The organism is Xanthobacter oligotrophicus (assembly GCF_008364685.1).
Classification (GTDB): Bacteria; Pseudomonadota; Alphaproteobacteria; order Rhizobiales; family Xanthobacteraceae; genus Xanthobacter; species Xanthobacter oligotrophicus.
In genome coordinates this window covers 336,757-392,710 of record NZ_VTTL01000005.1, presented here as the reverse complement: position 1 = coordinate 392,710, position 55,954 = coordinate 336,757, and the positions used below count along the sequence as shown (strand labels likewise).

Below are 55,954 nucleotides of genomic sequence, written 5' to 3'. Positions count from 1 at the left end.
AACGTGGCAGGGGGGTTGAGGATCGGCGAGCCGGCGGCGGACCTTGCCGTTGCGGCAGCTTTGGTCTCCTCCCTCACCGGCGCACCCCTGCCGGCGGATGCGGTCTATTTCGGCGAGGCGAGCCTCACCGGCGCGGTGCGGCAGGTGGCGCAGGCGGCGGCGCGCCTGAAGGAAGCGGCGAAGCTGGGCTTCGCCCGCGCGGTGCTGCCCTCCGGCGGCCTCGACGGGGTCGATGCGCAGGTCTCGCTGCAGCCGGTCGGCTCGCTGGCGGAGCTGGTGGCGGCCATTGCGGCCTGCGCCCCCCGCCGGCCTGCCATGCGAGATTCGCGGGGCGGGGGCGAGCGGGAACAAAGGCCCCGGGCCGTGGAACATGCGGAATGGGCGGACGACGAGGCCGGATAACCCAAGCCATAACGCAGGAAGGTGACGCGGGCCGGCGCGCAAGCTATATCAGCCGCGCGGCGGGCTCCCACCAGGCAACCACCTGGACGGCATGCCGCGCGCATGCGCGCGTCGCGGTGCGCGGATGACGGAACACTGCGCCGATGCCTGTGACTTTGCTCGACATCATCGTTCTGACGGTCATGCTGATTTCGGGGCTGCTGGCCATGGTCCGCGGCTTCCTGCGCGAGGTCTTCTCCATCCTCTCATGGGTGGTTGCAGCCGGCGTCACCGTGTATTTCCAGAAGCAGCTCCTACCGGTCGTGAAGCAATACATCGCCCAAGATACGGCGGCTCTTGCCGTCACCGTGGCGGTGCTGTTCCTCGGCACGCTTCTTCTTGCGACGATCATCACGGCGCGCATCTCCGACGTGGTGCTCGACAGCCGAATCGGCGCGCTGGACCGCACGCTGGGCTTCATGTTCGGGCTGGCGCGCGGCCTGCTGCTCATGGTGATCGCCATGCTGTTCTTCAACTGGCTGGTGCCGCCGGAGAAGCTGCCGCCGTGGGTCGCCAATGCAAAATCGCTTCCCGCCATCAAGAGCGCGGGGGAGTGGCTTAAGGCGCAGTTGCCGGATGACCCTGAAAACACCATCTTGAACAAGTTGAAGAAGCCGCCCGCCGGAGAGGAGGGCGACACGCCCGCCGCCCCGGCCGCCCCGACGGGGGGGCAGCGTTCGGATTTGGGGGGCACCACAAGACCAGCCGGGTCGGCTGACGCATCCGCGGCGGGGGGTAAATCCTACCGCTCCACGGAACGTATGGGTCTCGACCAGCTCGTCGCCAGCACGCGCGGCACCGGCCAGTAAGCCGCCCGAGCGGAGGTGCATGATGGATTTCGACAGTGACGCCCCGATGACCGCGGGCGACCAACCCCGTTCCGAGGATGGCCATCCCCGGCTGGCTGGGCTGACCCAGGCCGAACAGGCGGATCTCGACCTGAACGGCGACCGCCTCCGCGAGGAATGCGGCGTCTTCGGCATCTACAATCACCCGGAGGCGGCGGCCATCACCGCCATCGGCCTGCACGCGCTCCAGCATCGCGGGCAGGAGGCGGCCGGCATCGTCTCCTATGACGGCAAGCGCTTCCATTCGGAGCGGCGCCTCGGCCTCGTGGGCGACGCCTTCTCCGACGCCGGCGTCATCGAGCGCCTGCCCGGCGACATGGCGGTGGGCCATGTGCGCTACTCCACCACCGGCGAGACCCTGCTGCGCAACGTGCAGCCCCTGTTCGCCGAGCTCGACGCCGGCGGCTTCGCCGTGGGCCACAACGGCAACCTCACCAACGGCCTCACCCTGCGCAAGCAGCTGGTGCGGGACGGGGCCATCACCCAGTCCACCACCGACACCGAGGCCATCCTTCACCTCGTTGCGCGCTCCAAGAAGCCGCGCTTCATCGACCGCTTCACCGACGCCCTGCGCGCGCTGGAGGGGGCCTATTCGCTCGTGGCCCTCACCAACAAGAAGCTCATCGGCGCCCGCGATCCCCTCGGCATTCGCCCGCTGGTGCTGGGCATGCTGGACGGCTCGCCCATCCTCGCCTCCGAGACCTGCGCCCTCGACATCATCGGCGCGCGCTATGTGCGCGACGTGGAGAACGGCGAGGTCATCGTGATCGACGAGGACGGCCTGCAGTCCTTCAAGCCGTTCCCGGAGATGGCGGCGCGGCCCTGCATCTTCGAATACATCTATTTCGCCCGGCCCGATTCCGTGGTGGGCGGGCGCTCGGTCTACCAGGTGCGCAAGAAGATGGGCCGCGTGCTGGCGGAGGAAAGCCCCGCCAACGCCGACGTCATCGTGCCGGTGCCGGATTCCGGCGTGCCGGCGGCCATCGGCTTCTCCCAGGCCTCGGGCATCCCCTACGAGCTGGGCATCATCCGCAACCATTATGTGGGGCGCACCTTCATCCAGCCCACCCAGTCCATCCGCGACCAGGGCGTGCGCATGAAGCATTCCGCCAACCGCTCGGTGGTGGAAGGCCGGTCCATCGTTCTGGTGGACGACAGCCTGGTGCGCGGCACCACCTCGGTGAAGATCGTGCAGATGATGCGCGATGCCGGCGCCCGGGAGGTGCATTTCCGCATCGCTTCCCCGCCCATCACCCATCCCGACTATTACGGCATCGACACCCCGGACCGCGACAAGCTGCTGGCCGCCACCCACGACCTGGAAGGCATGCGGCGCTATATCGGCGCGGATTCGCTGGCGTTCCTCTCGGTGGATGGCGTCTACCGCGCCATGGGCTTCGAGGGCCGCGACCCGGTGAAGCCGCAATTCACCGACCACTGCTTCACCGGCGACTATCCCACCCCGCTCACCGACCGGGCCGGCGCCGTGGGCCAGCAGCAGCTCTCGCTCCTGGCCGAGGCGAGCTGAACCGCGCCTCTTGAAACCCCTCCCCCCGCCCTGCGGGGGAGGGCGTCTTTTTCCCTAAAGTCCACGGAAGCCGCATGACCGCCGACCGGCCCCTCGCCGACAAGATCGCCCTCGTCACCGGCGCCACCCGCGGCATTGGCGCTGCCACCGCCATCGCACTGGCCCGGGCCGGCGCCCATGTGGTCTGCGTCGGCCGCTCCGACAGCGGGCTCCAGGACATCGACGACAACATCCGCGCCGTGGGCGGCACCGCCACCCTGGTGCCGCTGGACCTGAAGGATTCAGAAGCCATCGACCGGCTCGGCGGCGCGCTGTTCGAGCGCTACGGGCGGCTCGACGTGTTCGTGGCCAATGCCGGTGTGCTCGGCCCGCTGTCGCCGCTCGGCCATGTCTATCCCAAGGACTGGGACGACATCGTCGCGGTGAACCTCACCGCCAACTGGCGCTGCGTGCGCTCGTTCGATCCGCTCTTGAAGCTGTCGCCGGCCGGGCGGGTGGTGATGATCTCCTCCGGCGCCGCCCACAAGGCGCGGGCCTATTGGGGTCCCTACGCCCTCACCAAGGCCGGGCTGGAAGTGCTCGCCCGCACCTGGGCGGCGGAGAGCGTCTCCGGCAATCTCAAGGTGAACCTGTTCAACCCCGGCCCCATCCGCACCCTGATGCGGGCCAAGGCGTTCCCAGGCGAGAACCCCATGACCCTGCCCGCCCCCGAGGAAGCCGCCGCCGCCATCCTGCCCCTGTGCCTGCCCACCTTCATGGAAACCGGCAAGCTCTATGACTTCCCGCAGGGCAAGCTCCTGAGCTTCCAGATGCCGGTGTGAGGCACCGTCCGCCTGCGGCGGGCTGGCTCACACACTATTTGCGAATTGTACCTTTTTAGGTACAATTCAGCCATGCGCACCACCTCATACAGCGAGCTTCGCCGCAACCTTGCCGCCACGCTGGACAGCGTGACGGCCGACCACGCCCCCGTACTCATCACGCGGGAGCGGGGCAAGCCGGCGGCGGTGCTCATGTCGCTGGAGGATTTCGCGTCTTATGAGGAGACGCGCTATCTGCTGCGCAACCCGCGCAACGCCGACCGTCTCATGGAAGCGGTGGCCGATCTCGACGCCGGCAAGGGGGCCGAGCGCGAGCTTGGAGCGTTTTCGAGCGAAGTGGACACCGGTTCGCGTGATGAAAACGCGTCAGAACAAGATTCTACCGAGTGAAGCTCGTCTTCCATGAGCGCGCGTGGGAGGATTACCTGCATTGGCAGGCGAGCGATCCCAAGCTGCTGGAGCGCCTGAATGCGCTGATCAGGGAAGCGAGCCGCACGCCGTTCTCCGGCACCGGCAAGCCGGAGCCGCTGCGCGGTCCGTTGGCGGGCTGGTGGTCGCGCCGCCTCACCCAGGAGCACCGGCTGGTCTATCGCGCGGAGGGCGACCGGCTCCTCATCGCCCAATGCCGGTATCATTATTGAGAGTAGCGGCCGCTCACGCCTTCGCCAGTTCCCCCGCCAGCGCCTTGCGGATCAGCTCCCGCGTCTCGGCCACGCCGTAGATCTCCACGAAGGAGCCGAAGCGCGGACCGCGGGCGAGGCCGAGCAGCACCTGGTAGAGGGTGTTGAACCACTCGATGGACACCCCCGGCCGCTCCGGGGTGGCGCCCTTCGCCTTCAGGTCCTGATAGCGCGGGATGGGGCGGGCCACGTCGTAGAGCGCGTTCTGGATATCGTCCGCGGTGGCGCCCGCCGGCAGGGCCGCCAGCGCCGCGTCGAGCTTGGCGAGGGCCTCCTGCTCGACCGCGTCGGGCGCCCGGAACACCTTGTTCGGCTTGACGAAATCGTGGAAATACTTGACCGCATAGCCGACCAGTTCGGCGAGCTTGGGATGGGTCTCGCCCGACACCCCCGGCACGTGGCGGCGGAGGAAGCCCCACAGCACGCTTTCGTCCTCAGTGTTGGAGGCGGAGGCCAGATTCAGCAGCATGGTGAAGGACACCGGCATGTCCACCCTGGGCGGCTCGCCCGCATGGATGTGCCATACCGGGTTGCCGAGCCGCTGCTTCCAGTCCTGCTCCTCATACTTGCCGAGGAAGCCGAAATAATCGTCCACGTTGCGCGGAATGACATCGAAGAACAGCCGCTTGCCCGAGCGCGGCGACTGGAACATGAACAGGCTGAGGCTCTCCGGCGAAGCGTACTTCAGCCAGTCCTCGATGGACAGGCCGTTGCCCTTGGACTTGGAAATTTTCTGCCCCTTCTCGTCGAGGAATAGCTCGTAATTGAAGCCTTCCGGCGGCTCGCCGCCGAGCGCCTTGGCGATCTGGCTGGAGAGCTTGACGGAATCGATGAGGTCCTTGCCCGCCATCTCGTAATCGACGCCCAGCGCCACCCAGCGCATGGCCCAGTCGGGCTTCCACTGCAGCTTGCAGCCGCCGCCGGTAACCGGGACCGTCACCTTCTCCTTCGTGTCCGGGTCTTCGTAGGTGACGGTGCCATGCTTCACGTGGTGCTCGAGGATCGGTACCTGGAGCACCCGCCCGGTGCGCGGGCAGATGGGCAGGAAGGGGGAATAGGACGCTGCCCGCTCCTCGCGCAGGGAGGGCAGCATCACGTTCATCACCTTCTCGTAGTGATGCAGCACCTTCAGCAGCGTGGCATCGAACCGGCCCGACATGTAGCAGTCGGTGGCCGACATGAATTCATACTGGAAGCCGAAGGCGTCGAGGAACGCGCGCAGGCGCGCATTGTTGTGCTCGCCGAAGCTGTCATGGGTGCCGAAGGGGTCCGGCACCTTGGTCAGCGGCAGGCCCAGCGCCTTCTGCAGCATGTCCTTGTTGGGGACATTGTCCGGCACCTTGCGCAGGCCGTCCATGTCGTCGGAGAAGGCGACGAGGCGGGTTTTCACCTTGTCTTCGGTCAGCACGCGGAAGGCGTGGCGCACCATGGTGGTGCGCGCCACCTCGCCGAAGGTGCCGATATGCGGCAGGCCCGAGGGACCGTAGCCGGTCTCGAACAGCACCTCGTCCGATGCGCGCTCCTTGGGGTGGCGCTTCAGCCGCTCCACCAGCTTGCGCGCTTCCTCGAACGGCCAGGCCGTGGCCGTCTCGGCCACGCGCTTCAGCTCGCCGGGAAGGTCGGCCGGATCGGCGAAGGCGGAGGCAGCATCGGGCGGAACGGAGGACGGCGCGGAGGACATGGCAGGCTCCAAAAAAGGAGCGCGAACTTAGGAATGTCGGCGGGTGGCGTCAACGCGGGCCTTCTCCCGCCGCGCCCGCGCGCCACCGCTCCGCCGGATCCGGGTTCCTACAAGGCCGGGACCACGTCGCCGCGGCCCACCAGAACGCGCTGGGCCTCCAGCGCGCCATCTCCCGCGCTCACGCCTCGGATCACCACGCGGGCGCCGGCCTTCACCTCGTCGAGGCTGCCGGGCACGAAACGCACGAGGGAGGTGGCCGGGGTCACCAACACCTGCTTGCGGCCGCCGCCATAGGCGATGGTGAGGAGGTTCCCGGAGGTCTCCACCACCGTCTCGGCAAGGGCGCCGTTGGTCATGGTGGCGTTGGGAGCGAGATCGTAGGCGCGGGTGCCGTCGCCGGTGCCGCGCGCGGCTTCCGGGAACACGTGGATGGACACCGCCCGTTCCGGCGCGCCGGGCTGCGCGCCCTCCTGCGGCAGGGCGGCGACGCCCACATAGGAATGGGTCGGAATGTCGGAGAGCTTCAGCGCCTCAAGCCCCACCACCGTGGTGCGGTCGGACAGGGCAACCCGCACATCCTGCCCGTCCCGGGCGTGGACGACAGCCGTCCCGCCCGCGATGGAGGAGATGGTGCCGCGCAGGTTCACCGTCTGGGCGCCGGCAGGCACCGCCAGGGCAAGGAAGGCGAAGGTCGCGGCGAGCGTGGCGGCGAATGGGGGCATGGAGCGCATGGAGGGGTCTCGAGGCAGGACAGACGGGCGCGCGGGTGCCGGAGCAACCCACTCATATTTATATAATACACATCGATTTTATAAACTAAAGATCCGCCCGGCTCCGCCTGCCCCCCGATCAAGCAAGATCGCGTGAGGCCGCGCCCACCCTGCCCCGGCGCGACGCGATCGCATCGCCCCTCAATAGAAGCCGATGGGGAACCAGCGCAGGTAGAGGTCGGTATAGACGCCCTTTTCCCAGATGCGCTGCAGGGCGAAGTCCATGGCGTGGCGCAGGGTGTCGTTGCCCTCCTTCACCGCCACGGAGAAGCCGTCGCCGAAGAAGCGGCTTTCGGTGAAGGGGCCGCCCACGAAGCGGCAGCAATTGGCGCTGTCCGCGCCGTTGAGCCACAGAGCCAGCGTAATACCGTCGCCGAACAGCAGGTCCACCTGGCCCCCTTTCAGCGCCTCCTGCGCCGCCTTCAGGTCCGGATAGGGACGGATGGCGGCTTCGTTGAAGAACGAGCGCAGATAGGCCTCATGGGCCGTACGGCTCACCACAGCCACCTTCTTGGCCGCCACGTTTTCCGGCGTGGCGGCGCCCAGGGTCTCCTGCCGCTTGCCCACGAAACGCGCCGGGGTGCCGAGATAGCGCTCGGAGAAATCCAGCGCGGCGCGGGACTGCGGCGTGGCGGTGAGGCCGGCGATGGCCGCTTCCGCCCGCCCCTGCTCGACGCTGTCCGCCAGCGTGTCGAAGGCCGCCGCCTGGAGCACGCAGGTCACCCCCAGCTCGGCGCAGATGGCGCGGGCGAGGTCCACGTTGAAGCCGGAGAGCACCCCGTCGGAATTCAGGAAGTTGAAGGGCGGGTAATCGTCGGTGGTGACGAAGCGCAGCTCCTTGGGCAGGCGCGCGGCATCGGGCCGCTCCAGCCGGCGTTCCACATTCCAGAAATTGGGCACCGATACGCCGCCGGCGCCCGCACCGCTCACCTGTCCGCCCCGGACCGGCCCCCATACGGGCGACGGCCCCGGCGGCTGCTGGGCCTGCGCAACCCAAGGCAGGGCCGCCAGCGTGAGCGCGACGCAAAGGCGCCGCCCCAAGCCGCCTGGGATCTGGCCGCCCGGGATCACGCCACGGCCCGCGACCACGGCCCGCAGGCGGGCGATAAGGACTGGTAGAGCCATGTGGGCGCGTTTACCTTAGGGTTGCACTCGAAGGGGCGGCGCATGGTGGGGGATGCGCGGTCCGCCGACAAGGGGCGGGCCGGGCGGCGGGCCGAGGAGCGAAATAGCCCGAAAAGCAGCGTCGTGCACGGCCTGAGTGCGACGCCAGCACCGCCTGTGGCCGCCCGGCGCCGGCCCGCCGACACGCTTCCCGCCGAGCTGAAGCCGTTCGTCGGCCACCTGCCCCACGGCGATCTCCTGGCCGCCGCACGCCGCGCCCGCCGGCTCGGCGTCGGCGCCGACGAGGTGCTCGTCGCCCAGGGCCTTCTGGACGAGGCGGAGGCAACAAGCCTGCTCGCCGCCCATCTCGGCCTCGCCGTCGCCGCTCCCGATGACACCGCCCCGCCGCGCGACGCCGCCACCGCCGAGGCGGTGCTGCGCACCGGCGTGCGCATCGAGGCGCCGGCCGGCACGCGCCCGCGCTTCACCCTCGCAGCGCGGGGGCGGGACGTGCGGCGCCTGTTCCGCGCGCTGCGGCGGGATCCGGGCCTTGCCGGACGGGTCCGCCTCGCGGTGCCGGGGGCGTTCCGGCGCGCGGTCATGGCCGCCGCCGGTCCCACCTTGGCCGAGGCCGCCGTGACGCGGCTCCCCGCCCGCGACCCGCTGAAATCCGCCGCCACCCTCGACCCCAAGCGGGTGCTCGGGCTCATCGCCCTGGTGGTGGGCCTGCCGCTGGCGGTTCTGGTGGCGCTGGCGCCGGAACAGGGCGTGCTTGCGGTGCAGGCGCTGCTGTCGCTGATCTTCCTCGGCTGGGTCTCCCTGCGCCTTGCCAGCTGCGCCTATGATCCGCCCGCCGACCCGCCGCCGACGCTGGATGACCGGCAGCTGCCGGTCTATTCCCTGCTGGTGCCGCTCTATCGCGAGGCGGCCAGCGTGCCGCATCTGGTGGCCGCCCTCGGCGCGCTCGACTATCCGCCGGAAAAGCTCGACATCAAATTGGTGGTGGAAGCCGACGATGCCGCAACCCGCGACGCCATCGCCGCCCTCACCCTGCCGCCGCACATGGAAGAGGTGCCGGTGCCCGCCATCGGCCCCCGCACCAAACCCAAGGCGCTGGCAGTGGCCCTCGCCGCGGCGCGCGGCAGCTTCATCGCCATCTACGACGCCGAGGACCTGCCGGAGCCGGACCAGCTGCGCCGGGCGCTGGAAGCCTTCCGCACGGGCGGGCCGAAGGTCGCCTGCGTGCAGGCCCGCCTTGCCATCGACAATGGCGACGACAGCTGGATCGCCGCCTCGTTCGCCGCCGAATATGCCGCCCAGTTCGATGTGCTGCTACCCATGCTGAGCGCGCTGGGCCTGCCCATCCTGCTCGGGGGCACCTCCAACCATTTCCGCCGCCGGGTGCTGGATGAGGTGGGCGGCTGGGACCCGTTCAACGTCACCGAGGACGCGGACCTCGGCATTCGCCTCGCCCGCGCCGGCTGGCAGACCCGGGTGATCTCATCCACCACCTTCGAGGAGGCCCCCGTGAGCGCCCGCGCGTGGGTCGGCCAACGCACCCGCTGGCTGAAGGGCTGGGCGCAGACGCTGCTGGTGCATCTGCGCCAGCCCGGGATGCTGATGGCGGATCTCGGGGTGGGCCCCGCGCTGGCGCTGCTGCTGCTCGCCGCCGGCCCGTTCGCGGCGGCCCTGGTCCACCCGTTCTGCGTCGCCCTGCTGCTGGCGGACCTGCTGCGCGGGGTCATCGGCCTGCCGCGCGGCTCGCTGGCCGAGGCGCTGACCTCGGCCCTCACCTTCACCACCCTGTTCGCAGGCTATGCCGGCACCGCCGCCATCACCTATGTGGGGCTGCGCCGGCGCGCCCGCCGGCCGGGGTTCAAGGTGGTGCTCGGCATCCCGGTCTACTGGCTGCTGCTGTCAACGGCGGCGTGGCGGGCGCTGTTCGAGCTGCTGCGCCGGCCCCACCACTGGCAGAAGACCGAGCACGGCGTCGCCCGCCACCGCGTGGCGCAAGCGGCCGCGCTACGCCGGAGCGGGCCGATGGGCGTTGCGACGAGGCCCCCCGCCGGCCCCGCTCATGCCGCGTCCGCCAAGGCATAGACGCGCAGGCGGTGGCCATCGGGATCGAGCGCCACGAAGCTGCGGCCGAAATCAAGGTCGGTGGGCGGCAGGGCGATCCTCGCCCCGCGCGTCAGCCATGCGGCATGGGTGGCGTCCACGTCGGCGGCGCGCGCCACCTTGAATCCCAGTTCGCTCCCGCCGCCGGACGCCGTGGGCGCCGGCTCGACGCCGGATGCTTTCCACAGGCCGAGCGCGAGCCCGGAGGGCAGCACCAGCAGCACGAAGGTCGGGCTCACCTCCACCGCCTCACGCCCCAGCAGCCCGGCGTAGAAGCGACCGCTGGCCTCGGGGTCGGCGACATAAAGGAGAAGATTGTTGGTCTCGGTCACGATTTGCTCCTGCTCGATCTCGATCAGGAGCAATGCCTACGGTGCCATGCTGTCAGTTTCCGGCAGCATCATGCACCCGGCACTGAGCGTGACGCCACGCCTTCAGCAGGGCCTGCCGGCGCCGGGGATAGCGGGCATCGAGCAGTTCGGCCTCATGGATGCGGTCGGTGCGGAAGCTGCGGAAATCGCCGCGCAGCTCGCACCAGCCGATCAGCACCCGCACCTGGTCGAAGAACGCCAGTGCAAAGGGCCAGACGACACGCTGCGAGGGCGCGGCAGAGGCGTCGCTGTAGGCAAGCCGCAGCTTCCGCTCGGTCCGGATCGCCTTGCGCAGCAGGGCCGGATCGACCGCGTCGCCCGGGATCATCGGGCCGGGACCGATGAGCAGGGCCGAGGTCTCCAGTTCCTCGCGCAGATCGGCGGGAAGCACCGCCGCGATGCGCGCCAGCGCGCCGCGGGCCGCGGTGCCGAGCCTGCCGTCGGCGCGTTCGGCCACCCAGCGTGACCCCAGCGCCAGCGCCTCGACCTCATCGAGCGTGAACATGAGGGGCGGAAGGAGGAAGCCCGGCTTCAGCACATAGCCGACGCCCGGCTCGCCCTCGATGTGCGCGCCCTGCGCCTGAAGGCTGGCGATGTCCCGATACAGCGTGCGGATGCTGACGCCGATCTCCTGCGCGAGCACCTTCCCGCTCACGGGATGGCGGTGGCGACGCAGGAGGTCGAGCAGATCGAAAAGGCGTTCGGAACGGGACATGAGCACACGTCTGCGGGCGGCCATGACCGGTTCAGGGCGGCAGGTGCCGCGTCCGGCGCCGGCGCACGACCCGCGCGGGCGCCGCTTTCAGCAGGTCCGACCGGCGTCAGGCCTCAAAAATAGCGCTTCAGCTCCGCCGCCGCCTCGGCCGGCGGCCGCTTGGAATTGAACGGGGCGACGAAGGTGCCGTCCTTGCCCATGAGATAGACCACCGCCGTGTGGTCCATGGTGTAGTCCCCGCCGGTCAGCGGCACCTTGCGGGAATAGACCCGGTATTCCTTCTTGATCGCATCCACCGCCTCGGGCGAGCCGGTGAGGCCGCGGATCTGCGGGGCAAAGCTCGACAAATAGGACTTCAGCGCCTCCGGCGTGTCGCGCTCCGGGTCGACGGTGACGAAGAACACCTGCGCCTTGCCGGCGTCCGGGCCGAGGGCGGTGAGGATCTCCGACATCTCGAACAAAGCGGTGGGGCACACGTCCGGGCAATGGGTGAAGCCGAAGAAGATCAGGCTCGGCTTGCCCTTCAGCGCGGCTTCGGTGACGGGCGCGCCGGTCTGGTCCACCAGGCGGAACGGACCGCCCACGGCGGCGGTGCCGGTGCTGGTCACCCGCGGCGCCGGATTGCCCACCAGCATGGTCACGGCGGTGACCATGACGAGGGCGCCGGCCGCGAAGGCGCAAAACAGGGCGATGATCTTGGTGCGTTGCGACAGCTTGATCTGGGACATGGGCTGGCGATCTTGGCCTTTGCAATCGGGTCCGGGACGTGGTTGCGCGCTTCGGGAGCGAACGCGCGCCAGGTGGGGTGGGGTCACAGGCAGGCGGCGATGCCCGCGCTCATGATGTCGAAGAAGACGGTGGCTCCATGTCGCGCCCACAGCACGCAGGCGGCCGCGAACAGGGCCCCGGCCACGACCACGCTGCCGACCACGACCATCCGCACACCCATGCCCGACCGGCCGGATTGCGACCCGCGCGGCGCGGGGCCGGCGGCGTGGTCGTCCATCTGGCGGTGGAGGGTGAGGGCCATGGTCGGTCGGGTTCCCTTGCGGCGGCTCAGCGCCGGCATTCGGCGGTTAGCGCCGCGCAGGATAGCGTGGGCGGCGGGCCAAATCCAATGGCGGCGCCTCACCGCTGCGTGACAGGGCGCCGCGCCGCCCGCCCGTGCCGGCGCCGGGGACTGCGGGGGCCGCGCTCTTGTTCCGGGCCGGCCCCTCGGGCATCGTGCGCGCCATTGCCGAGCGCCTGCCTGCGCGGATTGTTCCTGAGGACCTTGAGATGTCGCCCTCCCCCCGCCCCCTTCAGCCCGGCGACCATGTGTTCCTGGTGGACGGCTCGTCCTTCGTGTTCCGCGCCTATTTCCAGTCCATCAACCAGGACCGGAAGTACAATTTCCGCTCCGACCGGCTGCCCACCGGGGCGGTGCGGCTGTTCTGCACCAAGCTGTTGCAGTTCGTGCGCGACGGGGCAGTGGGCATCAAGCCCACCCACCTCGCCATCATCTTCGACAAGTCGGAGGACAGTTTCCGCAAGGAGCTTTATCCCGACTACAAGGCCAACCGCTCCGAGCCGCCGGAAGAACTCATCCCCCAGTTCCCGCTCATGCGCGAGGCAGTGCGCGCCTTCGGCCTGATCCCGGTGGAGCAGGCCCGATACGAGGCCGACGACCTCATCGCCACCTATGCCGACCAGGCGGTGAAGGCGGGGGCGGACGTGCTCATCGTCTCCGCCGACAAGGATTTGATGCAGATGGTCGGCCCCAAGGTCGCCATGTACGACCCCGCCTCCGGCGAGAGCGGCGGGCGCGGGGCGCGGCCGGAGCGGCGCATCGGGGTGGGCGAGGTGCTGGAATATTTCGGCGTGCCGCCGGAGAAGGTCACCGACGTGCAGGCGCTGGCCGGCGACAGCACCGACAACGTGCCCGGCGTGCCGGGCATCGGCATCAAGACCGCCGCCCAGCTCATCGGCGAATATGGCGACCTTGAAACCCTGCTGGCCCGCGCCGGCGAGATCAAGCAGCCCAAGCGGCGCGAATCCCTGCTCACCAATGCCGAGGCGGCGCGCATCTCCAAGACGCTGGTGACGCTGGTGCGCGACGTCTCCGTCGAAGTACCGCTGGAAGACCTGGTGCTGGAGGCGCCCGACGCCAAACGCCTCATCGCCTTTCTGAAGGCCATGGAATTCACCACCATCACCCGCCGCGTGGCCGAGGCCTATGGCGTGGAGGCCGCCGAGGTGGAGGCCGACCCGAGGCTCGCCCCCGCCGGCCTGTTCTCCCTCACCGCAACGGCGGAGGCGGCGGACGGCGAAGCGCCGGCCTCGGGCAGTGAAGCCCCCTCGGCCGTGGCGAAGGCCATGGACGGCACCCTCACCCCGTCCGACCTCGCCCAGGCCCGCGCCAGCGCGGCCCGCACCATTCCCGTGGACCGCAAGGCCTATCGCACCATTCTCGACCTCGCCGAGCTGAAGGCGTGGTGCGCCAAGGCGCAGGACCAGGGCCTGCTGGCCTTCGACACCGAGACCAATTCCCTCGATCCCATGCAGGCGGACCTGGTAGGCGTCTCGCTGGCGCTGTCGCCCAACGAGGCCTGCTACATCCCGCTCGCCCACACCGGAGCCGGCGACGGCCTGTTCAGCGAGGGGCAGCTGCCCGGCCAGATCCCGGTCCGTGACGCCATCGCCGCGCTGAAGGGCGTGCTAGAGGATGCCGGCACCCTGAAGGTCGGGCACAATGTGAAGTACGACCAGCTGGTGCTGGCCCGCCACGGCATCGATGTTGCCCCCTTCGACTGCACCATGTGCATGTCCTACGCGCTGGACGCGGGCAAGAACGGCCATGGCATGGATGAATTGTCCGTGCTGCATCTCGGCCACCAGCCCATCGCCTTCTCCGAGGTGACCGGCAAGGGCAAGGCGCGGGTGACCTTCGACAAGGTGGCCCTCGATCCCGCCACCCAATACGCCGCCGAGGATGCGGACGTGACGCTGCGCCTGTGGCAGGTGCTGAAGCCCCGCCTCGCCGCCGAGGGCCGCACCACCGTCTACGAGACTTTGGAACGCCCGCTGATTTCCGTGCTGGCGCGCATGGAGAGCCGGGGCATCTCCATCGACAAGGCGATGCTGGCGCGCCTCTCTTCCGAGTTCGCGCAGGGCGCGGCCCGCATCGAGGACGAGATCGCGGAGCTGGCCGGCGAGCGGCTGAACGTGGGCAGCCCCAAGCAGATGGGCGACATCCTGTTCGGCAAGATGGGCCTGCCCGGCGGCACCAAGACCGCCACCGGCATGTGGTCCACCAAGGCCACCGCGCTGGAGGAGCTGGCCGAGGCCGGCCACAAACTGCCGCAGAAGATCCTGGACTGGCGCCAGCTCTCCAAGCTGCGCTCCACCTATACGGACGCCCTGCCCCATTTCGTGAACCCGCAGACCAAGCGCGTCCACACCTCCTATGCGCTGGCCGCCACCACCACCGGGCGACTGTCCTCCTCCGATCCCAATTTGCAGAACATCCCCATCCGCACCGAGGAAGGCCGGCGCATCCGCCGCGCCTTCGTGGCGGAAGAGGGCAATTTGCTGGTCTCGGCGGACTATTCGCAGATCGAGCTGCGGCTGCTCGCCGAGATCGCCGAGATCCCGGCGTTGCGCAATGCCTTCACCGAGGGACTGGACATCCACGCCATGACCGCGTCGGAGATGTTCAACGTGCCGGTGAAGGACATGCCGGCCGAGGTGCGCCGGCGCGCCAAGGCCATCAATTTCGGCATCATCTACGGCATCTCCGCCTTCGGCCTCGCCAACCAGCTGGGCATTCCGCGCGAGGAGGCGGGGCAGTACATCAAGCGCTATTTCGAGCGCTTCCCCGGCATCCGCGACTATATGGAGGAGACCAAGGCCTTCTGTCGCGAGCACGGCTATGTGGAGACCCTGTTCGGCCGGCGTTGCCATTATCCGGAGATCGCGGCCAAGAACCCCTCCATCCGCGCCTTCAACGAGCGCGCCGCCATCAATGCCCGCCTCCAGGGCACGGCGGCGGACATCATCCGCCGCGCCATGATCCGCATGGAGCCGGCGCTGGAGAAGGCGAAGCTTTCCGCCCGCATGCTGCTGCAGGTGCACGACGAACTGGTGTTCGAGGTGCCCGAGGCCGAGGCGGAAGCCACCATCCCCGTGGTGCGCGAGGCCATGGAAACCGCCTCCGCCCCCGCCGTCACCCTCGCCGTTCCCCTGAAGGTGGATGCGCGAGCGGCGAAGAATTGGGAAGAGGCGCATTGAGGGGGCGACGGCCACGCCGGCACGCATGCCGCCGGGTACCCGCCTGCCCCGCACCCGTTGGCGAATCCCCCCGCACATTTGCTAAACACCCCCATCCAACCGAAAGGACCATCCCATGAGCATCGAGAGGCTCGACAAGGGCCGCCGCATGAGCGAAGCCGTGATCCACGGCAACACCGTCTATCTCGCCGGCCAGGTGGCCGAGGGGCCGGACGTGGAAAGCCAGACCAAGGCCGTCCTCGCCTCCATCGACGCCCTCCTGGCCCGCGCCGGCACCGACAAGTCGCGTCTCCTCACCGCCACCATCTGGCTGTCGGACATCGCCAATTTCGCCGGCATGAACGCCGTGTGGGACGCCTGGGTCGACCAGGACAACCCGCCGGCCCGCGCCACCAGCGAGGGCAAGCTTGCCGCCCCCAAGTTCCTGGTGGAAATCATCGTGGTCGCCGCCCGCGGCTGAGCCTTAGCCTTCGGCACCTTCCGGCGGCGGCGCGCGCTGCCGCCGGAGGGGCGCACCCGCGTTGATCGGCGGCCCGGCACGCCTTACGTTGAAGATCCATCATCTTCGGGAGCACCTTTTCCATGGCCGCCACCGGCCCCGACAGCCCCACGCCCCGCGCCCCGCGCCAGGCCGGACATGCGCGCATGGAGGCCATCGCGCGCCTGCCGGTGTTCTTCGGCCTCGAGGGCCGGCGCGTGCTGGTGGCGGGCGGCGGGGAGCCGGCGGCCTGGAAGGCGGAACTGCTCTCCGCTGCCGGCGCGCGGGTGGAGGTGATCGCCCCCCATGTCTGCGAGGACCTGTGGCGGCTGGCCGGCGCGCCGCCCCGTGGCCCCATCTCGATCCATGTGCGCGACTGGCACGCCGACGACATCCCCGGCGCCGTCCTCGCGGTGGCCGGCTTCGACGAAGAGGCCGACGCACGGCGCTTCACCGTCGCCGCCCGCGCCGCCGGCGTGCCGGTGAACGCCATCGACAAACCGGCCCTGTCGGACTTCACCTTCGGTGCCATCGTCAACCGCTCACCGCTGGTGGTGGGCATCTCCACCGATGGCGCGGCCCCCGTCTTCGGGCAGGCGGTGCGGGCCAAGATCGAGGCGCTTCTGCCCTCGGGCTTCAAGGCCTGGGCGCTCGCCGCGAAGTCGTGGCGGCAGGCGGTCACCGCGCGCGGCCTCTCCCACCATGCCCGCCGCGCCTTCTGGGAGCGCTTCGCCGCCACGGCGCTGGCCGAGCCCAACCGGACGCCTGAGGATACCGACCGCGCCGCCCTGTTCGCCGCCATCGAAGCGGAGGGCACGCCGCACCGGTCTAGCAATGCGGGCTCGGTGGTGCTGGTGGGCGCGGGGCCGGGCGATCCGGAGCTGCTGACGCTCAAGGCGGTGCGCGCGCTGCAATCGGCGGACGTGGTGCTCTATGACGACCTCGTCTCCGGCGCGATCCTCGATTTCGCCCGGCGCGAGGCCAAGAAGATGCTGGTGGGCAAGACCGGCTACGGCCCCTCCTGCAAGCAGGACGACATCAACGCTTTGATGGTGGACCTCGCCCGGGAAGGCCGCCGCGTGGTGCGCCTGAAGGGCGGCGAGCCCATGATCTTCGGCCGCGCCGGGGAAGAGATCGCCCATTGCCGTGCGGCCGGCGTGCCGGTGGAGGTGATCCCCGGCATCTCGGCGCCGCAGGGGGCGGCGAGCCGGCTCGTCACCTCGCTCACCCACCGCGACCATGCGCGGCGGCTGCAATTCGTCACCGCCCATGCCCGCGACGGCAAGCTGCCCAAGGACCTCGACTTCAACGCGCTGGCCGACAAGGCGGCCACGACCGTGGTCTACATGCCCCGCCGTACCCTGCCGGACCTGGTGCGCAACCTGATGGCCGCCGGCATCGATCCCGCCACGCCGGCAGTGGCCATGTTCTCGGTGACGCGGCCGGAAGAGAAGGTGATCCTCGCCACCGTCGCGACGCTCGCGGAAGAGGTGGCCCGCGCCGCCGAGGCCGGCGCGGAAGGCCCTTGCCTCATCCTCTACGGCCAGGCCCTGGCCGAAGTGGCGGTGGAGGCCCTGCCCCAGATCGCCCAGGCCGCCGCCAACGGCGGCTGAGGGGCGAAACCCGACGCCAGCCTGCGCGGCCCCCTTCAGGAATACGTCCCAAACACACTCTCGTCATGCCCCGGCTTGACCGGGGCATCCACGCCGCCGGGCCGGGCAAGCGGCTCGATGGATCCCCCGGTCAAGCCGGGGGATGACGGCGGTGAGATGGCGTCAGGGCGTGATGCGGAGGGCGTAGCCCCGCCCTCCCCTCACATATTCGGATAGTTGGGCCCACCGCCGCCTTCAGGGGCGGTCCAGGTGATGTTCTGGTTGGGGTCCTTGATGTCGCAGGTCTTGCAGTGCACGCAGTTCTGCGCGTTGATCTGGAAGCGCGGCGCGTCCGCCCCCTCCTCGATCCACTCATAGACGCCCGCCGGGCAGTAGCGGTTGGACGGGCCGGCATAGAGGTCGTGCTCCGACGCCTTCTGCAACGCCATATCCTTCACCACCAGATGCACCTGCTGGTTTTCCTCGTGGTTGGTGTTGGACAGGAACACCGAGGACAGCTTGTCGAAAGTCAGCACGCCATCCGGCCGGGGATAGGTGATCTTCTTGCACTCCCTGGCTGGCTTGAGCGAAGCGGCGTCGGTCTTGCCGTGCTTCAGGGTGCCGAACAGGGAGAAGCCCAGCGTGTTGGTCCACATGTCCAGCGCGCCAAGCGGAATGCCGAGGAGGGTGCCGAGCTTCGACCACAGCGGCTTCACGTTGCGCACCTTCTTCAGGTCCGCGCCGATGGCGGACGAGCGCCACGCCGCCTCGTAGCTCGCAAGCTCGTCATGGCCGCGATCCTGCGCGAGAGCCCCGGCGAGGTGGTCGGCAGCGAGGATGCCGGAGAGCACCGCATTGTGGCTGCCCTTGATGCGCGGCACGTTCACGAAGCCCGCCGCGCAGCCCACCAGCACGCCGCCGGGGAAGCTGAGCTTGGGCACGCTCTGGTAGCCACCTTCCGAGAGGGCGCGGGCACCGTAGGCGATGCGCTTGCCGCCCTCGAAGGTGTCCTTGAAGAAGGGGTGGGTCTTGAAGCGCTGGAACTCGTCGAACGGCGACAGCCAGGGATTCTGGTAGTTGAGGTGGACCACGAAGCCCACCATCACCTGCTCGTCCTCCATATGGTAGAGGAAGGCGCCGCCGCCGGTCTTGCCGTCCAGCGGCCAGCCGAAGCCGTGCTGCACCAGGCCAGGCCGGTGCTTCTCCGGCTTCACCTTCCACAGCTCCTTCAGGCCGATGCCGAATTTCGGCACGTCGCGGCCGGCGTCGAGGCCGTACCTGGCGATGAGCTGCTTGGTGAGGTGGCCCCGCGCGCCCTCGGCGAACACGGTGTAGCGGCCGCGCAATTCCATGCCGCGGGTGAACTCGCCCTTGGGCACGCCATTCTTGTCGACGCCCATGTCGCCGGTGGCGATGCCGGCCACCGCGCCCTTGTCGTCAAAGAGGATCTCGTCGGCGGCAAAGCCGGGATAGATCTCCACCCCCAGCGCCTCGGCCCTGGCGGCAAGGAAGCGGCAGACATTGCCCAGCGAGCCGACGAAATTGCCGTGATTGTTCATCAGCGGCGGCATGGCGAAATTGGGCAGGCGGATGCCGCCGGCGGGGCCAAGCAGGTAGAAATGGTCGTCGTTGACCTGGACGCTCAGGGGCGCATCCGCCTCCTCGCGCCAGCCGGGCAGGAGCGCATCGAGGCCGACCGGATCGATGACCGCGCCGGAGAGGATATGGGCGCCCACCTCGGAGCCCTTCTCCACCACCACCACCGAGATGTCGCTGCCGCGCTCGGCCGCCTGCTGCTTCAGGCGAATGGCGGTGGCAAGCCCGGCAGGCCCGGCGCCGACCACCACAACGTCATAATCCATGCCTTCGCGTTCAGGCAGATCCGCCGCGCTCATGCCTCAAGCTCCCGTCTCTCTCGTTTCTTGGTTGGACTTCTTCCACGGTTGCAGCGCAATGACAATTGGGTCTATGCCGCATACGGAAATCTATTGCCCTATGCGAGCAGAAGATGACCTGTTTCGGCAAACCGACCCCACGCAGGCGGGAGGCGGCGGGCCGAAACGCAGCGGTTTCCGCTCCCGGCGATCCGGCTCTAGAATGGCGCCATGACCGCGACGCCCCAAGATAACTTCACCGACATAGCCGATATTCTCGCCTTCTATCTGGAGGCGGGCGTGGACGTGGCCGTGGGCGAGGCGCCGGTGGACCGTTTCGCCGAAAGCGCGGCCGAGCAGGCGCGAAGCCGCACCCAGCGTCCGCCGGCGGTTCAGGTTCCGCAGACGCCGGCCCCCGTGGCCGCCCGTCCGCAAGCCTCCGCGCGGCCCGCCGCGCCCGCACCGCGCCCCAGCGCCCCGGCGCCACCCGCGGGCGCGTCGGCGCTGGTCACCCAGCCGCCGGACGAGGCCGTGATGTCGGCGCGCGAAGCCGCGCGGAACGCCGAGAGCCTCGACGCACTGCGCGCCATCCTCGACGGCTTCGAGGGCTGCGCCCTGAAGCGCACGGCGACCCGGCTGGTGTTCGCCGACGGCAATCCCAAGGCGAAGGTGATGTTCGTGGGCGAGGCACCGGGCCGCGACGAGGACCAGCAGGGCCTGCCCTTCGTGGGCCGCTCGGGCCGGCTGCTGGATCTGATGATGGCGGCCATCGGCATTGACCGCACCAGCGCCTATATCGCCAATGTCATCCCCTGGCGCCCGCCGGGCAACCGCACCCCGACGCCCCAGGAAACGGCGGTGTGCCTGCCCTTCATCAAGCGCCAGATCGAATTGGCGGATCCGGACATCCTGGTGTGCCTCGGCGGCCCCTCGGCGCAGGCGCTGCTCGCCACCACCGAGGGCATCACCCGGCTGCGCGGGCGGTTCATGGACTATGAGAGCGGCACGCGGACCATCCGCGCCATTGCCACCTTCCATCCGGCCTATCTGCTGCGCACGCCGCTGGGCAAGCGCCTCGCCTGGCGCGACATGCTGGCGGTGGAAACGGCGCTGAAGGGGAGCGCATCCGAAGCAACGCCATGACGTTACGGCAACAGATTGCGGCAGCGCTACAGCTTCCGTATGGTCGCGCGCACTGCCGTGACGGATTGCCGAAGGACGAGCAATGGTCGATGCCGCATATGCCTACAAGCCGAGGCGCCCGCTCATGCATGTCTTCGGCGTCATTTTATTCGGCGCCGGCGCTTATGTGATGTTCCTGAATGCCAGAGCAAATAACAACGAAATGATCATCAACAACTTGATCGATCTTGACTCTGTATCAGCCACGATCGTGTTCTGGATGCTTTTCGCCGCCTGCATCGCCTTCTGCCTGGCGGGTGTTTTCTCGCTTTTTCGCGGTCTTACCAGCAATGCCGTCCTTACGATTTCCCAGCAGGGCTTGCGCGTACCGCGCATGATCCTCGGAGGTCCCGGCACGCTTGTCGCCTGGGAGGGGATCACCCATGTCCGCGACATCTCGGTCAGGAACGTGCGGTTCCTAGAGCTGTTCCACGCGGGCGGCAAGGTCACCATCAACGAGGCGTTGCTGCCCCAAGGCGCCTTCGACGAGGTCCGGTCCAAGGTCGCGCAGGCGCTGTCCGCCCTGCACGATATCGAAATGACTGAAGCGCCCTGACGACCTCGGCGCCGGGCCCGCCCCTCAGGCGCCACTGCCCAGTTCGGCCTCGACGAGGTCGAGGCCGCCCAGCGGCGCGCTGACGAGGGAGGAGTTGCGGTAGCGCGGATCGTCGGTGACTTCCTCGCCCACCCAGTCGGGCAGCGCGACCCGCTCCTCGGGGCCGGTCAGCTCCACCTCGGCCATGACGAGGCCGTCATTCTCGCCCTCGAACACATCGACGGTCCAGAGCTTGCCGGCATGCTCCAGGGAATAGCGCGTCTTCTCGATGAGCGGACGCGCGCACAGGGTCTCCAGCATGACCTCGGCGTCGCGCAGCGGAATGGGATATTCGAACTCGGCTCGGCTGAGGCCCTGGGTCTTGCCCTTCACGGTGATGAAGGCCTCCGTGCCGGCGATCCGGATGCGCACGGTGGCACCATCCCCGAGGCTGAGATAGCCCTGCCGGATGGCGCAAGCCCGCGCGCCAGCGCGCCAGCGGCTGGATTTGACGAGAAATTTGCGCTCGATTTCGACGGGCATCAGCTGCTTGACCTAAGAGGCAGCAGCTTAACCCCATTTTGCGCGGGCACGTCCAGAGCCGGGATGGTCCCATGGCACCGACCGGCCAAAGAAAACGATTTCGACCCCTCGCCTGCGGCAGAAGGCAGCGGCCGGTAGCGTTACATGCCGGGAGACGGGTGCGGCCGGGGGTTGCCCCGCCGCACCCAGGTCGCGTCAGGCGTGCACCTTGCCGCCGGGGGTCTTGGCTTCTTTGGCTTTGGCCTCCTGGGCCTTCGGATCATGAGCCTTGGGCGACCGGACAGCGGGCGTGTCGGCGTCATGGCGGGAGGGCGGGCTGTCGACCCCAATCGTGGTGATGCGCATGATGTTGGTGGTGCCGGGCTTGGCGAAGGGCACGCCGGCGGTGATGGCCAGCCGATCCCCCGGCTTTCCGAGGCCATGCTCCACAGCGGTGCGCACGGCGGTGTCCACCATGTCGCCGAAGGAGTGGATGTCCTCCTTCATGTGCACGGCGTGCACGCCATAGGAGAGAGCGAGGCGCCGCGCCGTCTCAATCTTCGGGGTGAGGCCGAGGATCGGGATGGCCGGACGCTCGCGCGCGGCCCGAAGGCCCGTGGTGCCGGACAGGGTGAAGGCCACCAGCGCCGAGGCATCCACCGCGATGGCGGCCTGGTAGGTGGCCTTGGTGACCGCGTCGCCGATGGTCTTGCCCCATTCCGCCTGGGTGGCGTCCAGCACGTGGCGGTAGCCGGGATCGCACTCCACGTGGCGGATGATGTCGTCCATGAAGGTCACGGCCTCCACCGGGAACTGGCCGGCCGCCGTCTCCGCCGAGAGCATCACGCAGTCGGCGCCCTCATAGACGGCGGTGGCCACGTCCGACACCTCGGCGCGGGTGGGCACCGGGGCGGTGATCATGGATTCCAGCATCTGGGTGGCGACGATGACCGGGCGGCCGAACTTGCGCGCCTCGGCGATCATGCGCTTCTGCAGCGCAGGCACCTCGGCGAGCGAGATTTCCACGCCGAGGTCGCCGCGCGCCACCATGATGGAATCGGAGAGTTCCACCAGCTCGGTGAGGTATTCCACCGCCGACGGCTTCTCCATCTTCAGCATCACCGCCGCACGGTCCTTGATGAGGGCGCGGGCCTCGTGGATGTCCTCCGGCCGCTGGACGAAGGAGAGGGCGATCCACTCCACCCCTGCCTCGCAGGCAAATTCGAGATCAAGGCGATCCTTGTCGGTGAGCGGCGACAGCGGCAGCACCACGTCGGGGATGTTGAAGCCCTTGTTGTTGGACAGCTTGGTGCCCGCCACCACCTGGGCCTCCAGGAAGCCCTCGCCCTTCTTGATCACCTTCAGGCGCACCTTGCCGTCGTCGCACAGCACGGTGGAGCCCACATTCAGCGCGGCGAGGATATCGGGGTGCGGGATCGGCACGCGGGTCTCGTCGCCCAGCCGGTCCACGTCGGCATCGAAATGCAGGATGTCGCCGGCCTTGATGGCGATGGCGCCGTCCTTGAAGCGGCCGATGCGCAGCTTCGGCCCCTGCATGTCGGCGATGACGCCGATGGGCCGGTTCATCTCTTTTTCCAGCCGGCGGATGCGGGCCAGCACCTCGCCATGGTTTTCCTGCGTGCCATGGGAGAAGTTGAGGCGGAACACGTCCACCCCGGCGAGGAACAGCGCCTTCAGCTTCTCCTCGCTGTTGGAGGCGGGGCCGACGGTGGCGACGATCTTGGTGGCACGCTGGCGCTTCAGGGGCTGTTGGCGCTTCGTGGGCATGGCGTTTTCCTTCGCTCCCGCGTTTGATCACGCGTTGGTATGGGTCTTGTTGAGTCGAGCGCTCTTGGGGCCATCATGCACGCGCTTCATGTAAGCATAAAGTCGCATAAGCGGCAGCAGGGCTGACCGATGGCGGCGGCGGCTTCGCATCTTCCGGAGGCTTGGCGTCTTCCGGCGGATGGTCGCGGCACACCGGCGCCGCGGCAGCGCCGGGCGGCAGGTGCAGCCAGCCCGGCCCCTCCCCCGCACGGGGGGAGGGATCACGTTCAGCCGAGGCGGGCCTGAACCCGCCCCGGGCTCAGGCGATCTCGTGGTTCGCCAGCAGCTCCAGCGCCTTCACCATGGCGGAGTGGTCCCACTTGGAGCCGCCGTGGGCGGCGCAGGCGTTGAACAGCTCCTGGCAGGTGGCGGTGTTGGGCAGGCTCACGCCCAGGGCCTTGGCGCTCTGGAGCGCAAGGTTGAGGTCCTTCTGGTGCAGCTCGATGCGGAAGCCCGGATCGAAGGTGCGCTTCACCATGCGGTCGCCGTGCACTTCGAGGATCTTGGACGAGGCGAAGCCGCCCATCAGCGCCTGCCGCACCTTGGCCGGATCGGCGCCCGCCTTGGAGGCGAACAGCAGGGCCTCGCCCACCGCCTCGATGGTCAGCGCCACGATGATTTGGTTCGCCACCTTGGTGGTCTGGCCGTCGCCGTTGCCGCCCACGAGGGTGATGTTCTTGCCCATCTTGTCGAACAGGGGCTTCACCGTCTCGAACGCGCCTTCCGGCCCGCCCACCATGATGGTGAGGGAGGCGGCCTTGGCGCCCACCTCGCCGCCGGAGACCGGGGCATCGAGATAGTCGCAGCCGAGCGCGTTGATCTTCTCCGCGAAGCCCTTGGTGGCAACCGGCGAGATGGAGCTCATGTCCACCACGATCTTGCCCTTGGCGAGGCCCTCGGCGATGCCGCCCTTGCCGAACAGGGCCTCTTCCACGTGCGGGGTATCCGGCACCATGGTGATGATGATGTCGGAGGCCTTGGCCACGTCGGCGGAGGAGGCGCAGGCGGTGGCGCCCTTCGCCGTCAGCTCCGCGGGGATGCGGAACACGTCATAGACGAACAGGGTGTGGCCGGCGTCGATGAGGTGTCCCGCCATGGGGGAACCCATGATGCCGAGGCCGATGAATCCGACGTTCATGTGCGTTTCTCCTGAAGAGTGTTTTGGTCGAAAGACAATCGTCTCGAACGAACCGTCATGGCCGGGCTTGTCCCGGCCATCCACGCGGTGCCGCCTGCGCACTGCGATGAATGCCGCTCCCGGCCGCGGGGCGTGGATGCCCGGCACAAGGCCGGGCATGACGCCGTACTGCCGGCTGGAGGATCACCCCTTGTAGGGCGCGAACCAGCCGATGCCCTCGTCGGTGGTGGTCTTGGGCTTGTATTCGCAGCCGATCCAGCCGTCGTAGCCGGTGTCGTCGATGGCCTTGAACAGGAAGGGATAGTTGATCTCGCCCGTGCCCGGCTCGCCGCGGCCCGGATTGTCGGCAAGCTGGATGTGCTTGATGCGGGCAATGTTGGTGCGGATGGTGGGGGTAAGGTCCCCCTCCATGATCTGCATGTGATAGATATCGTACTGGAAGAAGATGTCGTCCGCGCCCACTTCGTCCAGCACCGCAAGGGTCTGCCTGGTGTTGTGCAGGTGGAAGCCGGGGATGTCGCGGGTGTTGATGGCTTCCACCACGAAGGGGATGCCCGCCTTCTTCAGCTCGGCGGCGGCGAACTTCAGGTTGTTCACCAGCGTCTCGTGGACCTTTTCGGCGGGAACATCCTTCGGGGTCAGGCCGACGAGGCAGTTGAGGGCCTTGGTGCCAAGGGCCTTCGCGTAATCGATGCCCTTGCCGACGCTGTCCTGGAATTCGCCTTCGCGGCCCGGCAGGCAGGCGATGCCACGCTCGCCCGCCGCCCAGTCGCCGGCCGGCAGATTGTGCAGCACCTGGGTGAGCTTGTAGGTGGCCAGCTTCTCCGCCAGCGCATCCTTTTCATACGGATAGGGGAAGAGATATTCGACCCCGGTGAAGCCGGCCGCAGCCGCCTTTGCGAAGCGGTCGAGGAAGTCGATCTCGTTCCACAGCATGGTGAGGTTGGCGCAGAACTTGGGCATGCGTCTCTCCGCGGGCTGAGCCTTGGGCTAGAACGTTTTCCGCTCGCCTTGGCTCGCAGAAATCGCTCTAGAGTTATGCGTTAACGCGTTTTCTTCACGCGAACCGGTATCCACTTCGCTTGAAAACGCTCTTGTCACGCCGCCATGCCCCGGCCTTGCGGGGCATCCACGGCTTTATGGAAGGGGCGAAGGGCGGCAAAGGGCACCCCCCGGAGGAACCGGGGGATGCCGCAGATGCCGGGAACGGAGCGTGCGGGGCTTACTCCGCCGGCTCGAGGGCGCGGACCTGATCCAGCGGCACGTCGAGGATTTCCTCGAACTCGTTGACCGCGTTGATCTCCAGCCCCATGGCGATGTTGGTGACGCGCTCCAGGATGAACTCGATCACCACCGGCACCTGGTGCTCGTCCATGAGCTTCTGGGCGTTGGCGAAGGCGTCCTTGAACTCGTTGGGGGTGCGCACGCGGATGGCCTTGCAGCCCAGGCCCTCGGCCACCGCCACGTGGTCCACGCCGTAGGCGCCGGCCTCCTCCGAATTGATGTTGTCGAAGGCGAGGCTCACCTCGAAGTCCATGTTGAAGCCGCGCTGCGCCTGCCGGATGAGGCCGAGGTAGGAGTTGTTCACCACCACGTGCAGGTAGGGCAGCTTGTGCTGGGCGCCCACCGCCAGCTCTTCCACCATGAACTGGAAGTCGTAGTCGCCCGAGAGCGCCACGATCTTGGCATCGGGCCGCGCGGCGCGCACGCCGAGGGCCGCCGGCAGGGTCCAGCCCAGCGGGCCGGCCTGGCCGCAATTGATCCAGTGGCGCGGATTGTAGACGTGCAGGAACTGCGCGCCGGCGATCTGCGACAGGCCGATGGTGGAGACGTAGGTGACGTCGCGGCCGAGGGCCTCGTTCATCTCCTCGTAGACCCGCTGCGGCTTCAGCGGCACCACGTCGAAGTGGGACTTGCGCAGCATGGTCTGCTTGCGCTCGAGGCATTCGTTGGCCCACGCCGACCAGTCCGGCAGCTTGCCCGCGGCCTTCAGCGCCCGGGCGGCCACAACGAACAGTTCCAGCGCCGCCTTCGCATCGGAGACGATGCCGAAATCCGGCCCGAACACGCGGCCGATCTGGGTCGGCTCGATGTCCACATGGATGAACTTGCGCCCCTGGGTGTAGACCTCCACCGAGCCGGTATGGCGGTTGGCCCAGCGGTTGCCGATGCCGACCACGAAGTCGGACGCCAGCATGTTGGCATTGCCGTAGCGGTGCGAGGTCTGCAGGCCGCACATGCCGGCCATCAACGGATGGTCGTCGGGGATGGTGCCCCAGCCCATGAGGGTGGGGATGACCGGGATGCCGGTCAGCTCGGCGAATTCCACCAGCAGGTCGGAGGCATCCGCATTGATGACGCCGCCGCCGGAGACGATGAGCGGGCGCTTGGCGCCGAGGATCATCTCCATGGCCTTGTCGATCTGCGCCGGGGTCGCCGCCGGCTTGTAGACCGGCAGGCTGGCGTAGGTCTCCTCGTCGAACTCGATCTCGGCGAGCTGCACGTCGATGGGCAGGTCGATGAGCACCGGGCCGGGACGGCCCGAGCGCATGACGTGGAACGCCTGCTGGAACACCATGGGCACCAGCGCCGGCTCGCGCACGGTGACGGCCCACTTGGTGACCGGCTTGGCGATGGATTCGATGTCCACCGCCTGGAAGTCTTCCTTGTAGAGGCGGGCGCGGGGGGCCTGGCCGGTGATGCACAGGATCGGGATGGAATCCGCCGAGGCGGAATAGAGGCCGGTGATCATGTCGGTGCCGGCAGGGCCGGAGGTGCCGATGCACACGCCGAGATTGCCGGCCACCGCGCGGGTGTAGCCCTCGGCCATGTGGGAGGCGCCTTCCACATGGCGCGCCAGCACGTGGCGGATGGAGCCCCGCGCCTTCATGGCGGAATAAAGCGGGTTGATGGCCGCGCCCGGAACGCCAAAGGCGCAACGGATGCCTTCCTTCTCAAGGACACGGACGGCGGCATCGACAGCACGCATGCGGGCCATGGCATTTCCTCCTATTGGTCTTTTTGACTTGCATTCTGAATACGCCCCGGCCGTCTTCGCTTCTATGGGAAGAAACGGAATGACATTGATGCCCTGAGAGAAACAATCATGCGCAACGCCTTCATTCTCGCGGTTCGGGCCCGGTGCTACCCTTGGGAAACGGGCGGAAAAGGGAGGCAGGAATGCGGAAGACAGGCACGCTGCTTTGCGCCGTGGCGGGCGCACTTCTGGCCCTCGCCCCGGCGGCGCAGGCCCAGGCGCTGAGCGAGTTGTCGTGCCGGGCGCTGTGGGTCCAGCGCAATGCCGTCTATGCGGAGCGCGGCTACTGCTTCAAGACCGCGGACGCCATCGCCACCTTCGGCGAGCGGTGCTTCCCGCCCTACGGCCAGCTCACCCCGTCCCAGCAGCGCTTCGTGGACGAGGTGAAGATGTGGGAAGCCCGCAAGGGCTGCCGCTGAGCCCCGACGCCGAGGGGAATTTGCTGCGAACGGATCGCATTCAGCGCCGACATGCTATAGGTGGTGCGCCTGCCCTGCGGACGCGCGCCTGACCGGGCGCCGCCCCTTCCAACACCCGCAAGACGCCAATGACCGACATCGCCACGCGCGTCTACAACCACACCTGGAAGATCGACCCCATCGTGCGCTCCGTGCTCGACACGGACTTCTACAAGCTGCTGATGGGGCAGACGATCTTCAACCGCCACCGGGCGACGCGCGTCACCTTCGGCATCCACAACCGCTCCACCCACATCAGGCTGGCCGAGATCATCGATGTGGGCGCCCTGCGCGAGCAGCTCGACCATGTGCGCTCTCTCAAGCTCACCCGGGGCGAGAGCACGTGGCTGCGCGGCAACATGTTCTACGGCAAGCGGCAGATGTTCTCGCCGGACTATGTGGCCTGGCTGGAGGGCTTCCGCTTCCCCGCCTATCACCTGGAAAAGCGCGACGGGCAGTATGAGCTGACCTTCGAGGGGCCGTGGGTCGAAACCACCATGTGGGAGATCCCGGCGCTTGCCATCATCAACGAGCTGCGCTCGCGCGCGGTGCTGAAGGGCATGGGCAAGTTCGAGCTGCAGATCCTCTATGCCCGGGCCATGGCGCGGGTGTGGGAGAAGGTGCAGTTCCTGAAGACCATCGCCCCCGTCAACATCGCCGATTTCGGCACCCGCCGCCGCCACGGCTTCCTGTGGCAGGACTGGTGCGTGCAGTCCCTCATCGAGGGGCTGGGCGAGGGCTTCCTCGGCACCTCCAACTGCCTCATCGCCATGCGGCGCGAGGTGGAGGCCACCGGCACCAACGCCCACGAGCTGCCCATGGTCTATGCGGCGCTGGCCCGCAACGACGAGGAACTGGCCTGGGCGCCCTACCAGGTGCTGGCCGACTGGCAGGAGGATTATGACGGCAACCTGCGCGTCATCCTGCCCGACACCTACGGCACCAGCGGCTTCCTGAAGCGCGCGCCCGACTGGGTGGCGCACTGGACCGGCATCCGCATCGACAGCAAGGACCCCGTGGAGGGCGGTGAGGAGGCCCTCGCCTGGTGGCGGGCGCGGGGCCAGGACCCGCGCGACAAGCTCGCCATCTTCTCCGATGCCCTCGATGCCGAGGAGGTGGCGCGCATCCACCGCACCTTCCTGGGGCGCATGCGGCTCGGCTTCGGCTGGGGCACACTGCTCACCAACGATTTCCGGGGCCTCGCCCCCAATGGGGCGCTCGACCCCATCTCCATCGTCTGCAAGGTCATCTCGGCCAATGGCCGCCCGGCGGTGAAGCTCTCCGACAACCCCACCAAGGCCATGGGGCCGGCGGAGGAGATCGAGCGCTACAAAAGGGTGTTCGAGGTAGGCGAGCAGGTCGCCCGCCACGCTTTGGTCTGACAGCCTGTTTGGAAATTCAAAAGGACCTAGCCGCAATCACCCCGTCATGCCCGGGCTTGTCCCCGAAGTCGGCTGTTGCCGACTTCGGCTCTCGTGAGTCGGAACTCGGGAGCACCCGAGTTCCGGGTATCCACGCCGCGCCGCTTGCGACGACCTACGAAAGCCTGTCCCAGCGTCGCCGCGTGGATGGCCGGGTCAAGCCCGGCCATGACGGTGATAAAGCCCCTGTGGGGCTTCCGGCGCTCACCCGAGCGAATTTTCCAACCAGGCTCTGACTTCACACCCCTACCGTCCGCTCCCCCGCTGCGGTTCGCCGAGCCGCGGCAGCGGATGGCCGCGTGTGATTCACCTTTAAATGCATCAATGATGTGGTATAATTTCATTATCAACGCGTTTTATATGTGATATTGGAGAAGAACATGGCGACCCTGCGACTTGGCGACGTGGTTCCCGATTTCGAGGCCGTGACCACCGAAGGCCCCATCAAGTTTCACGAGTGGCTCGGCGACAGCTGGGGCATCCTGTTCTCCCACCCCAAGAACTTCACCCCGGTGTGCACCACGGAGCTGGGACAGGTGGCGCACCTGAAGGGTGAGTTCGACAAGCGCGGCGTAAAGGTGATCGGCCTGTCGGTGGACACCATCGAGAACCACCCGGCCTGGGTGGGCGACATCAAGGACGCCACCGGCGCCAGCCTCAACTTCCCGCTGATCGCCGACTCGGACAAGAAGGTCTCCGACCTCTACGACCTGATCCACCCCAACGCGAGCGACACCGCCACCGTGCGCTCGGTGTTCATCATCGGGCCGGACAAGAAGCTGAAGCTGTCCCTGACCTATCCGGCCTCCACGGGCCGCAACTTCGACGAGATCCTGCGGGTGGTGGACAGCCTCCAGCTCACCGCCAAGCACTCGGTCGCGACCCCGGTGAACTGGAAGCACGGCGAGGACGTGATCATCGTCCCCTCCATCACCGACGAGGCGGCGAAGGAGAAGTTCCCTGAAGGCTGGAAGACCGTGAAGCCCTATCTGCGCGTGGTGCGCCAGCCGGGCGCCTGAGCGCCCAGGCCATACGCGCACGAGCCATACGCGGCGGGGCGTCCCACGGCATGCATCCCGGCCGGCTCACGCCGGCCGGTTTCGTTTCGGGCTTGTCTGGTTTCAGCCGGCCTGTTCAGGCCGACATGATGTAGTCGCGCAGCTGGGCGCTCTCGCGCTCCATCTCCTCCACGCGGAACTTCACCACGTCGCCGATGGAGATGATGCCCACCAGCTTGTCGCCCGACACCACGGGCACATGGCGGAAGCGGCCGCGCGTCATGCGCTCCATGATCACCGGAACGGTCTCGTCGGGCGTGCAGGTCACCACCGCGCGCGTCATCACGCTGGACAGCGGCTCGGCGAGCACGCCGACCCCCTGTTCGCCGATCAGGCGCACCACGTCGCGCTCGGAGATGATGCCTTCCACGCTCATGGCGTCGTCAACCACGACGATGGCGCCGATGCGGCGCCCGGCAAGGCGCGCCACGGCATCGCCCACGGTCGCGTCCGGCCCGATGGTGCAGATGTCGTTGCCCTTGCGGCTGAGGATGACGCTCACGGTCATAGGCGTTGGCTCCCTTCTCGTCATTCCAGGGACCGGCTCCGCCGTTGGCCGGTCTTCTCTGGCGCATGGTTTGGAAGAGTTATGATCCCTCGCAATGCGCTGCGACGCAAGCGCACACTAAAGTCGGAGGCACGGATCGCGGAAGATGAAGCCCCGCCCATGCCGCAGTGCGGCGGTGGTCAGGCCGGCTGGCGCTTCCCGACCGGATCGAACAGCGGGAACAGCAGCAGCCCGGCGACGAAGCCGCCCACATGGGCCTGCCAGGCGATCTGCGCCCCATCCGCCCCCGGCAGGGACACCCCGACCGCGAACAGCAGGTTGAGGGCGAAGAAGGCCCCCACGAACACCAGCACCCGGCGATCGGTGAAATTCTCCAGGAGAGAACCCGCCGGCTGATGGTCGGCGAAGATGGCGCGCCGTCCCGACAGGGCCGCGCCGGGGGCGAAGGCGAAGCGCACCGCCGCCGCCATGGTGCCGGACACCGAGGCCGAGGCGCCGATGAGCGGCACCAGGGCATCGGGATAGCTCAGGTAATGCGCCAGCGCGCCGCCCGCCGCCGTCACCGCGAAGAAGGCCACGAACCGCGCCGAGCCGAAGCGCCGCGCCACCGGCGTGCCGAAGGCCAGGAGCCAGACCAGATTGACGATGACGTGCATCCAGTTGGCATGCAGGAAGGCGTAGCTCACCGGGGTCCAAAGCTTCGGCCCGAAGCCGCCCGGCAGGTAGAACAGGGTGTCGGGCAGGCCATAGCGGGCCGGGACGAAGGCGAAATAGGTCAGGACCTCGAGGTCCGCGTCGTCCGACAGCACGATGGCGCGCAGCGCGTGGATGAGCACCAGCACCAGCGCCAGCGCGGCGACCGCGCCGGGCACGTTGAAGACAGGCTGCCGATCCGGCACGCCGGGGAAGGAAGGGCCACGGGACACGCCCTGCACATAGGAGCCCGGGCCCGGTGCGGCAAGTAAAATGCGGCGGGTCAAAACGGCCCAGGTGGCCGGCGCCACATGGCCGCACCGCCCTCTGCCCGCCGCCGCCGCGACCAATGGCGCCGCGTCGGCCCTCACGGCCCACACGAGGCAAACGCAGCCGCGCGCTGCATGGCGCGCGGCTGCGTATGAGCCGTGGGTGTTCTACTCGGCCGGGGCCGGGTGGTGCGGCGGCTCGGCCTTGGCCTCGCGGCGGGCGCCGAGGCCGGCGAGCCAGCGGGCGAAGACGTAGAAGGTGGGCGTGAAGATCAGGCCGAACAGCGTCACCCCGATCATGCCGGAGAACACCGCCGTGCCCAGCGCCTGCCTGAGCTCGGCGCCCGCGCCGGTCGCCCACACCAGCGGCACCACGCCGAGGATGAAGGCGAGCGAGGTCATCACGATGGGCCGAAGCCGCAGGCGCGAGGCCTCCACCGCCGCCTCGCGCCGGCCATGGCCCTGGTCTTCCAGCTGCTTGGCGAACTCGACGATGAGGATGGCGTTCTTGGCGGCAAGGCCGATGAGCACGATGAAGCCCACCTGGGTCAGGATGTTGTTGTCCTGTCCCCTCAGGATCACGCCGATGAGCGCGGCCACCAGGCACATGGGCACGATGAGGATGACCGCCAGAGGCAGGGTCAGGCTCTCATACTGGGCCGCCAGCACCAGGAACACGAACACCACGCCCAGCGCGAAGGCGAAGATGGCGGTGTTGCCGGCCTTCTGCTGCTGGTAGGCCAGCGCCGTCCATTCATAGGAGAAGCCCTGCGGCAGCACCTTCGCCGCCAGCTCCTGCATGATCTGGATGGCCTGGCCCTGCGAATAGCCGGGGGCCGGCGAGCCATCCAATTCGGCGGCGGGATAGAGATTGTAGCGCGGCACCCGGTAGGGACCGGAAATGTCGCGCACGGTGGTGAAGGAGCCCAGCGGCACCGTCTCCCCGCCCGCGGCGCGCACCCGGATCGAGAGCACGTCCTTGGGATCGAGGCGGAACGGCGCGTCGGCCTGGGCCTGCACCCGGAAGGTGCGGCCGAACAGGTTGAAATCGTTGACGTAGGACGAGCCGATATAGGTCTGCAGCGCCGCGAACAGGTCGGCGATGTTGACCTTCAGCAGCTGCGCCTTCTGCCGGTCGATGTCGAGGAACAGCTGGGGCGTGGAGGTCTCGAACAGCGAATAGACCTGCATCAGCCCCGGCGTCTGCGCGGCGGCGCCCATCATGGCGTAGGTGGCATTGCGCAGGGCGAGGAGGCCCGCGCCGGAGCGGTCCTCGACCATCATGCGGAAGCCGCCGGCATTGCCGATGCCCTGCACCGGCGGCGGCTGCACCACGATCATCTGGGCTTCCTGGATGCCCGCCATCTTCCCGAACAGCACCTTCTGCACCGCAGAGGCGGTCTCGTCGGGATGGCCCTCGCGCTCGGGGAAGGGCTTCAGGATCACGAACATGGCGCCGGCGTTGGGCGCGTTGGTGAAGGTGGCCCCCGAGAAGCCGGCGATGTTGATGACGCGGCTGACGCCCGGCGTGCCGAGCACCAGATCGCCGGCCTGCTTCATCACCGTCTCGGTGCGCTGCATGGAGGCGCCGGGCGGCAGCTGAGCGGCGATGATGAGATAGCCGCGGTCCTGCTGCGGGATGAAGCCCTGGGGCGTGGTGGTGAACAGATAGCCGCCGAAGGCGACGATGCCCACATAGACGATCAGCACCAGCGCCACCACGCGCACGAGGCGCGCCGTCACATAGGCATAGCCGTTGCCGAGGCCCTCGAAGGCGCGGTTGAAGAGGCCGAAGAAACCCACCACCGGCCGGGCATACCAGGCCGGCTTCTCATGGGCCGCGCGATGCGGCTTCAGCAGCAGCGCGCACATGGCGGGCGACAGGGTCAGCGACACCAGCAGCGAGATCAGGGTGGAGCCGGCGATGGTGAGGGCGAACTGGCGATAGAATTCGCCGGACAGGCCGGTGATGAAGGCAGTGGGCACGAACACCGACGACAGCACCAGCGAGATGGCCACCAGCGCGCCGCCCACCTCGTCCATGGTCTTGTAGGCGGCATCGCGCGGGGAGAGCCCGGCCTCGATGTTGCGCTCCACGTTCTCCACCACCACGATGGCGTCATCCACCACGATGCCGATGGCCAGCACCAGGCCGAACAGGGACAGGTTGTTCAGCGAGAAGCCGAACAGGCCCATGACGAAGAAGGTGCCGATGAGCGAGATCGGGATGGCGAGGATGGGGATGATCGCCGCCCGCCAGGTCTGCAGGAACAGGATCACCACCAGCACCACCAGCACGATGGCCTCGCCGATGGTGTGCACCACCGCATCCACCGACTGCTGGATGAACTGGGTGGGGTTGTAATAGATGCCGTAATTCAACCCCACAGGGAAGGTCTTGCCGATGCGCGCCATCTCGGCGACCACGGCGTTGCCGGTGGCCAGCGCGTTGGAGCCGGGGCGCTGGAACACGCCGAGCTGGATCGAGATGTCCTTGTCGAGGAACGAGGTCGAGGCATAGTCCTGGGCCGCGATCTCCACCCGGCCCACGTCCTTCAGCCGCACCAGCGCCTGGTCGGTCTGCTTGATGACGATGTCGGAGAAGGCCCGCGCATCCGTCAGCCGGCCGAGAGTGCGCACCGCGATCTGGAAGGCGCGCTGCTCCGGCACCGGCGGCGCGTTGAGCACGCCGGAGGCCACCTGGACGTTCTGTGCCTTCAATGCCGCCACCACGTCGGTGGTGGTGAGGTTGAGCTGGGACAGCCGGTCCGGATCAAGCCAGATCTGCATGGCGTATTCGCGCGAGCCGAACACGGTGATGGAGCCCACGCCATCGATGCGCGAGAGCACGTCCTTGATCTCGATATTGGCGAAGTTCGAGATGAAGAGCGGATCACGCGAGCCGTCGGGGGAATACAGGCTCACCACCAGCATCAGGTCCGGCGAGGACTTGGCCGTGACCACGCCCACCTGCTGCACTTCGCTGGGAAGGCGCGGCTGGGCGATGGCGACGCGGTTCTGCACCTGCACCTGGGCGATGTCGAGGTTGGTGCCGATGTCGAAGGTGACAGAAATGGAGAAGCGGCCGTCCGCCGTCGAGTTGGACGACAGGTAGAGCATGCGCTCCACGCCGTTGATCTGCTGCTCGATGGGCGCGACCACGGTCTCGGCGACGATTTCCGCCGAGGCGCCGGGATATTGCCCGGTCACCGTGATCACCGGCGGGGCGATATCGGGATACTGGGCCACGGGCAGGCGCAGGTAGGTCACCGCGCCGAGGATCATGACGACGGCGGAGACCACCGAGGCGAAGATGGGCCGGTCGATGAAGAAGTGTGAGAAGCGCATCTTCTCACCTCACTTCGCGGTGGAGGCGGCAGGGGCGGCTGCGGGCGGAGGGCTGGCCTCCGCCATCTGCGGGTTCACGGTGACGCCTGGCCGCACGCGCATCAGGCCGTTGACCACCACCTTGTCGTCCGCCGTGAGGCCGGAGCGGATCACCCGCATGTCGCCCACCAGCGGCCCCAGGGTGACCACCTTCTGCAGCACCTTGTTCTCCGGCCCGATCACATAGACGAACTTGTTCACCTGCTCGGTGCCGATGGCGGCGTCCGGCACTGCCAGCGACTGGTAGGGGGCGGAAGAATCGAGGCGGATGCGGGCGAACATGCCGGGGCGGAACACGCCATTCTTGTTCTCGAACACGGCGCGGCCACGGATGGTACCGGTCTCCCGGTCGACGACGTTGTTCAGGAAGTCGAGCTTGCCCGGGTGGGTGAAATCCTTGTCGTCGATCAGCTTGAGGGCCACCGGGTCGCCGGACACGTCGGCCCCGCCCTTGCGGCGCAGGATGCGCAGCAGGGAGGCCTCGTCGATGGTGAACTCAAAGCGGATGGGATCGATGGAGACGATCACCGCCAAAAGGGTGGGCGTGGCGCCGGAGCCGGCGGCCACATAATTGCCCACCGACACGCGCCGATCGCCGATGCGGCCCGAAACCGGGGCGCGCACCTCGGTGAAGGTGAGGTCGAGCTGGGCCGAGTGGACGGCCGCCTCCTGCGACATCACCGTCGCGGCGGCAGCGCGCGCGGCCTGGGTGCGCTGGTCGAACGCCTGCTTGGAGATGGCGTTGGAGGTGCGGTCCTCCAGCAGCGTCTTGGCGCGGTCGAGGTCGGCCTTGGTGAAGTCGAGATTGGCCTTGGCCTGGTCGAGGTTGGCCTTGGCCTGGTCGAGGGCGATCAGGTACGGGCGCTGGTCGATGGTGAAGAGCAGGTCGCCCTCCTTCACCATCTGGCCGTCGGTGAAATGGATCTTGTCCAGATAGCCGGCCACCCGGGCGCGCAAATTCACCTCGTCGATGGCGACGAAGCGGCCCACATATTCGTCCTGGTCGGTGACGGTCTTGGTCTGCGGCGTGGCCACCGTCACCTGGGGCGGGGGCGGGGCGCCCTGCTGCTGGGCGGAAGGCTGTCCGCACGCGGCGAGCGGCAGGGCAAACGCAACAAGAACGACCCAAAGGCGCGGGGCAAGAAGGCGCGGGGCAAGCGTCGAGGCAAGCGTCATGGCAATCCGGCTCCTCGACGGACGAACGTCCGCCAACGAAGATGTGAAGAAGGTTCGGCACCTCCCGCAACCGACGAGCCGAAACCGGAAGACGGCGCATCCGATAGCACAGGCTGCTGCGATGCAAAACGGTTCATCGCGGCAAAGGTCACGATTGTCAGCGTCCGTGTCACCGCCGCTGCGGCCGCACGCTGGCCGGTGGCAACGGCGGCGAAATCGCCGCGTCCCGGCTCCGGAACGGTCGCGCCAGCGTAAAGCACGGCGCCGCCCGGGATTACCCGCAGGCGCATCACTTCCCCGCGAGCCGGACTGCCGAGAGGCAATGGAGTGTGGCAAGGCGCGGGGCCGGTGCCGCGCGAGGATGCGGGAGGTGCCTGCGGACGGCGCATCTCTCCTTCCCCGCCCACAACCGGCAGGCGTAGATTTCGCCTGCGGGACCAGACCGGCCACAGGCCGGAAAAATGGGAGGGGCTGTCTTATGAAACCATCCGCATGGATGCTGGCGCCGGCACTGGTGCTGCTGGCCACGCCCGAGGCAATCGCACAGGGCAAGCCGAAGACCAGCGACCAGATCCGGCAGGAGTGCCACGCGGAATACCCGTCGGGCTCCGGCTACCGGGATCGCTCCGACCTGATCTCGAAATGCATCCAGCGCAAGAAGGCCGAGGCCGGCGGCAAGCATTGAGGCTTGGGCCCCGGAACGGGCGTCTCAGCCGCTGATCCGGCCCTTGAGCTTGAACGGCGCCATGCCGGCGCGAGCCAGCTCGTCCGCGCGCTCGTTCTCGGCGTGGCCGGCGTGGCCCTTCACCCAGTGCCAGCGCAGGGTGTGGCGCTTCAGCGCCTCATCCAGGCGCTCCCACAGGTCCTGGTTCTTCACCGGCTTCTTGTCGGCGGTGCGCCAGCCGTTGCGCTTCCAGCCGTGCATCCACTTGGTGACGCCGTCCTTCAGATAGGCGCTGTCGGTGTGCAGATCGACAGCGCACGGCTCCTTCAGCGCCTCCAGCGCGGAGATGGCGCCCATCAGCTCCATGCGGTTGTTGGTGGTGAGAAGCTCGCCGCCGCTCAATTCCCGTTCGTGGGCGCCGAAGCGCAGGATCGCGCCCCAGCCGCCGGGGCCGGGATTGCCCGAGCAGGCCCCGTCCGTGAACACCGCAACCTCTTTCATGCCGCCAGACCGTAATCCTGCGCGCTGTCCACCGCCTGGTGGAAGCGCAGCTTCCTGAGATATTCCAGCGGATCCTTGGGGCGCACCAGCGCGCCCTCGGGCACGTTCAGCCAGTCCACGAGGCGGGTGAGCAGGAAGCGCAGCGCGGCGCCGCGGGCGAGGCGCGGCAGGGCCGCCTTTTCCGCGTCCGACAGGGGACGCACCGCCTCGTAGCCCGACAGGAGCGCCCGCCCCTTGGTGACGTTGTAGGAGCCGTCCTGCTCGAAGCACCAGGCGTTGAGGCACACCGCCACGTCATAGGCGAGGAAGTCGGTGCAGGCGAAGTAGAAGTCGATGATGCCCGAGAGCTTTTCATCGAGGAAGAAGGCGTTGTCCGGGAACAGGTCGGCATGGATCACGCCCGACGGCAGGTCCTGCGGCCAGCTCGCCTCAAGCGTCGCCAGCTCCGCTTCGATGGCACCGGCAAGACCCGGCGCGACACCGTCCGCCTGCCCGTCCGCCGCCTCCAACAGGGGCCGCCAGCCGGCGACGGAGAGGTTGTTGGCCCGCGCCAGGGCGAAGTCCGCGCCGGCCAGATGCAGCTGGGCAAGGCCCCGCCCCAGCTCGGCGCAATGCTCGGCCGTGGGCCGGCGCACCGAGACGCCCGGCAGGAAGGTGACCATGGCCGCTGGCCGCCCCGCGATCTCCGAAAGCACCGCCCCCGAGCGCTGCGCCACCGGCTGCGGGCAGGAGAGGCCGCGCGCCGCCAGATGCTCCATCAGGCCGATGAAGAAGGGCAGGTCGTCCCGGTTCACCCGCTTCTCATAGAGGGTGAGGATGTAGCTGCCCCGCGTGGTCTGGACCAGGAAGTTGGAGTTCTCCACCCCTTCCGCGATGCCGTGGAAAGAGGTGAGTGTACCGATGTCGTAACCGGACAGAAAAGCCTCAAGCTCCGCCGGCGAAACGTCCGTATAGACCGCCACGATCTACTCCGCCGCATCCGGCCGCAGGGCGCGCGGCAGGGGGAAGAACACGTCTTCTTCCGTTGAGGTCACGGTCTCGACCGTCACGGTGAAGCGTTCGGCGAAGGCATCGATGATTTCTTCCACCAGCACCTCGGGCGCCGAGGCGCCAGCGGTGACGCCGAGGCTGGCGATGCTGGAAAACACCGTCCAGTCGATGTCCACCGCCCGCTGCACCAGCACGGCGCGGGCGCAGCCGGCGCGCTCGGCCGCCTCGCGCAGGCGCTGGGAATTGGAGGAATTGGGCGCACCCACCACCACCAGCGCATCCACCTTGGGCGCGATGGCCTTCACGGCCTCCTGCCGGTTGGTGGTGGCGTAGCAGATGTCTTCCTTGTGCGGCTCGCTCAGGGTCGGGAAGCGCTCGCGCAGGATGGCGATCATCTGCGCCGTGTCGTCCAGCGACAGGGTGGTCTGCGTCACATAGGCGAGGTTGTCCGGATCGCGCGGCATCACGGTGCGCGCATCCTCGGCGGTCTCGATCAGGGTGAAGGCGCCGTCCGGCAACTGGCCGATGGTGCCCACCACCTCCGGATGGCCCTCATGGCCAATGAGCAGGATGTGCCGGCCCTTGCGGAAATGCACCTGGGCCTCGCGGTGCACCTTGGTGACCAGCGGGCAGGTGGCGTCGATGGCGAACAGCTTGCGGGAGGTCGCCTCGTCCGGCACCGATTTCGGCACGCCGTGGGCGGAGAAGATCACCGGCGCGGAGGTGTCCGGCACCTCGTCCAGCTCCTCCACGAAGACGGCGCCCTTCCGCTTCAGGTCTTCCACCACGTATTTGTTGTGCACGATCTCGTGGCGCACATAGACCGGCGCACCATAGAGCTTCAGCGCCTGCTCCACGGCGTCGATGGCCCGCACCACGCCGGCGCAGAAGCCGCGCGGCGCGGCAAGAAGGATCTTGAGCGGCGGCTTTGCGGCGGCATCCGGCGCTGCGGCGGGGTCCATGGCAGGCTCGATCGAGGGCATGGGGCGAATTGGCGGTCTTGGGGCGCGCCTGTCAAGGGAGCGCAACGGCGCGCCGGCGATTTCGGGCGTCCGTTGCGGCACCGCCCGATTTCCGGTCCGCCCGCGCACGGCAATTGCAACTTGCCCCCGGCGCGCTTATGTTGGCCCGATCCCGGATAAAGCGATGAGTTCCGCGGTCCGCCCCAGGGGAGGGGTGGCCTTGCGAACCCGCATATGCCGACGCCACCAGATACCGACGCCAGCGCATACCCAAGCCCTGGCGTCACAGACCGAACAAGCCCGTGGACCGAAGCGTCCGACGACCAACAAGCCGCAAGAGGCCGCCATGTCGAACATACCTTTGATGCCCAAGGCCACCGCCGTCTGGCTCGTGGACAACACCGCCCTGACGTTCGAGCAGATCGGCGACTTCTGCAAGCTCCACCCCCTCGAGGTGAAGGGCATCGCCGACGGCGAGGTGGCGCAGGGGATCAAGGGGCTCGACCCCATCTCCACCGGCCAGCTCTCCCGCGACGAGATCACCGTCGCCGAGAAGAACCCCGACCGCCGGCTCAAGCTGCTGGAATCCAAGGTGCGCCTGCCGGAGCAGAAGAAGCGCCGTGGCCCGCGCTACACCCCGGTCTCGCGCCGCCACGACCGGCCCAACGCCATCCTCTGGCTGCTGCGCAACCATGCCGAGCTGAAGGACGCCCAGATCATCCGCCTGGTGGGCACCACCAAGTCCACCATCCAGTCCATCAAGGAGCGGACCCACTGGAACTCGGCCCAGCTCTCGCCCATGGACCCGGTGACGCTGGGCCTGTGCAGCCAGATCGATCTTGACCTCGAAGTCCAGCGCGCCGCCAAGGACCGTCCCGCCACCGCCATCGAGGACCGTGGCGCGACCCTGCTGCCGGCGGACGTCACCACCGGGCACGACGACCACGAGGAGGCCCCCAAGGGCCGCGAATCTCTCGATCTGGAGACCGTGTTCGCCAAGCTCGGCGGCTCGAAGAAGAACGAAAACGAGGACGACGACGAGGATTGATCCGGGCGGCACCGGCCTTCGACCGGTGCCGAACATCCCCCTCTCAGGCGCCGTAACAAAGAAGGCCCTCTTCCACCGGAAGAGGGCCTTTTGCTTTTGCGCAGGCTGGACGACGGGACGCCGTTCAGGACCAGTCTTTGAGCGGCCTCAATGGGCCATGAGCACGGGCACGGTCATGGTGGCGAGGATCTCGCGGGTCACGCCGCCCATCACCAGCTCGCGGATGCGGGAATGGCCGTAGCCGCCCATCACCACGAAATCGGCGCCCTGGTCGGCCACCTCGTTGAGAATGGCCGCCGCGATGGGCTCGCCGGAGGTTACCGGCAGTTTGCGCACCTTGGCGTTGAGGCCGTGGCGGGCGAGGTGGCGCACCACGTCGGCGCCTACGGTGTCTTCCTCGTCCCGATGGGACACCACGCGGAAGACCTCCACCTCCTTGGTGCGGTGAAGCAAAGGCAGCGCCTCGGCAAGCGCGCGGGCGGCGGGACGGCTACCGTCCCACGCCACCACGGCGCGCTCGGCGCTGAAGGGCTTCACCTGCACATAAGGCACGATGAGCACGGCGCGACCCGATTCCATCAGCACCGTCTCGGCAATCACCTCTTCCGGACCCGGCCGGTCCGGATCGGGCTGGGCCACCACCGTGAGGTCGAACAGCCGCGCCATCTCGGCGAAGCTGTTGGCGGCGACGCCGAGCGACGCGGACAGGCTGCGCACCTCGTGGGCGACCCCGGCCGCGCTGGCAGCGGCGGTGAAGCGCGCCGACGCCTTCTCGGCGGCGGCCTGGTTTTCCAGCACCTGCGCATCGATGAAATCGGTGGGGAGGGCGCCCATGTAGAAGGGCGGCACATCGATCTCATAGGCGACCGACAGGCCAGTGAGATGGGCACCGAAGCTTGCAGCGAGGCTCGCCGCGAAATCGCAGGCGCGATCCGTCTCAACCCCTTGGGCGAGATTGACCAGAATGTCGCGAATCATCACACAAGGCCCCCGTTCGGCCGTTTGAACGACGCGACCTTACCCTAAACTCGCCCAAAGTCTCGGGCCTTGATATCCCGCAAGCGACCCCACTCCTCGCGATGGCCGGCCGCCAAAATGACGACGCGGCCGCCTTGGGGGAAGACGGCCGCGCCAATGGCACGATCAATGGGGGGAGTGATCGAGCTGACCTGTCAACGCGGAGGAAAAGCGGAGGTTCCGCATCCTCGCAAAAAATTTCTGCTCCCTTTCGGGGCGGAGGCGGCTAGATGAGTTTGCATTCTCTGCGCGTGCCCGGCGGAAGTACCATGACACCTGATCTCAGCATCGTCGTTCCGCTCTACAACGAGGCCGAAGGCCTGCCCTTCTTCCATGCCAACTTGAGCGCCGCGGCCTCCGCCGAGGCGCACGCGCGCGGCCTCACCATGGAAATCGTCTATGTGGACGACGGCAGCCGCGACGGCAGCGCCGCGCTGGCCGCGAGCCTGCCGGTGCTGGGCATCGACATCCAGGTGGTGGCGCTGTCGCGCAATTTCGGCAAGGAGGCGGCCCTCATGGCCGGCCTCGACCATGCCCGCGGCGACGCGGTGATGTTCATGGACGGCGACGGCCAGCACCCGCCGGAGATGATCCCCACCTTCCTGCGCCTGTGGAAGGACGAGGGCTACGACGTGGCCTATGCGGTGAAGGCCGACCGCTCGGACGAGGCGGCGAGCCGGCGCCTGTTCGTGCGCGCCTTCTACAAGCTCCTGAACTTCGGCGCCGCCACCACCATTCCGGAGGATGCGGCCGACTTCCGCATCCTGTCCCCACGCGCCGCCGCCGCCTTGCGGCGCATGCCTGAGCGCAACCGCTTCTTCAAGGGCCTGTCGAGCTGGATCGGCTTCCGCCAGATCGCGGTGCCCTACCGGCCGGCACCGCGCGCCCATGGCTCCACCTCCTGGAGCTTCCTGCGGCTGCTGGGCCTGTCCATGGAGGCGCTGACCTCGTTCTCGCCGGCCCCGCTGCGCCTTGCCGCCGCGTTCGGCGCGGTGCTGGCGGGCCTTGCCCTGTTCTATGGCAGCTGGATCGTGGTGGAACGGCTCGTTTGGGGCATCCCGCTGCCGGGCTATCCCTCCATCGTCGTTGGCTTGATGGTGATCGGCGGCACTCAGCTACTGGTGATGGGGCTGATGGGCGAGTACGTCGCCCGCATCCTCTCCGAGATCAAGGCGCGCCCGGTCTATTACGTCGCCGACCACGTGCTCAACCGCGCCCCCGCCGAGGCCACAGGCCACCCCCTGACGGGACAGCCCATCTCCGGGCAGCCCTTCGCGGGTCCCGGCCACCCGTCGGCGCTGGCGTCGAGGGCCGAGCCGTGAAGCGCGTGGTCCTGTGCGCCGACGACTACGCCATCTCGCCCGGCGTGTCGGAGGCCATCCGCCGGCTGATCACGGCGCACCGGATCAACGCCACCTCAGTGATGACCGTGTTCGACGGCCTGATCGAGGAGGCCGACACCCTCAAGGCCGTTGCCGAGGAGCGGGATGTCAGCATCGGCCTGCATGTGACCCTCACCGGCACCTTTCCCCCGCTCTCCCGGGGCATGGCGGGCGCGAACGGCTGCTTCCCCTCCCTGTCCCAGGTGGTGCTCGCGGCCCTGTCGCGGCGGCTCGACGCCAAGGCTGTGGCGGCGGAAGTTGAGGCGCAGTTCGAGGCCTTCCTCGACGCCTTCGGCCGGCCGCCGGACCATGTGGACGGCCACCAGCACGTGCATGTGCTGCCGGTGGTGCGCAAGGCGGTCCTCGCCGCCACCGCTCGCTTCGCGCCCCGCGCCTGGCTGCGGGACGTGACCCCAGCCAAGGCGGCGCTCCATGGCTTCGATGCGAAGGGCCGGCTCATCGGCGCCTTCGCCAGCGGGTTCGCGCGGGATGCGGCGCGGCGCGGCCTTGTCACCAATCGCGGCTTCGGCGGCGCCTATGATTTTTCCGCCGACCACGATTTCGCGACCCTGCTCACCCACTTCCTGAAGGGCGTGCCCGATGGCGGGCTGGTGATGGTGCATCCCGGCCGGGTGGACGATCCGCTCACCGCCCGCGATCCCCTGACCCAGCAGCGGGAGGTGGAATACGCCGTGCTCCACGGCGCCGCACTGCCGGGCATCCTCGATGCCGCCGACGTGAGCCTCGCCCTGCCGGACGGGCTGCGGAACCAAGCTGCGGCGTGAGCAAAAAAGGCTCCCCCGCAGGGCGGAGGAGCCTTCCACTTCAGAACCCGAAGACAAGCCTCAGGGAAGTCAGGCCTCAGGCGAGGCCCACCTCGAACTTGGCCGCCGTCTTGGCCTTCACCTCGTCGAGGGTGACGCCCGGCGCCAGTTCCTTCAGCACCAGCGTGCCGCCGCGCTTGGTGAACGCGAACACCGCAAGGTCGGTGATCACGAAGTCGGTGACGTTGGTGCCAGTGAGCGGCAGGGTGCACTTCTCCACCAGCTTGGGCGCACCGGACTTCTCCACGTGCTCCATGAGCACGATGACCTCCTTGGCGCCGGCTACCAGGTCCATGGCGCCGCCCATGCCCTTCACCATCTTGCCGGGTACCATCCAGTTGGCGATGTCGCCGGTCTCGGAGACCTGCATGGAGCCGAGGATGGACAGGTCCATGTGGCCGCCGCGGATCATGGCGAACGAATCGGAGCTGGAGAAATAGGAGGTGTCCGGCACCTCGGTCACGGTCTGCTTGCCGGCGTTGATGAGGTCGGGATCCTCCTCGCCCTCATAGGGGAAGGGGCCGATGCCCAGCATGCCGTTCTCGCTCTGGAAGCTCACGGTCATGCCGGGGGGCAGCGCGTTGGCGACCAGGGTGGGGATGCCGATGCCGAGGTTGACGTAGAAGCCGTCGCGGATCTGCTGGGCGGCGCGGGCCGCCATCTCGTCACGGGTCCAGGCCATCTCACTTCACCTCTTCGCGCTTGCGGGTGGTCACCTTCTCGATCCGCTTCTCGGCGCCCTTGGCGACGACGATGCGGTCCACATAGATGCCGGGGGTGTGGATGGTGTCCGGGTCGAGATCGCCGATCTCCACCAGCTCCTCCACCTCGGCAATGGTGACCTTGCCGGCGGTGGCCATCATCGGATTGAAGTTCCGAGCGGTCTTGCGGTAGACGAGATTGCCTTCCTTGTCGGCCTTCCACGCCTTGATGATGGAGAGGTCGGCCACAAGGCCCGTCTCCAGCACATAGTGCTCGCCGTTGAACTCGCGGGTGGGCTTGCCCTCGGCGATGATCGTGCCGTAGCCGGTCTTGGTGTAGAAGCCGGGAATGCCGGCGCCGCCGGCGCGGATGCGCTCGGCCAGCGTGCCCTGCGGGTTGAACTCGAGCTCCAGCTCGCCGGCCAGGTACAGCTTCTCGAACAGCTTGTTCTCGCCCACGTAGGACGACAGCATCTTCTTGATCTGGCCGTTGGCGAGGAGGATGCCGAGGCCGAAATCGTCCACGCCGCAATTGTTGGACACGCAGGTGAGGTTCTTCGCGCCGAGGTCGCGGATGGCGGCGATGAGATTCTCGGGGATGCCGCAGAGGCCGAAGCCGCCGGCCATGATCATCATGCCGTCGGCGAGAACGCCCTCCAGGGCACTTTTCGCGTCCGGGTACACCTTGTGTCGCATCATTTCCTCCTCGGCGCTGGCGCCTCGATGACCTTAAGAGGCCGGTCCCTCAAGCGGAAGCGGGACCGTGCGGAATGGCACGCCGTCGCGCCGTCACAGGGATGAGACGAGGTGGCCGCCATCGACCACCAGCGTCGTCCCGGTCACATAGCGGGCGGCGTCGGAACACAGGAACAGGAGCGGGCCCTCGAGATCATCGAGGCGGCCGAGGCGGCGGGAGGGAATGCGCTTGATCAGCGCCTCGCCCGCCGGGCTCGCGAAGAAATCGCGGTTGAGGTCGGTTTCCACATAGCCGGGGCAGAGCGCATTGGCCTGGATGGAATAGCGCGCCCATTCGAGCGCCATGGACTTCGTCAGCTGCACCAGGGCCGCCTTGGAGGCCGCATAGGCCGCCACCTGTCCGGCAATGCGCAGCCCGAGGATGGACGCCACATTGACGATGCGGCCGCCGCGCCCGGTCTTCGCCATGGCGCGCGCGGCTTCCCGGCCCACCAGGAAACCCCCCTTCAGATTGGTGTCGAGGATGCGGTCCCACGCCTCGGCGGTCTCGTCCATGAGCGGCGTGGTGCCGGTGACGCCGGCATTGTTGACGAGAATGTCGAGGCCGCCGAATGCCGCCACCACCTCGGCCACCGCCGCTGCGCCCGAGGCCTCGTCGCTGACGTCGAGGGCGATGGGCAGCGCAGTGCCTCCGGCGGCCTCGATGCGGGCGCACAAAGCGGCGCAGGCATCACGCCGACGCGCGGCAACGGCCACGCGCGCCCCGGCAGCCGCCAGCCGCTCGGCAAAAAAGGCCCCGAGACCTCCGGACGCACCCGTCACCAACGCGGAGCGACCGTCGAGCGAAACGCGAAAATCCATGGAATGTGTCTCTGGATCGTCTCTCTCACCAGCGCGAGGACCGTTGTCCGGCTCTTCGGTAGGGCGCTCGTGTTTCATAGACGTGGCCAGCGGCGGGACGCAAGGGCCTGCGCCGGTCGCGACACATCCGCAAGCGGGAGCGGGCCACATCCCTCGATACCGGGGCGAGAATGACGCAACTATTGATTGAGTATTTCAATATATCAATCATAGGATGCCGAACCGCTTGACGCTGGGAGGGGGTCATGGGTTTCGCCATCAACACACGCCATCGACTGGAACAGAACGGCCGGGCCGTGGAGCGCATTGCCTCGCCGGCCGCGCACACCGGCGGCCCGTTCAGCGCGACGCCGCACATCCTCATCATGCACTTCACCTACGGCGCCTCGGGCCGCTCCAGCGCCTCCTGGTTCCAGGATTCGGACAACACATCCAAGTCCTCCGCCCATGTGGTCATCGACCGCGACGGTTCGGTGATCCAGTGCGTGGACTTCGACACCGCCGCCAACCACGCCGGCCAATCCAGCTGGGGCGGACTGACGTCGTTCAACAACAAGTCGTTCGGCATCGAGCTGGCCAACTGGGGCTATCTGAAGCCCGGTCCCGGCGGGAGCTGGACCTCCTACACCAACGTGCCCATTGCCAACCCCTTCCTCGCCGCCCACAAGAATGGCAATCCCTATCGTCCGTCGGACGCGGCCATCGGCTGGGAGCCCTATTCGCCGGAGCAGATGGCGACGGCGGTGGCCATCGCCCGGGCGCTCGCGGCCAAATACGGCGTGGACACCATCCTCGGCCATGACGACATCGCCCGCGGCCGCAAGTGGGATCCCGGCCCGGCCTTCGACATGACGCGGTTCCGCACCCAGGTGCTCGGCGGACGGGCCGAGGACGGGCCCAACGTCCTGACGGTGCGCTCGCCCACCGGCCTCAACCTGCGCCAGGGCGCCGGCACGGAATTCGCGGTGATCCAACTGCTCGCCGACGGCACGCAGGTGGCTCCCGTCGAGCAACGTGGCAGCTGGTGGTTCGTGAACGTGCTCGACGCCCAGGGCGTGGCGCAGAAGTCCGGCTGGGTGCACGGTGCCTTCCTCGCCTGACGGCGAAGTGTTGCACTTGACGGACTGGGCGCAGTCAGTCCTGCGCCCAGCGGTCCGCCGCCGCGTCGTCGCTGGCCTTGGCCTCGACCCATCCGCCGGCGTCGGGACCGTCCGCCCGCTCCTCCTTCTTCCAGAAGGGGGCGCTGGTCTTCAGCCAGTCCATGAGGAATTCGGCCGCAGCGAACGCCGCCGCCCGGTGCGCCGAGGCGGTGGCGACGAACACGATGGGGTCGCCCGGCACCAGCCGCCCATGCCGGTGCACCACGATGGCGCCGAACAGCGGCCAGCGCGCGCGGGCCTCCGCCACATGGCGCTCGATCTCCGCTTCCGCCATGCCGGGATAATGCTCCAGCGTGAGCGCCGTGAGCCCTGCCCCGTCCGCCCCCGCGTCGGCCCGGCACAGGCCGGTGAAGGTGACGATGCCACCCACGTCGGTGCGCCCCTGCGCGAGGCGCGCCGCCTCGGCGGCCGCATCGAACGGCGCCTCCTGGATGCGCACGGAAAACACGGCTCAGCCTCCGGTCATGGGCGGGAAGAACGCCACTTCCCGCACCCCGGCGAGCGCGGCATCCGGCTTGACGTGGCGCCGGTCGAGGGCGGCGCGCACCACGGCGGCATTTTCAAAGGCATAGGCATGGGCCTCGTCCCGGCCGGCGAGCCAGCGGGCAAGATCGGCCACGGTCGCCACCTCGGCGGGCGGCGCCACCTCTTCCTCCGCCAGCCCGATGCGCTCGCGCAGCCAGGCGAAATACAGGATCTTCACCGGTCGTCCTCCACCAGGTGGCGGGCGCCGGCCCGGAAATAATCATAGCCCGTGTATAACGTGAGCACGGCCGAGACCCACAGCAGCGTCAGCCCCACGAGGTTCACCCCCGGCAGCACGCCCTCCCCGGCCGGTCCAGTGATGAGCACGCCCACGGCAACGAGCTGCAGCGTCGTCTTCCACTTGGCGAGGCGCGACACCGGCACCGAGACGCGCAGTTCGGCCAGGAACTCGCGCAGGCCGGACACCAGGATCTCCCGGCACAGGATGACGATGGCCGCCCACAGGGACCAGCCGCGGATGGTGCCGTCGGAAGCGAACATCAAAAGGCAGGTGGACACCAGCAGCTTGTCGGCGATGGGGTCCAGCATCCGCCCGATGGCCGACTGCTGCGACCAGGCGCGGGCGAGATAGCCGTCGAAGAAGTCCGTGACCGCCGCGGCGATGTAGAGCGCGAGCGCCACCCAGCGCAGCCACAGCCCGCCGGCCAGGATGTCCGACCAGAACAGGCAGGCCGCCACCAGCGGCACCGCCACGCAGCGCGAATAGGTGAGGATATTGGGCAGCGAGAGTGCGTGGCTCCGCCCGCGCTGTTCGGGCGCGGAGGAGGTGGGGGAACGGGTCGCTGCCTCTGCCATCGGATCTCTTCGCCGGTCGGATGCCGCCTCGATGCCCGCGCCCCGGGGGAGGCGGACGGCTTCTATTTAGGCCGCGCGCGCGGCGGGCGGAAGCCTCCCTGCGAAAGCAGCGGCTCCAGACGCCCTCAGCCGGGCGGCCGCTCGTGGAAATAATTATACACCGCCTTGGCGGTCGCGGCATTGATGCCGGCCACTTGCTCCAGATCGACCAACGATGCCCGCTCGATGGCCTTCAGCGTCCCGAAATGGCGCAGCAGCGCGCGCTTGCGCGTCGGCCCGACGCCGGCGATGGCCTGGAGACCGGCCTCGGTGATGTCCTTCTTGCGGCGGGCGCGATGGGAGCCGATGGCGAAGCGGTGCGCCTCGTCGCGCAGGCGCTGGATGAAATAGAGCACCGGGTCGCGCGGCTCCATGCGGAACGGCGTACGGCCGGGCAGGAAGAACTGCTCGCGCCCGGCCTCGCGGTCGAGGCCCTTGGCGATGCCCACCAGCGGCACGTCGGTGATGCCCAGTTCGTCCAGCACCGTGCGCGCCGCATTGAGCTGGCCGAGGCCGCCGTCGATGAGCACGAGGTCCGGCCACGGCGAGGCTTCGGCGGCGTCCGGCAGGGCGTCCGCCTCCTCGGGGTCGCGACCGGGAGGCTCGTCCGGTTCGGCGCTCGAAGGCCCCGCTTCCACCGGCGTCGGCACGACCGGCCCGGCGAAACCGCCATCATGGCCGGGCATGACGGGCGGCGAAGCGATGTCGGCGCCTTGCGCCACGCCGGCGGCACCGCTCGCCTCCGGATCCTGGACGCCACCGGCAGCCTCGCCGGCCCCGTCGACCGCCCCCTCCCCTGCCCCCTCGCGCGGCGCCTCCTTCAGCAGCCGCGAGAAGCGGCGGCGCAGCACCTCGCGCATCATGCCGAAATCGTCGCCAGGCACGATGTCCGCCGACTTGATGTTGAACTTGCGATACTGGGATTTGCGGAAGCCTTCCGGCCCGGCCACGATCATGCCGCCCACCGCGTTGGTGCCCATGATGTGGGAATTGTCATACACCTCGATGCGCTGGGGCGTGGCCTTGAGGCCGAAGGTGGCGGCAACGCCTTCCAGCAGCTTGGCCTGGGTGGCGCTTTCCGCCAGCGTGCGGGCAAGGGCCTCGCGGGCATTCTGGAGCGCGTGGTCCACGAGGTCGCGCTTCTCGCCGCGCTGGGGCGCCGCGATCTCGATGCGATAGCCGGTCTTTTCCGAGAGGGCCTCGGCCAGAAGCGCCTGCTCCTCCACCTTGTGGGACAACAGGATGAGGCGCGGGCAGGGCTTGTCCTCGTAGAATTGGGCGAGGAAGGCGCCCAGCACCTCGGCCTCCGACAAAGAGCGGTCGGCGCGGGGATAATAGGCCCGGTTGCCCCAGTTCTGGCCGGTGCGGAAGAAGAACACCTCCACGCAGGTGGCCCCGCCCTGCTGGTGGCAGGCGAACACGTCCGCCTCCTCCACCCCCCTCGGGTTGATGCCCTGCGAGCCCTGCACGGCGGAGAGCGCGGCCAGGCGATCGCGCAGGCGGGCGGCGCGCTCGAATTCCAGCTCCTGGGAGGCGGCCTCCATCTCCAGCGCCAGTTCTTCCTTGATGGCGCGGGACCGGCCGGAGAGGAAGGCGCGGGCCTCGCGCACCAGCTCCGCATAATCGGTGTGGCTCACCTCGCCGGTGCAGGGGCCGGCGCAGCGCTTGATCTGGTGGAGCAGGCAGGGGCGCGTGCGATTCTCATAATAGCTGTCGGAGCACGAACGCAGCAGGAAGGCGCGCTCCAGCGCGTTGATGGTGCGGTCCACCGCCCACACGCTGGCGAACGGCCCGTAATAATCCCCCGGCCGGTTGCGCGCGCCGCGATGCTTGGTGATCTGCGGCGCCACGTGATCGGCGGTGATGAGGATATAGGGGAAGGATTTGTCGTCCCGCAGCAGCACGTTGAAGCGCGGCTTCAGCTGCTTGACGAGGTTCGCCTCCAGCAGCAACGCTTCCGACTCGGTGCGGGTGGAGACGAACTCCATGGAGGCCGTGGCCGCGATCATCCGCGCGATGCGATTGGTGTGGCCCACCGGGCGCGTGTAGCTGAGCACCCGCTTCTTGATGCTCTTGGCCTTGCCCACATAGAGCACGGAACTGTCCGCCGCGATCATGCGATAGACGCCGGGGCCCGCCGGGGCATGCTTGACCGCGCGGATGATGGCGTCGCGCCCGCTGGCCAGGCTTTCCGCACCGGGCGGCGGCGCCTCGGTGGCGTCGAGGATGAGGAGGTCGGTCTCGTCCGCCGCCTCCATCTCGTCCGATTCGGGCGCAGGGGTGGCCTGGTCATCGCGGGCGAAGGCGATCTCGGGCGGGTCGATGGGGCGTCTGCCGGTCATGGAGCCTATGTAGTGCGCCGGGGCGCCGGATGGAATCTCCGCCGGAGCCGAGGGCGTTAACTGCCGCTCAACCACGTCGCAAACGTCCGACCTACCCTGGTGGGGGACAACCTGCTCGTCTCCATATTTTTCCATTATAAATCAAATATTTAATAAATTAACGGCGCGTTAGGTATGCACGCGTCCCACGGCTTGGGGACAGGATTAGGCAAGGTTCGTCTGCAAGGGTGCGTGCACTGCCGGGGCGAAAAGGCCGGCAGGACCCTGGAGGACAGTCCATGCGTTCCCGTCTGCTTGCTTCCACCGCGCTCCTGGCGGGCGTCGTGCTCGCCGCTCCGGCGGTTGCAGCCGACCTGTCCGGTCGCTATCCCGCGCCCTATGTGCAACCGGTCGCGGCCTTCACCTGGACCGGCTTCTACATTGGCGCCAATGCCGGCTACGGCTGGGGCTCCACCGTGAACAGCGATCCGGGCGGCTTCATCGGCGGTTTCCAGGCCGGCTACAATTACCAGTTTGCCAGCCCGTTCGTGCTGGGCGTCGAGGCCGACTTCAATTTCTCCGGCCTGTCCGCCGGGGGCTACAGCCTCGACTATCTCGGCACCGTGCGCGCCCGCCTCGGCTGGTCGTTCGACCGCGTCCTGGTCTACGGCACCGGCGGCTTCGCCTACGGCCAGGGCAGCCTGGATGTCCTCGGCCTCTCCTCCAGCTCCACCCAGACCGGTTGGACCATCGGCGCCGGCGCGGAAGTCGCCTTCGACCGAAACTGGAGTGCGCGTGCAGAGTATCTTTACGTAGACCTTGGCAGTGCAACCTATCCGACAGTCATCGGACCCGTGGAAAGCGGCATCAACGCCAATATTCTACGGGCAGGTGTGAATTATCGCTTCTGAAATCAGGGGATGACCCAAGGGCAAAAATTGAGGCAAAACCTTGTAGCTGTCGCAGGTTTGCCGCTTTTACCAAAGGTCACGCCACAAACCTGAACAAGTGCTAGGACTTTGCCACATCTCCGCCCGTTTTGAATTTGGGGGTGTGGCCCGTTCGCTACAGACGACCGCATCACCTGGATGTATGACGTAACCACTCGTCGGCGAGGCCCCCGGGCTGGACCGATTGACCAACAAAGGTAATGAATATGTTGAAGCGTGCACTTCTGGGCGCCACCGCCCTCGCCCTCCTCGCCGGCTCTGCGTCCGCGGCGGATCTCGCCACCCGCTATCCCGTGAAGGCGGCGCCCATCCCGGTGCAGACCTTCTCCTGGACCGGCTTCTACATCGGCGGCAACGTCGGCTGGGGCTGGGCTGACAACACCTATGACGTGACCCCGTTCGGCTCGCTCGTCGGCTATTCCTACAGCCCCGGCACCGGCAACGGCTTCATCGGCGGCCTGCAGACCGGCTACAACTACCAGTTCGCCAACAACGTCGTGGTCGGCGTCGAGGCCGATCTGGACTGGTCCGACATCGGCAGCTCCACCGTCGTGGCGGGCGGCCCGTTCACCGGCGGCTCCATCTCGCAGAACATCGACTACTTCGGCACGATCCGCGCCCGCCTCGGCTACGGCATCGACCGCTTCCTGCCCTACATCACCGGTGGTGCGGCCTGGGCGAAGCAGAACTTCAGCGACTTCTACGGCAACACCTACAACGACACCAAGTGGGGTTGGACCGCCGGTGCCGGCGTCGAGTACGCCATCACCAACAACTGGACGGTCAAGGCCGAGTATCTCTATCTCGGCTTCAACAAGAACACCACCAACGACTTCTTCGGCGACTCCTATTCGGTCGGCTCGAACATCAGCACCGCCAAGCTGGGCGTGAACTACAAGTTCTGATCTCGCGCCAGCGCGAGACGTTTCTTGGAGTGAAAGAGGGGCTCGCGGCCATGGCCGCGAGCCCCTTTTCATTCTGGCCGCCCCAAAGGCGGTGAACGCACGCATTCGTGAATGCGAATCGGCGCCCGCCATCGCTTCGCCGCCAAGCCGCCCTTGCCCCGCCCGCGCAACGGACCAAGTTGAAAGGCGGAAAGACGCGGGAGCGCGGCCATGGAATGGACGGTGTTCGGCAAATCAGGCACCACCCCCCGGGGCGTATACCTTGCCGTGCCTGCATTCCTGTTCGCGGCTTGTCTGTTGGTCGGGCCTGCTGGAGCGGCGGATCTTGGACGCCCGGCTCAGCCGGCGATCCCGGTTGCGGTTCCCGCCCCCGTGTTTTCGTGGACCGGCTTTTATATCGGCGCCAATGCCGGCTATGGCTGGGGCTCGGGCCAGGATGCGCTCGGCGGCTCCCTCGGTGGGGCCGGCATCGACCCCAAGGGGTGGTTCGGCGGCGGCCAGGCCGGCTACAATTACCAGTTCAGCAACAATGTCGTGGCCGGCATCGAGGCGGACATCCAGGGCGGCGACATCAGCGCCAGCGCGTCCGGACCACTGGGTGGGCAATTGGGTGGACAGCTTGGTGTTCTGGGCCTGTCCAGCACCCTCGATTCGTTCGGCACGGTGCGGGGCCGGCTCGGCTACGCCTTCGGCCCGATCCTGCCCTATGTCACCGGCGGCTTTGCCTGGGGCAATAATTCCATCGATTATCTGGGCGCCAGCCAGTCGCAGACCCACACCGGCTGGACCGCGGGCGCCGGCATCGAATATGCGCTGACCGACCACTGGACCGCGAAGACCGAATATCTCTACACGGACCTCGGCTCCAAGTTCTACGACACCCTCGGCGCCAGCGCCGGCGTGACCGCGCAGACCGCCAAGATCGGCATCAACTACAAGTTCTGATCCCGCGCGCGCCGGTCGGCGGGCAGATCAGGACGCCTCGACCCGCAGCGGGATCGGCTTCTCGTCGCCGCGTTCGTCGCGCACGGCGAAGTGGTAGGCGCCGTGGCTGTCGCGCGTCACCTCATAGGTGAGGCGGCTGACGACGCGATTGTCCTTGTCGAAGGTCAGGACGCGCGGGCGCAGCGCCACGATCTCGCCTTCCGGCACATAGACCGAATTGCAGATGATGACCTCGTCGCCCGGCTGGCAGGTGCGGGCGGCGGCGCCATTGAGCACGCAGCAGCGCGAGCCGCGCTCGCCGAGGATGACATAGGTGGAGATGCGCGCGCCGGAATTACGGTTCCAGATCTCGACGAATTCCAGCGGCAGGATGCCCGCCTGTTCGCAATGCTCGGGATCGAGCGTGATGGAGCCATGATAGTTCAGGTCGGCCCCCGTCACGGTGAGCCCGTGCAGCTTGCCGGCGACGATCTTGCGCATGTTCAGCCGTCCTCCCCGCCGGATCGTTTTCGCACTGCCTTGCGCAAATGATCCAGCCGCATGTGTTGCTGCGTTTTCTTGACGCGACCCGGTATCCATCTGGCTCGACGAAGCGTGCGAAAAGCGCGCTGTGATAAGCCCTGCGGCGCGCCGAGGGAAGAGGCGCGGCATGCGCCGGCGCGACATGCCGGTAACACGGCGATGCAATTCTTGAACGCGGCGGGAGGGGGGATTTGACGCCCCGCCTCGCCTTTTAAACGACGATCGTGCTAGAGCCCGCACTCGTTGAATGATTGATGAGGGCTGAAATGGCTCATACGGCAGCGCCCGGCACGGAGCGCGCCCGGGTTCGTCCGAAGGACGACCAGCCGGTGCGGATCGGCGTCACGGGCATCGGCATCATGGGCTCCAACCACGCCCGCGTGCTGTCCCAGCTTCCCGGAGCGGAACTTGTCGCCGTCGCGGACCCGGACCAGGAGCAGGCGCAGCGCGTCGCCAACTTCCTCGGCTGCCAGGCGGTGGGCGACCATCGCGCGCTGCTCGACCTCGGCCTCGACGCCGTGGTGGTGGCGGCTCCCACCCACCTGCACCACCCCATCGCCCTCGACGTGATCGCCGCCGGCTGCTCGGTGCTGGTGGAAAAGCCCGTCGCCTCCACGGTGGCGGAAGGCCGCGAGATCGTCGCCGCCGCCCGCGAGAAGGGCGTGACCTTGATGATCGGCCACGTGGAGCGCTTCAATCCCGCCGTGCGGGCGGTGAAGGAGGCTATCCGCGACGAGAACCTGCTCTCCATCGCCATCACCCGGGTGGGGCCGTTCCCGCCGCGCATGTCCAACGTGGGCGTGGTGATCGACCTTGCCGTGCACGACATCGACCTCATCCGCTGGTTTACCGGCTCGGATATCCTCGAGGTGCAGCCGCAGACCTCGGCCGCCATCGCCGAGCGCGAGGACATCGCCCTCCTCCAGTTCCGCACCACCTCGGGCGTGCTCGCCCACATCAACACCAACTGGCTGACGCCCTTCAAGGCGCGCACGGTGCATGTGGCGACCCGCAAGAAGTACGTGATCGGCGACCTCCTCACCCGCCAGGTGACCGAGCATTTCGACTACCGGCCGGACGGCTCCTATTCCACCCGCCACCTGCCGGTGGCCTATGCCGAGCCGCTGCGCGCCGAGCTGGAGAATTTCCTCTCCGCCGTGCGCACCGGCCGCGCGCCGGAAGTGACCGGCGAAGAAGGCGTGTCGAGCCTGGAGATCGCCATCTCCTGCCTGCCCGGCTCGGCTGCCGCCAAAACTGCGCCTTCCGAGACTGCGGCCGAAAAGCGCCGCGCCCTGGGCTGAAACGCAGGCCGGCCGGGGCGGCCACGGCCGCCTGCCTTGCGCGCACCGCACCCGGCATGCGTCGCACCAGGGGCTGTGAGCCTGGCTCACCGGCCCTTGATCCAGCCCGCGCGGCGCCTGTCGAAGGGCGGGGCCATTCGTAACGCCCCGCCGCACCCGCGCCATTCCGCCCGCCCGACGGGCACCTGACAGGGATCATCCATGACGTCTCCCGCGACGGCCAAGTCCACCACCGCTTCCACCACGGCTTCCAGCACGGCGAACAACGCCCCCATCCCCTTCATCGACCTTGCCGCCCAGCGCGCGCGCATCGGCGCCCGCAT

The 55,954-nt window shown here is 68.1% G+C and carries 54 protein-coding genes (2 of these 54 running past the window's edge); 25 read left to right on the top strand and 29 right to left on the bottom strand.

Features of this window, described 5'->3' with window-relative positions; all coding sequences use genetic code 11:
- The 6 genes from radA to FZ033_RS10770 all read left to right on the top strand — a co-directional run.
- Positions 1 to 402, top strand: the end of a protein-coding gene (gene radA, locus FZ033_RS10795; protein WP_149576121.1) for a DNA repair protein RadA. Its footprint begins 1,068 nt before the window's first position; the window shows 402 of its 1,470 coding nt (coding positions 1,069-1,470); the start codon falls outside the window, past its left edge; its stop codon occupies positions 400 to 402.
- Between the two features lie 143 nt (positions 403 to 545).
- On the top strand, positions 546 to 1,250 hold the full coding sequence (locus FZ033_RS10790) for a CvpA family protein (protein WP_149576120.1): 705 nt from the start codon (positions 546 to 548) through the stop codon (positions 1,248 to 1,250).
- Between the two features lie 22 nt (positions 1,251 to 1,272).
- Positions 1,273 to 2,817, top strand: a complete 1,545-nt coding sequence (gene purF, locus FZ033_RS10785) for an amidophosphoribosyltransferase (protein ID WP_232847429.1) — start codon at positions 1,273 to 1,275, stop codon at positions 2,815 to 2,817.
- A gap of 74 nt (positions 2,818 to 2,891) precedes the next feature.
- Complete coding sequence (locus FZ033_RS10780) at positions 2,892 to 3,638, top strand: SDR family NAD(P)-dependent oxidoreductase (RefSeq protein ID WP_149576119.1); 747 nt, start codon at positions 2,892 to 2,894, stop codon at positions 3,636 to 3,638.
- A gap of 72 nt (positions 3,639 to 3,710) precedes the next feature.
- Complete coding sequence (locus tag FZ033_RS10775) at positions 3,711 to 4,028, top strand: type II toxin-antitoxin system Phd/YefM family antitoxin (protein WP_149576118.1); 318 nt, start codon at positions 3,711 to 3,713, stop codon at positions 4,026 to 4,028.
- A complete protein-coding gene (locus FZ033_RS10770; protein ID WP_149576117.1) occupies positions 4,025 to 4,279 on the top strand; it encodes a Txe/YoeB family addiction module toxin in 255 nt (84 codons plus the stop codon). The genes FZ033_RS10775 and FZ033_RS10770 overlap by 4 nt, the downstream gene beginning before the upstream one ends.
- A 13-nt stretch (positions 4,280 to 4,292) precedes the next feature.
- On the opposite strand, the gene FZ033_RS10765 is transcribed toward FZ033_RS10770, so the two are convergent.
- The 3 genes from FZ033_RS10765 to FZ033_RS10755 form a co-directional block, all read right to left on the bottom strand.
- Positions 4,293 to 5,999, bottom strand: coding sequence for a lysine--tRNA ligase (locus FZ033_RS10765; RefSeq protein WP_149576116.1), 1,707 nt, complete (start codon positions 5,997 to 5,999; stop codon positions 4,293 to 4,295).
- Between the two features lie 107 nt (positions 6,000 to 6,106).
- Positions 6,107 to 6,730 (bottom strand): DUF5666 domain-containing protein, encoded by a 624-nt coding sequence (locus tag FZ033_RS10760; RefSeq protein ID WP_149576115.1) that lies wholly within the window; start codon positions 6,728 to 6,730, stop codon positions 6,107 to 6,109.
- A 180-nt stretch (positions 6,731 to 6,910) separates the two neighbouring features.
- Complete coding sequence (locus FZ033_RS10755) at positions 6,911 to 7,699, bottom strand: transporter substrate-binding domain-containing protein (protein ID WP_232847428.1); 789 nt, start codon at positions 7,697 to 7,699, stop codon at positions 6,911 to 6,913.
- Between the two features lie 318 nt (positions 7,700 to 8,017).
- Between FZ033_RS10755 and FZ033_RS10750 the strand changes: the two genes are divergently transcribed.
- Positions 8,018 to 9,973, top strand: a complete 1,956-nt coding sequence (locus FZ033_RS10750) for a glycosyltransferase (RefSeq protein ID WP_149576114.1) — start codon at positions 8,018 to 8,020, stop codon at positions 9,971 to 9,973.
- Here the strand turns inward: FZ033_RS10750 and FZ033_RS10745 are convergent.
- From FZ033_RS10745 to FZ033_RS10730, 4 genes are all read right to left on the bottom strand, one after another.
- Positions 9,949 to 10,323, bottom strand: a complete 375-nt coding sequence (locus tag FZ033_RS10745; protein WP_149576113.1) for a VOC family protein — start codon at positions 10,321 to 10,323, stop codon at positions 9,949 to 9,951. The two genes, FZ033_RS10750 and FZ033_RS10745, sit on opposite strands and share 25 nt — an antisense overlap.
- Before the next feature lie 52 nt (positions 10,324 to 10,375).
- A complete protein-coding gene (locus FZ033_RS10740; protein WP_149576112.1) occupies positions 10,376 to 11,077 on the bottom strand; it encodes a helix-turn-helix transcriptional regulator in 702 nt (233 codons plus the stop codon).
- A gap of 113 nt (positions 11,078 to 11,190) precedes the next feature.
- Positions 11,191 to 11,805, bottom strand: a complete 615-nt coding sequence (locus FZ033_RS10735; protein ID WP_188079421.1) for an SCO family protein — start codon at positions 11,803 to 11,805, stop codon at positions 11,191 to 11,193.
- 83 nt (positions 11,806 to 11,888) lie between these two features.
- Positions 11,889 to 12,107, bottom strand: a complete 219-nt coding sequence (locus FZ033_RS10730; protein ID WP_210247880.1) for a hypothetical protein — start codon at positions 12,105 to 12,107, stop codon at positions 11,889 to 11,891.
- Between the two features lie 248 nt (positions 12,108 to 12,355).
- On the opposite strand from FZ033_RS10730, the gene polA reads away from it, so the two are divergent.
- The 3 genes from polA to cysG all read left to right on the top strand — a co-directional run bounded on the left by polA (position 12,356) and on the right by cysG (position 17,437).
- Positions 12,356 to 15,346 (top strand): DNA polymerase I, encoded by a 2,991-nt coding sequence (gene polA, locus FZ033_RS10725; protein WP_149576111.1) that lies wholly within the window; start codon positions 12,356 to 12,358, stop codon positions 15,344 to 15,346.
- 115 nt (positions 15,347 to 15,461) lie between these two features.
- Complete coding sequence (locus FZ033_RS10720; RefSeq protein ID WP_149576110.1) at positions 15,462 to 15,806, top strand: RidA family protein; 345 nt, start codon at positions 15,462 to 15,464, stop codon at positions 15,804 to 15,806.
- Between the two features lie 122 nt (positions 15,807 to 15,928).
- Positions 15,929 to 17,437 carry a siroheme synthase CysG gene (cysG, locus tag FZ033_RS10715; protein WP_149576109.1) on the top strand — a complete coding sequence of 503 codons (1,509 nt, stop codon included), beginning with the start codon at positions 15,929 to 15,931 and terminating at the stop codon, positions 17,435 to 17,437.
- 200 nt (positions 17,438 to 17,637) lie between these two features.
- Here cysG and FZ033_RS10710 read toward each other — a convergent pair whose 3' ends face one another.
- A complete protein-coding gene (locus tag FZ033_RS10710; RefSeq protein WP_149576108.1) occupies positions 17,638 to 19,311 on the bottom strand; it encodes an electron transfer flavoprotein-ubiquinone oxidoreductase in 1,674 nt (557 codons plus the stop codon).
- Between the two features lie 210 nt (positions 19,312 to 19,521).
- On the opposite strand from FZ033_RS10710, the gene FZ033_RS10705 reads away from it, so the two are divergent.
- On the top strand, positions 19,522 to 20,433 hold the full coding sequence (locus tag FZ033_RS10705; RefSeq protein WP_149576107.1) for a uracil-DNA glycosylase: 912 nt from the start codon (positions 19,522 to 19,524) through the stop codon (positions 20,431 to 20,433).
- A gap of 82 nt (positions 20,434 to 20,515) precedes the next feature.
- Positions 20,516 to 21,028 (top strand): hypothetical protein, encoded by a 513-nt coding sequence (locus FZ033_RS10700; RefSeq protein WP_149576106.1) that lies wholly within the window; start codon positions 20,516 to 20,518, stop codon positions 21,026 to 21,028.
- Positions 21,029 to 21,052: 24 nt separating this feature from the next.
- Here FZ033_RS10700 and FZ033_RS10695 read toward each other — a convergent pair whose 3' ends face one another.
- The 5 genes from FZ033_RS10695 to gcl form a co-directional block, all read right to left on the bottom strand.
- Positions 21,053 to 21,550 carry a CYTH domain-containing protein gene (locus FZ033_RS10695; protein WP_149576105.1) on the bottom strand — a complete coding sequence of 166 codons (498 nt, stop codon included), beginning with the start codon at positions 21,548 to 21,550 and terminating at the stop codon, positions 21,053 to 21,055.
- A 195-nt stretch (positions 21,551 to 21,745) separates the two neighbouring features.
- Positions 21,746 to 23,317, bottom strand: coding sequence for a pyruvate kinase (gene pyk, locus FZ033_RS10690; protein ID WP_149576104.1), 1,572 nt, complete (start codon positions 23,315 to 23,317; stop codon positions 21,746 to 21,748).
- A gap of 298 nt (positions 23,318 to 23,615) precedes the next feature.
- Entirely contained in the window at positions 23,616 to 24,494 is an 879-nt protein-coding gene (gene glxR / locus FZ033_RS10685) for a 2-hydroxy-3-oxopropionate reductase (RefSeq protein ID WP_149576103.1), read from the bottom strand.
- Between the two features lie 183 nt (positions 24,495 to 24,677).
- A complete protein-coding gene (gene hyi, locus FZ033_RS10680) occupies positions 24,678 to 25,457 on the bottom strand; it encodes a hydroxypyruvate isomerase (RefSeq protein WP_149576102.1) in 780 nt (259 codons plus the stop codon).
- A 259-nt stretch (positions 25,458 to 25,716) separates the two neighbouring features.
- Positions 25,717 to 27,492 carry a glyoxylate carboligase gene (gcl, locus tag FZ033_RS10675; protein WP_149576101.1) on the bottom strand — a complete coding sequence of 592 codons (1,776 nt, stop codon included), beginning with the start codon at positions 27,490 to 27,492 and terminating at the stop codon, positions 25,717 to 25,719.
- 182 nt (positions 27,493 to 27,674) lie between these two features.
- On the opposite strand from gcl, the gene FZ033_RS10670 reads away from it, so the two are divergent.
- From FZ033_RS10670 to FZ033_RS10660, 3 genes are all read left to right on the top strand, one after another.
- Positions 27,675 to 27,950: a YARHG domain-containing protein gene (locus tag FZ033_RS10670; RefSeq protein WP_149576100.1), complete on the top strand. Its 276-nt coding sequence runs from the start codon at positions 27,675 to 27,677 to the stop codon at positions 27,948 to 27,950.
- 128 nt (positions 27,951 to 28,078) lie between these two features.
- Positions 28,079 to 29,371, top strand: coding sequence for a nicotinate phosphoribosyltransferase (gene pncB / locus FZ033_RS10665; protein ID WP_149576099.1), 1,293 nt, complete (start codon positions 28,079 to 28,081; stop codon positions 29,369 to 29,371).
- Positions 29,372 to 29,790: 419 nt separating this feature from the next.
- Positions 29,791 to 30,429, top strand: coding sequence for a peroxiredoxin (locus FZ033_RS10660; RefSeq protein ID WP_149576098.1), 639 nt, complete (start codon positions 29,791 to 29,793; stop codon positions 30,427 to 30,429).
- Between the two features lie 115 nt (positions 30,430 to 30,544).
- Here FZ033_RS10660 and FZ033_RS10655 read toward each other — a convergent pair whose 3' ends face one another.
- From FZ033_RS10655 to FZ033_RS10640, 4 genes are all read right to left on the bottom strand, one after another.
- Positions 30,545 to 30,976: a CBS domain-containing protein gene (locus tag FZ033_RS10655; protein WP_149576097.1), complete on the bottom strand. Its 432-nt coding sequence runs from the start codon at positions 30,974 to 30,976 to the stop codon at positions 30,545 to 30,547.
- Between the two features lie 179 nt (positions 30,977 to 31,155).
- Positions 31,156 to 31,902: a rhomboid family intramembrane serine protease gene (locus FZ033_RS10650; RefSeq protein WP_232847427.1), complete on the bottom strand. Its 747-nt coding sequence runs from the start codon at positions 31,900 to 31,902 to the stop codon at positions 31,156 to 31,158.
- A 204-nt stretch (positions 31,903 to 32,106) separates the two neighbouring features.
- A complete protein-coding gene (locus tag FZ033_RS10645; protein ID WP_149576096.1) occupies positions 32,107 to 35,286 on the bottom strand; it encodes an efflux RND transporter permease subunit in 3,180 nt (1,059 codons plus the stop codon).
- Positions 35,287 to 35,295: 9 nt separating this feature from the next.
- Positions 35,296 to 36,501 carry an efflux RND transporter periplasmic adaptor subunit gene (locus FZ033_RS10640; RefSeq protein ID WP_149576095.1) on the bottom strand — a complete coding sequence of 402 codons (1,206 nt, stop codon included), beginning with the start codon at positions 36,499 to 36,501 and terminating at the stop codon, positions 35,296 to 35,298.
- Positions 36,502 to 36,979: 478 nt separating this feature from the next.
- On the opposite strand from FZ033_RS10640, the gene FZ033_RS10635 reads away from it, so the two are divergent.
- Positions 36,980 to 37,186 (top strand): hypothetical protein, encoded by a 207-nt coding sequence (locus FZ033_RS10635; RefSeq protein WP_149576094.1) that lies wholly within the window; start codon positions 36,980 to 36,982, stop codon positions 37,184 to 37,186.
- Positions 37,187 to 37,210: 24 nt separating this feature from the next.
- On the opposite strand, the gene rnhA is transcribed toward FZ033_RS10635, so the two are convergent.
- From rnhA to ispH, 3 genes are read right to left on the bottom strand one after another with little or no spacing between them, the layout of a single operon-like run.
- On the bottom strand, positions 37,211 to 37,666 hold the full coding sequence (rnhA, locus tag FZ033_RS10630; RefSeq protein ID WP_149576093.1) for a ribonuclease HI: 456 nt from the start codon (positions 37,664 to 37,666) through the stop codon (positions 37,211 to 37,213).
- Positions 37,663 to 38,628, bottom strand: a complete 966-nt coding sequence (locus FZ033_RS10625; protein WP_149576092.1) for a homoserine kinase — start codon at positions 38,626 to 38,628, stop codon at positions 37,663 to 37,665. The genes rnhA and FZ033_RS10625 overlap by 4 nt, the downstream gene beginning before the upstream one ends.
- Positions 38,629 to 38,631: 3 nt before the next feature.
- Positions 38,632 to 39,618, bottom strand: a complete 987-nt coding sequence (ispH, locus tag FZ033_RS10620) for a 4-hydroxy-3-methylbut-2-enyl diphosphate reductase (RefSeq protein ID WP_149576091.1) — start codon at positions 39,616 to 39,618, stop codon at positions 38,632 to 38,634.
- A gap of 346 nt (positions 39,619 to 39,964) precedes the next feature.
- Here ispH and FZ033_RS10615 point away from each other — a divergent pair, with 346 nt between their 5' ends.
- Entirely contained in the window at positions 39,965 to 40,666 is a 702-nt protein-coding gene (locus FZ033_RS10615; RefSeq protein WP_149576090.1) for a DUF1013 domain-containing protein, read from the top strand.
- Between the two features lie 147 nt (positions 40,667 to 40,813).
- Here FZ033_RS10615 and FZ033_RS10610 read toward each other — a convergent pair whose 3' ends face one another.
- Positions 40,814 to 41,644, bottom strand: a complete 831-nt coding sequence (locus tag FZ033_RS10610; RefSeq protein WP_149576089.1) for a universal stress protein — start codon at positions 41,642 to 41,644, stop codon at positions 40,814 to 40,816.
- A gap of 308 nt (positions 41,645 to 41,952) precedes the next feature.
- Between FZ033_RS10610 and FZ033_RS10605 the strand changes: the two genes are divergently transcribed.
- Both FZ033_RS10605 and FZ033_RS10600 read left to right on the top strand, forming a co-directional pair.
- Entirely contained in the window at positions 41,953 to 43,005 is a 1,053-nt protein-coding gene (locus FZ033_RS10605; protein WP_232847426.1) for a glycosyltransferase family 2 protein, read from the top strand.
- Entirely contained in the window at positions 43,002 to 43,850 is an 849-nt protein-coding gene (locus tag FZ033_RS10600; protein ID WP_149576087.1) for a ChbG/HpnK family deacetylase, read from the top strand. Before FZ033_RS10605 ends, FZ033_RS10600 begins: the two co-directional genes overlap by 4 nt.
- Positions 43,851 to 43,926: 76 nt before the next feature.
- Here FZ033_RS10600 and FZ033_RS10595 read toward each other — a convergent pair whose 3' ends face one another.
- From FZ033_RS10595 to FZ033_RS10585, 3 genes are all read right to left on the bottom strand, one after another.
- Positions 43,927 to 44,571, bottom strand: a complete 645-nt coding sequence (locus FZ033_RS10595; RefSeq protein ID WP_149576086.1) for a CoA transferase subunit B — start codon at positions 44,569 to 44,571, stop codon at positions 43,927 to 43,929.
- A 1-nt stretch (position 44,572) separates the two neighbouring features.
- Complete coding sequence (locus FZ033_RS10590; RefSeq protein ID WP_149576085.1) at positions 44,573 to 45,286, bottom strand: CoA transferase subunit A; 714 nt, start codon at positions 45,284 to 45,286, stop codon at positions 44,573 to 44,575.
- Positions 45,287 to 45,379: 93 nt separating this feature from the next.
- A complete protein-coding gene (locus FZ033_RS10585) occupies positions 45,380 to 46,147 on the bottom strand; it encodes an SDR family NAD(P)-dependent oxidoreductase (protein ID WP_188079420.1) in 768 nt (255 codons plus the stop codon).
- 245 nt (positions 46,148 to 46,392) lie between these two features.
- Between FZ033_RS10585 and FZ033_RS10580 the strand changes: the two genes are divergently transcribed.
- On the top strand, positions 46,393 to 47,247 hold the full coding sequence (locus FZ033_RS10580) for an N-acetylmuramoyl-L-alanine amidase (RefSeq protein ID WP_149576083.1): 855 nt from the start codon (positions 46,393 to 46,395) through the stop codon (positions 47,245 to 47,247).
- A 34-nt stretch (positions 47,248 to 47,281) separates the two neighbouring features.
- Here FZ033_RS10580 and FZ033_RS10575 read toward each other — a convergent pair whose 3' ends face one another.
- The 4 genes from FZ033_RS10575 to uvrC form a co-directional block, all read right to left on the bottom strand.
- Complete coding sequence (locus FZ033_RS10575) at positions 47,282 to 47,755, bottom strand: molybdenum cofactor biosynthesis protein MoaE (RefSeq protein ID WP_149576082.1); 474 nt, start codon at positions 47,753 to 47,755, stop codon at positions 47,282 to 47,284.
- Between the two features lie 3 nt (positions 47,756 to 47,758).
- Positions 47,759 to 48,010: a molybdopterin converting factor subunit 1 gene (moaD, locus tag FZ033_RS10570; protein ID WP_149576081.1), complete on the bottom strand. Its 252-nt coding sequence runs from the start codon at positions 48,008 to 48,010 to the stop codon at positions 47,759 to 47,761.
- Positions 48,007 to 48,648, bottom strand: coding sequence for a CDP-diacylglycerol--glycerol-3-phosphate 3-phosphatidyltransferase (gene pgsA / locus FZ033_RS10565; protein WP_188079419.1), 642 nt, complete (start codon positions 48,646 to 48,648; stop codon positions 48,007 to 48,009). The genes moaD and pgsA overlap by 4 nt, the downstream gene beginning before the upstream one ends.
- Before the next feature lie 125 nt (positions 48,649 to 48,773).
- Positions 48,774 to 51,029: an excinuclease ABC subunit UvrC gene (uvrC, locus tag FZ033_RS10560; protein WP_408068477.1), complete on the bottom strand. Its 2,256-nt coding sequence runs from the start codon at positions 51,027 to 51,029 to the stop codon at positions 48,774 to 48,776.
- A gap of 278 nt (positions 51,030 to 51,307) precedes the next feature.
- On the opposite strand from uvrC, the gene FZ033_RS10555 reads away from it, so the two are divergent.
- From FZ033_RS10555 to FZ033_RS10545, 3 genes are all read left to right on the top strand, one after another.
- On the top strand, positions 51,308 to 51,919 hold the full coding sequence (locus FZ033_RS10555; RefSeq protein ID WP_188079418.1) for an outer membrane protein: 612 nt from the start codon (positions 51,308 to 51,310) through the stop codon (positions 51,917 to 51,919).
- A gap of 245 nt (positions 51,920 to 52,164) precedes the next feature.
- The gene (locus FZ033_RS10550) at positions 52,165 to 52,863 is read left to right on the top strand and encodes an outer membrane protein (RefSeq protein WP_149576080.1); all 699 of its coding nucleotides are present in this window, start codon (positions 52,165 to 52,167) and stop codon (positions 52,861 to 52,863) included.
- Positions 52,864 to 53,235: 372 nt separating this feature from the next.
- On the top strand, positions 53,236 to 53,808 hold the full coding sequence (locus FZ033_RS10545) for an outer membrane protein (protein ID WP_232847425.1): 573 nt from the start codon (positions 53,236 to 53,238) through the stop codon (positions 53,806 to 53,808).
- A 27-nt stretch (positions 53,809 to 53,835) separates the two neighbouring features.
- Here the strand turns inward: FZ033_RS10545 and panD are convergent, their stop codons facing one another.
- The gene (panD, locus tag FZ033_RS10540; protein WP_149576078.1) at positions 53,836 to 54,288 is read right to left on the bottom strand and encodes an aspartate 1-decarboxylase; all 453 of its coding nucleotides are present in this window, start codon (positions 54,286 to 54,288) and stop codon (positions 53,836 to 53,838) included.
- A 308-nt stretch (positions 54,289 to 54,596) separates the two neighbouring features.
- Here panD and FZ033_RS10535 point away from each other — a divergent pair, with 308 nt between their 5' ends.
- Positions 54,597 to 55,631 carry a Gfo/Idh/MocA family protein gene (locus tag FZ033_RS10535; protein WP_149576077.1) on the top strand — a complete coding sequence of 345 codons (1,035 nt, stop codon included), beginning with the start codon at positions 54,597 to 54,599 and terminating at the stop codon, positions 55,629 to 55,631.
- Between the two features lie 201 nt (positions 55,632 to 55,832).
- Positions 55,833 to 55,954 carry the 5' end (the start) of a DegT/DnrJ/EryC1/StrS family aminotransferase gene (locus tag FZ033_RS10530; RefSeq protein ID WP_232847424.1) on the top strand. Its footprint extends 1,075 nt past the window's final position, so only the first 122 of its 1,197 coding nucleotides appear in the window; the start codon lies at positions 55,833 to 55,835; its stop codon lies off the right edge, out of view.

Excerpts from the sequence above, each read along its gene's own strand:
- FZ033_RS10790 (WP_149576120.1), top strand. The coding sequence starts at position 546 with ATGCCTGTGACTTTGCTCGACATCATCGTTCTGACGGTCATGCTGATT.
- purF (WP_232847429.1), top strand. The coding sequence starts at position 1,273 with ATGGATTTCGACAGTGACGCCCCGATGACCGCGGGCGACCAACCCCGT.
- FZ033_RS10780 (WP_149576119.1), top strand. The coding sequence starts at position 2,892 with ATGACCGCCGACCGGCCCCTCGCCGACAAGATCGCCCTCGTCACCGGC.
- FZ033_RS10775 (WP_149576118.1), top strand. The coding sequence starts at position 3,711 with ATGCGCACCACCTCATACAGCGAGCTTCGCCGCAACCTTGCCGCCACG.
- FZ033_RS10765 (WP_149576116.1), bottom strand. The coding sequence starts at position 5,999 with ATGTCCTCCGCGCCGTCCTCCGTTCCGCCCGATGCTGCCTCCGCCTTC.
- FZ033_RS10760 (WP_149576115.1), bottom strand. The coding sequence starts at position 6,730 with ATGCGCTCCATGCCCCCATTCGCCGCCACGCTCGCCGCGACCTTCGCC.
- FZ033_RS10740 (WP_149576112.1), bottom strand. The coding sequence starts at position 11,077 with ATGTCCCGTTCCGAACGCCTTTTCGATCTGCTCGACCTCCTGCGTCGC.
- FZ033_RS10735 (WP_188079421.1), bottom strand. The coding sequence starts at position 11,805 with ATGTCCCAGATCAAGCTGTCGCAACGCACCAAGATCATCGCCCTGTTT.
- FZ033_RS10730 (WP_210247880.1), bottom strand. The coding sequence starts at position 12,107 with ATGGCCCTCACCCTCCACCGCCAGATGGACGACCACGCCGCCGGCCCC.
- polA (WP_149576111.1), top strand. The coding sequence starts at position 12,356 with ATGTCGCCCTCCCCCCGCCCCCTTCAGCCCGGCGACCATGTGTTCCTG.
- FZ033_RS10720 (WP_149576110.1), top strand. The coding sequence starts at position 15,462 with ATGAGCATCGAGAGGCTCGACAAGGGCCGCCGCATGAGCGAAGCCGTG.
- cysG (WP_149576109.1), top strand. The coding sequence starts at position 15,929 with ATGGCCGCCACCGGCCCCGACAGCCCCACGCCCCGCGCCCCGCGCCAG.
- FZ033_RS10710 (WP_149576108.1), bottom strand. The coding sequence starts at position 19,311 with ATGAGCGCGGCGGATCTGCCTGAACGCGAAGGCATGGATTATGACGTT.
- FZ033_RS10705 (WP_149576107.1), top strand. The coding sequence starts at position 19,522 with ATGACCGCGACGCCCCAAGATAACTTCACCGACATAGCCGATATTCTC.
- FZ033_RS10700 (WP_149576106.1), top strand. The coding sequence starts at position 20,516 with ATGGTCGATGCCGCATATGCCTACAAGCCGAGGCGCCCGCTCATGCAT.
- FZ033_RS10695 (WP_149576105.1), bottom strand. The coding sequence starts at position 21,550 with ATGCCCGTCGAAATCGAGCGCAAATTTCTCGTCAAATCCAGCCGCTGG.
- pyk (WP_149576104.1), bottom strand. The coding sequence starts at position 23,317 with ATGCCCACGAAGCGCCAACAGCCCCTGAAGCGCCAGCGTGCCACCAAG.
- glxR (WP_149576103.1), bottom strand. The coding sequence starts at position 24,494 with ATGAACGTCGGATTCATCGGCCTCGGCATCATGGGTTCCCCCATGGCG.
- hyi (WP_149576102.1), bottom strand. The coding sequence starts at position 25,457 with ATGCCCAAGTTCTGCGCCAACCTCACCATGCTGTGGAACGAGATCGAC.
- gcl (WP_149576101.1), bottom strand. The coding sequence starts at position 27,492 with ATGGCCCGCATGCGTGCTGTCGATGCCGCCGTCCGTGTCCTTGAGAAG.
- FZ033_RS10670 (WP_149576100.1), top strand. The coding sequence starts at position 27,675 with ATGCGGAAGACAGGCACGCTGCTTTGCGCCGTGGCGGGCGCACTTCTG.
- pncB (WP_149576099.1), top strand. The coding sequence starts at position 28,079 with ATGACCGACATCGCCACGCGCGTCTACAACCACACCTGGAAGATCGAC.
- FZ033_RS10660 (WP_149576098.1), top strand. The coding sequence starts at position 29,791 with ATGGCGACCCTGCGACTTGGCGACGTGGTTCCCGATTTCGAGGCCGTG.
- FZ033_RS10655 (WP_149576097.1), bottom strand. The coding sequence starts at position 30,976 with ATGACCGTGAGCGTCATCCTCAGCCGCAAGGGCAACGACATCTGCACC.
- FZ033_RS10645 (WP_149576096.1), bottom strand. The coding sequence starts at position 35,286 with ATGCGCTTCTCACACTTCTTCATCGACCGGCCCATCTTCGCCTCGGTG.
- FZ033_RS10640 (WP_149576095.1), bottom strand. The coding sequence starts at position 36,501 with ATGACGCTTGCCTCGACGCTTGCCCCGCGCCTTCTTGCCCCGCGCCTT.
- FZ033_RS10635 (WP_149576094.1), top strand. The coding sequence starts at position 36,980 with ATGAAACCATCCGCATGGATGCTGGCGCCGGCACTGGTGCTGCTGGCC.
- rnhA (WP_149576093.1), bottom strand. The coding sequence starts at position 37,666 with ATGAAAGAGGTTGCGGTGTTCACGGACGGGGCCTGCTCGGGCAATCCC.
- ispH (WP_149576091.1), bottom strand. The coding sequence starts at position 39,618 with ATGGACCCCGCCGCAGCGCCGGATGCCGCCGCAAAGCCGCCGCTCAAG.
- FZ033_RS10615 (WP_149576090.1), top strand. The coding sequence starts at position 39,965 with ATGTCGAACATACCTTTGATGCCCAAGGCCACCGCCGTCTGGCTCGTG.
- FZ033_RS10610 (WP_149576089.1), bottom strand. The coding sequence starts at position 41,644 with ATGATTCGCGACATTCTGGTCAATCTCGCCCAAGGGGTTGAGACGGAT.
- FZ033_RS10605 (WP_232847426.1), top strand. The coding sequence starts at position 41,953 with ATGACACCTGATCTCAGCATCGTCGTTCCGCTCTACAACGAGGCCGAA.
- FZ033_RS10595 (WP_149576086.1), bottom strand. The coding sequence starts at position 44,571 with ATGGCCTGGACCCGTGACGAGATGGCGGCCCGCGCCGCCCAGCAGATC.
- FZ033_RS10590 (WP_149576085.1), bottom strand. The coding sequence starts at position 45,286 with ATGCGACACAAGGTGTACCCGGACGCGAAAAGTGCCCTGGAGGGCGTT.
- FZ033_RS10585 (WP_188079420.1), bottom strand. The coding sequence starts at position 46,147 with ATGGATTTTCGCGTTTCGCTCGACGGTCGCTCCGCGTTGGTGACGGGT.
- FZ033_RS10580 (WP_149576083.1), top strand. The coding sequence starts at position 46,393 with ATGGGTTTCGCCATCAACACACGCCATCGACTGGAACAGAACGGCCGG.
- pgsA (WP_188079419.1), bottom strand. The coding sequence starts at position 48,648 with ATGGCAGAGGCAGCGACCCGTTCCCCCACCTCCTCCGCGCCCGAACAG.
- uvrC (WP_408068477.1), bottom strand. The coding sequence starts at position 51,029 with ATGACCGGCAGACGCCCCATCGACCCGCCCGAGATCGCCTTCGCCCGC.
- FZ033_RS10555 (WP_188079418.1), top strand. The coding sequence starts at position 51,308 with ATGCGTTCCCGTCTGCTTGCTTCCACCGCGCTCCTGGCGGGCGTCGTG.
- FZ033_RS10550 (WP_149576080.1), top strand. The coding sequence starts at position 52,165 with ATGTTGAAGCGTGCACTTCTGGGCGCCACCGCCCTCGCCCTCCTCGCC.
- panD (WP_149576078.1), bottom strand. The coding sequence starts at position 54,288 with ATGCGCAAGATCGTCGCCGGCAAGCTGCACGGGCTCACCGTGACGGGG.
- FZ033_RS10535 (WP_149576077.1), top strand. The coding sequence starts at position 54,597 with ATGGCTCATACGGCAGCGCCCGGCACGGAGCGCGCCCGGGTTCGTCCG.